Consider the following 57,671-nt stretch of genomic DNA (forward strand, 5'->3'; position numbering starts at 1 on the left):
TTTCTAATCTTACTCATGTCTGTTACTTTATTTGCCATAATCCGTTTTTTGTACGAATGTATGGGTCAACAACATGAAAAAAAGTAATGGTCTTTAATGGCTAATTTACCCTAAAATTTAGGTGGTCAATTTGGACTGGAAAGTGGTGGTCAATTTGACCGTTTTTTCCACTATAGAGCAGGAGTATTTTACACAAATTGCTAATCGTTTGCATCAGCCCCTGCATCAAGCGTTATTAGACCCTTTTTTTTACCATTATTTAAGGTTGAATACCATTCCAAGTTTGGATAAATTACCTTGTGAAAAATTGGGTGGTTTGTTGGGGTCTACCAATCATCAAGTTGAGGTTTGGATAGATGGTAAAAAAAGTCAAAAAATACACCTGCAAGAGTTAGACCCAACGCAATATTTATTCCCTCTGTATAAAACAGAAGTTAACCACTTAACGTTAAATGATACTCCCGGAATTTACATTGAACAAAAGGAGGTGGGTTTCATAGGTTCGTATGAATTTCAAACTAATGACTTTTCAATTGATAATTTGATGTTTAACCTTTTACAAACCAACCATCAACTTTTGTTGCAAAGTATCACATACCCAAATTGTAAGGTCGTCTTTAAAGAAAAAGAAACATTGATTAACTACCAGCATAGTTATGTGGTTGATAGCTTAAACAAATAATCCAGAATTAAATTTAATTGATGTAAATAGAATGTATATCATTAGTATTTATAAAATAAACCTCCATTTACCTAGAGGTGAATTTTTCAATAAACTCAATAATTTGTTTCGAAAACAAGTCTATAGAGTTCACGAATAAATGAAAAAACCCGAAAAAAATATCCAAGTTTACTTGAGTATTTTTTTCGGGTTGTTTCATTTTCAAAGCGGAGCTTTGAAGGATGTTGCGCAGCAAAATCCTTCTGAGATCACCATGTACATTACATTTTACTACATAACCCCGTAAAACATTGGTTTTTCGGGGTTTTTTCTTTACTACCTAATTCAAATCACATCATTTTTTTGCAATGCCTAGGGGTACAATTCGGGGTACCTGATTTTTTTTAATTAAAGTACCCCCGAATTGTTTGTAAACCCCAGTAAAATATACATGTTCAGTTAATAAACATCTTGTTTTGCTTTGATACTTAATGTAAATTATTAATGTTAAAAAGGTTGCCAACTATGAATGCGAAAATCGCTAATCTTTTTTGCGTTAAGAGCGCACTACGATTGACTTAATCGAAGTGATGTGATGAGGGAGTGTTGCTTTATTGAGCGGTGCTTTACTTGATTAAGGGTATTATTTTATCGAGGTCGAAATCCATGTATTCGCAGAATTCGTGGATGGTGATGGGTTGGTGTTTTTTCTTGGCGTAGGCGTCTTTGATGGACATTAGGATGTTACGGGCTTGTCTTTCGGATTTTCCGGTGATGAGTTGTACATCTTTAGTGTAAATACAAATTCTTTTCATTGCTGGCTTATACATTATTATTACTCTTAACTTTTATGGCGCAGGATGTTGCTACTATGTACCTAGTATCTTCCTATTATCTTGCTATTATAGTTCTCGTTTTTAGTTAAGGTTGGCTAATGTTTTTACAGGCGATTGATTTTAAAAATTTGTTGGTTTTGTCCTATAAAAATACAAAAAAATATTGGAAAAATAACGGCAATTTTATGCACATTCGGCAATAGTTATTAACAACGGAAATCCTGACCTAGTGGCTTTTAGCTCCTGAGTAATTTTGAGGTATTATTAATATTAAATGCTTTTATCATGGCAAAATTGAATGGGATCTTAAAGATCGAAGGAACGTTAGAAAACCTAACGTTTTACAAGAGTGCGGACGGTCATATGGTGCGTACTAAGGGAGGTGTTTCTAAAAACAGGATTATGAATGACCCTGCTTTTGCAAGGACTCGGGAGAACGGAGTGGAGTTTGGTGCGAGTGCCAGAGCGGGTAAGTTGTTGCGTAGTGCTGTGGGGACGATGGTGTTTAAAGCGAAAGATGCTAAGTTGTCGAGTAGGCTTATGAAGGTAATGTCGGATATTAAGAACGAAGACACGGTTTCGGAAAGAGGGTTGCGCAATGTGGCGGAAGGGATTACAACGGATGCGGGTAAGCAGTATTTGAGAGGGTTTGATTTTAATATTAACGCTGCTTTGAAAAGTGTGTTGTACTCGCCGTTTACGGTGGCTACTGCTACGGGAGAAGTGACTATTGCGCAGTTGATTCCGGCTCAGCAGTTGCGTTATCCGAGTGGTGCTACCCATTTTAGTGTGCAAAGTGCTTTTGTGAACCTTGACTTTGGTACGGGTGAGCATGCCATTAGTTTTAGTGATGTGGTGAATTTACCGATAGACTTGACCGACTCGGAAGTGGTATTGACCCCGAGTGCGGTGCCTGCCGGCACGGGTACTCGGGTGTATTTGTTGCTGGTTGAGTTTTTCCAGGAGGTTAACGGGATACAATATCCGTTGAAGAATGGGGCTTTTAATGTGCTGAATGTATTGGAAGTGGTTTAATAAAGTACCCTAGGTTTTAAAAAAGTTGGTTTGTTTGGCTCCCTGCTATAATGGCGGGGAGTTTTTTTTGTGGCTTATTTTGCCATTTTGTATGACTGACTGACACCACAAAAAGTAATGCCAATTGCTAAAAATGAAAGAAATTATTAACAAAAATAGTTAGGTTTTGGCTCTTCGGAATCCTTTGTTTTATGAGAATTTACGGCGCTTTTAGACAAAATACGATGAGTGAAAAGTGTGAAAAGCGAAAATGTTGTTAATAACTACACGTTTGAATTTGAGTGCTTTGTATATTATTTGTAAGTATAAGATTATTTAATATTATGCTTATGAAATTTTATTTACCAGCCGATTTAGATTTGGAACAACATTATGCCGAAAATCCTCCTTTTGAACGGTTTTCGAAAGACAAGATGGTTGTTATATTGAGTAACATAATTACCATACCAATACACAACAAAAACCTTGTTATAGAACAGGGTTTTGTGCCTTTGTCGGCGACGGTATTAAAAGGCATGTTTACTGATTATAAACGGTATTTGACTTATGGATTGGAAAGTGGTTTGCTGAAGAGTGACAAAAGCTATTTGAAAGGTTTTAAATGTACCGGGTATAAAATTGCTTTACCTTATGGCAAAGATTTGCAAACGGTGAGCTTGAAGAGTTTGCCTTTGAAGAGACACTATAACAAGCGATACAGAGTATTGGAGAACTCCACAAAGCCTTATGCCTTTTTGAATGCTTGGTTTGCTAAAGGGTTGGAAATAGACACTTATAAAGCTTATGCGTTTTTGAATGCCGAGTTTGCCTTGAAAATGGAGTACCCGGCGTTGCGGGATTATGAAATGAGATATGATACTACTTATTACACACCGAGCGGTAATAAAGGCGATTACAGAAAAGTAATGAAAGACCCCGTATTACAGTATCAGCAAGGCGTGTTGAGTTTGCAAAAGCTAAAAGAGGGCGAATACAGTTGTCATGTTGATGCCACTGTGAAGCGTTACCATAGTGTATTGACTAATATGAGGAGCCCATTGCGAAATTATTTGACTTTTAAAGGTGAAAAGATGGTTTCGATAGATATAAAAAACAGCCAACCCTATTTGTTGTGTTTGCTGTTGCAAGATGGTTTTTGGAAGAGCGACAAAATAGTCCGTCCTAATGCTGTTAGGATAAAAAACACGTTTTTAGAAGGTAAAAAAATTGAAAAGCCCAAAATATTGCTATCTTCTTTATCTAATAAATTTAATAATATATTGACAATAGATATATTGAATATAGATAAAGAGAGTACTTATAAAGATATTGATTACTTTATGTTGGTAAAAATACGTAAAACTCTAGTAAAAACAGGCTTTGAAGCGTATGTAAAAGAGGCTGTAAACGGCACCCTTTATGATAGTTTGAAACCTGCTTTTGAGGCTGTAATGGGGTATACCATAAATGACCGAAAGGAGCTAAAAAAAGCAATGTTTCAGGTGTTGTTTACCAGCAACCAATTTATAGGTCAAGACCAAGCCGCTCCGAAAAGGATTTTTAAAAAACAATATCCTGAGGCATATGCTTTGTGTAATGCTATAAAGCAAAAAGATGCCAGCTTATTGCCTAAATTGCTGCAACGGATTGAAAGCCATGTTATGCTTACTGTGATAGCCAAGCGGTTGCATAAAAGCTACCCTAAAGTACCACTATTTACGGTGCATGACAGTATACTAACTACGGAACGTAATGCCCAATTGGTAGCCGCTGTAATGCAAGAAGAACTTAGCCGTTGTATTGGCTATAGCCCAACCCTAGCCATTGAACCCCTTGACCCGTGTGTAAGCGAACAAAAAATTGAGACCTTGAAAATGAAAGCCACCGGTTGACGGAAAACCGTAATTAAGCTTGGCGGTTTTGCTGTAACTTGCCAAAAACTGTAAAACCACCGAAACGTAAGAAATTTATTTTAGGAGTAAGGGATAAAATACCTATTGGTGGGGATTGGATTTGTGGGTATTTTTTGGTATGTTTGGGAAAACTAAATGTCATGGATAAGTACAAAATAGTTATCGACGAATTAATTAAGTTTAGAAACGAAAGAGATTGGGAACAATTTCACGATTCTAAAAACTTAGCTTTAGCCATATCCATTGAAGCCGCTGAATTGAATGAAATTTTTCTTTGGAAAAAAGACCATGAAGTGGAGCACGTAAAAGTGGATAAAATCAAGGAAGAATTGGCAGACATCCTTTCCTTTTCCTTTCTTTTAGCCGAAAAACACGGATTGAATATTTATGACATTGTTTTAGAAAAGATAAAAAGAAATTCTGAAAAATATCCGGTGGAAAAAGCCAAAGGAACTGCCAAAAAATATGACGAATTATGATTAACGACTCCGTTAAGATTGATATTATTCGCTTTGCCTTTAAGCCTGAGTTAGTTAAAGAACCTGAATTAGAGAATCTCCACTATGCCAAAGAATTATGGCCTATAGTATATATAATTACAGATGGTAAAATTAAACAGGCTTACATAGGTGAAACCACGGATACGTTTAGTCGTATGACTGCTCACCTCAAAAACGGAGACAAGAATAAATTGTCCGAGGTACATTTAATTACCAGTAATACCTTCAACAAATCGGCTACGCTGGACATTGAATCCAATCTCATTAAGTATTTTTCGGGAGACGGCAAGTACAAGTTGTTAAATGGTAACGTGGGCTTAGCCAACCATAATTATTATCAAAAGCCTCAGTATTGGGAAATATTCCGAACGATTTGGGATCAGTTAAGGTCTAAAGGTGTCGCTCAGCATTCCTTAGAACATATTGACAATTCCGATTTGTTTAAATATTCTCCCTACAAATCACTCTCTTTGGATCAGCGTCGGAGTTTGATGACCATTATGCAGCACTTACTCAACGACACTACTCATAATATCGTTATGGAAGGTGGTGCCGGTACCGGTAAAAGTATTATGGCAGTCTTTCTAATAAAATTGATTTGTACCGATAATGACGATTTTAACTTTAAAGAGTTTGGAGAGGAAGAGCAACAGTTTTTAGACTTAATTATCAAACTCAAAGTAAAATACCGAAACCCCAAAGTAGCCTTGGTAGTGCCTATGGGTTCCTTCCGCAAGACACTGCAAAAGGTTTTTAAAAACATAACTGGTTTAAACCCAAAAATGGTGATTGGTCCTTCGGATGTATTTAAAGAAGATTATGACATCATTTTAGTCGATGAGTCTCATCGCTTGCGTCGTAGGGTGAATCTCGGTCCTTATTTCAAAATTTTTGATGAAGTATGCGATTATCTTAAAGTGGACAAAGACAAAACCCATGAGTTGGATTGGATGCAACGCACCCGTGCCAAATGCATTTATTTTTATGATGAAAACCAGTCCATCAAACCTTCAGACGTTTTACAAGAAGAATTTACCCGAATGAAACAACTGCCTAATACGGTGGTAGAACAATTAAAATCGCAGTTTAGGGTTAATGGAGGTAATGGTTATGTAGATTACATAAAAAAATTATTGGATTGTTCAATTCCTTCAACCCAACCCAAATATACTTCCAAAGATTATGAGTTTGTCTTATTTCAAAATATTGAACATTTTCTCCATGAGTTGAAATTGCGAGAGCAAGAAAATGGCTTATCTCGAATGATCGCAGGATACTCTTGGGAATGGGCTTCCAAAAATGACAAAACTGCTTTCGATATTGAAATTGAAAATGTAAAACTACGTTGGAATGGTACTAATATCGATTGGATTAATACCGAAAATGCGATTGAAGAAGTGGGTTGTATACACACTACCCAAGGGTATGATTTAAATTATGCCGGGATTATTTTCGGGAATGAGATAACGTATAATCCGGAAACTAATTCTATAGAAATCATCCCTGAAAATTATAAAGACAAAGCAGGAAAGAATACCATTAAAGATGCCGAGGTTTTAAAAAACTTCATACTCAACATCTACAAAACCATCTTATTGCGTGGTATTAAAGGCACCTATGTTTATGCGTGCGACCCTAATTTGAGAACCTATTTGGCTCAACATATTGCTACTTATGAAAGCGCCGTACCAAATTATCACTTTACAGAAAGTGAGGAAATAAAACCTTATGAAAACGCTATACCGCTATACGATTTAGAAGCGGCTGCCGGTGGCTTTAGTGACGAACAACAACCCAAAGTGTTGGAGTGGATAAAACTCCCATCTCACTACTCGCCTAGTGAAGAACTGTTTGCTTGTACCGTTGTGGGCGAATCTATGAATAAAATTATCCCGAACGGTTCCATAGCTTTATTTCGCAAATACCAGTTTGGTTCACGCAATGGCAAAATAGTATTGGTACAATCGGCCGATATTCAAGACCCCGAATCCGGAGCGAGTTATACCGTAAAAGAATACGAGAGTAAAAAAATGATAGGTGAAGACACTTGGCAACACGAATACATTCTCCTAAAACCAAAATCCTTTGATAACTCGTTTGAACCTATTGTACTCCAAAAGGATACAATTACTGATTTTAAGGTGATTGGGGTGTTTGAGGGGGTTATAGATTAGTTACTATGAAATTCAATAGCGATACAGAAAAATATATTCATTTATTAGGAAAGTTAAATAGAGCTTTTAATAAAGGTATGGGGTTTGCTCCCCATAAACCCATATTGTTATTGTCAATATTTGAACTTGTCCAAAAAGGTGAAATAAATAGCAATAAAATTTTTATAACTCCAGAACTAGTGATTGCCTTCAAAGACAATTGGAAAAAATTGGTTATCACTGGGCATAAAGAAAATTTCTCATTACCTTTTTTTCATTTACGTTCAGAACCCTTTTGGCATTTAAAAAGTAATACGCAATTTCAAGAGTTCATCACAAGTTCTAAAAGCATCAAGAGTTTTAAAAGTCTCACTGAAAACATATCTTATGCAGAAATAGATGTTAGTTTATTTAATCTTTTGCAACAACCCAATGAAAATGCCTTTTTTACTAATTATATACTAGAACATTATTTCCCTGACACAAAACTTCAATACAATAATGCAAACCCTTCTTTGCTTGTTACGATTGAAAACCAAATTCTAAATGAATCACCAGAGGAATATGTTTTACAAATAACAGAATTAGAATCTAAATTGGAGGAAACTGATTTTCAAGAGGAAATGTTTGTACGTGGTGGTGTGTTTAAAAAGAAAGTTCCTGAAATTTATGATTATTCTTGTTGTATATCCGGATTTAAAATTGAGTCTATTGCTGAACGCTCAATTCAAATGATTGATGCATGTCATATTGTACCATTTAGTATTTCAAGGGATGACACTATACAAAACGGTATTTCATTATGTCCAAATTTACATCGAGCATTTGATCGTGGATTAATTACCATCAATAAAGATTTTATTGTACGTGTATCTCCTATCTTAAAAGAAAATGATTCTAACTACTCCATAAGACAATTTGATGGAAAATCAATTCAATTACCTAAATATGAAAAATGGTTCCCATCAATTGAGGCTTTGAAGTGGCATAATGGTGAAATTTTTTTATTGTAATTACGATATTTCAAAATGGCAAAACCAAAATTCTATGTAGTATGGCACGGTCGTGAGACCGGAGTTTTTGACTCATGGGAAGCCTGTAAACAACAAACCGGTGGATTTCCCGGTGCAGTATTCAAGTCCTTTCCCTCCAGAAAAGCGGCTGAAGATGCTTTTGCTAAAGAAAGTTCAGACTATATAAGAAATCATCCTACCAATGTAAATAAGCTATCTAAAGAAGCATTAGAATTAATAGGCAATCCCATAGAGGAAAGTATAGCAGTAGATGGTGCTTGGAATACTACTACCGGTATGGTGGAATACCAGGGTGTTTATAATAAAACGTATGAAGTACTATTTCATGTAGGACCGTTGGAAGATGGTACAAACAACATTGTAGAATTTTTAGCCATAGTTCATGCTTTAGCTTTGTGCAAACAATGGCATTGGAAAGTGCCCATATATTCCGATAGTAAAATTGCTATAGGTTGGATTAAAGATAAGAGAGCCCGAACAGACCATCCGACTAGTGAAAAGAATAAAAAGCTTTTTGATATGTTAGCCAGAGCAGAAAGATGGTTGTTAAACAACGAATATGAAAACCCAATATTAAAATGGGAAACCAAAGCCTGGGGCGAAAACCCTGCCGATTTTGGAAGAAAATAAAAAGATATGTCTGAAAGTGATAACATTTTAGAGGGATTAAACGACCGTCAGCAGGAAGCTGTGGTTAGTGATGCCAAGCGCTTGCTGGTTTTGGCCGGTGCCGGTTCGGGTAAAACGAAAACCCTATTGCAAAAAATCATCTACCTGATAAAAGAAAAAAAGGTACCTCCTTCCAGTATTTTGGCCATTACATTTACCAAAAACGCCACCAACGAAATGATAGACCGCTTGATCGTTTCGGCTGACAGTAGTGGTATTTATGAACGAATCATTTTCAGTAAAGAATTAACCCGAACAGAAAAAGATGCAGAGCGCCGAAATTGGCAACGCAAGTATAAGTGGATTGAAGGATTAACGATTCGCACCTTTCACAGCTTTTGTTATAGTGTATTGCGAACCGATGGTGTAAAAGAGTTTGACAATAAGTTTAAAATTATAGGTGATGAAAAATCAACCGATATGGATGACATCTCTAACCGCATTGCCAGTGAAACCGTTTTTGAAGTATTCCACCGCTTGTTTATAGAGAAATGTGAGCGCAATGATTTTCTATTGAAAGCCAAACGCTATATCCTGGACTATTTGGTGGATAAAATCCATATCCCCAAAGAATACGAGTCGCCTAAAGTTACCGATGGTAAATTTTATACCACTTTAAATGGCACTAAGGTAAAATCAAAGTCGGAACAGTATATCGCCGATTGGCTCTATCGCCACAGTATACCATTTGTGTATGAACCCCTATTGAATGTGAGAGATTTTGATTTTCATCCTGACTTTTTTATTCCGGATGCCAATTTGTACTTAGAACATGTTAGTGATTTGAGTTACCCCATGGAGGATAAAGAAAAGCAGTTTGCCAAAGGGAATATCTTATATGCCAAAACATTCGAACGCAATACGCAAGATTCGGCTATTTTTAATCATACACTCGATCAAATTGTGAAGAGCCGATTACCATTGGATTTTCATCAAGACAAAAAATTAAACTACTTAGAGGAGTTTAACGGGTATTATGAAGAGGTAAAAGATTTGGTTCGACAAATCATTCGGATTTGCGATATGATAAAGGTGGAAAATATTGCTTTAGACGAAATAACCGTAAGAGCGGGGAAAGACCAGCATGAGCGCGTTAGGATATTTTACGAGTTAGCCATCCCCATTATTAAAGATTATATCAACTATACTGTAAATAAATCCTATTTGGATTTTAACGATTTGATTCTTAAAACAGCTAACCTGTTTACCAATCATGAAGATGTAAGACAACGTTATCAAGACAGATACCAATATATCCTTGTGGATGAGTTTCAGGATGTAAATAATCTTCAGGTAGAATTAATAAAGCTAATTATAAAACCTTCCACGCAATTGTTTTGTGTTGGTGATGATTGGCAAAGTATTTATGGCTTCAGGGGCTCGAATGTGGAATATATCATCAATTTTGAAAAGTACTTTTCTGATGCACAACTCATCAAACTAAACCAAAATTACAGAAGTGAGCGAAATATTGTTGAGGCCAGTAACGAAGTAATAAAATACAATAAATACAAGATTGAAAAAGATATTTCAGCCACAAAGGATACCCAAGAGAAAATTGTAATTCAGCATGGTAATAATGATGAGGACAATGTTAGATATTGTATTGAAAAAGTAAAAGAGTTATTGGAAGAAGGCTATGCTAAAGACGATATTTTGTTTCTCTACCGCAGGAATAATATGTTTTTCAAATACCGTGAGGAATTTAAACAACATAAGTTTTTTGTGAATGGAAAAACCATTCACGCTTCAAAAGGATTGGAGGCCAAAGTTGTTTTTATTGTTGGGTTAACAAATGGAAAAGGTGGCTTCCCTGATGTATGGTTAGAAGACCGATTATTCCAAATTATTAAAACAGCCGATTACAATTTAATGTTAGAAGAAGAAAGAAGACTATTTTATGTAGCCCTCACAAGAGCCAAAGAAAAACTTTATTTAATTACCGAAAGAGGCAATGAATCGAGTTTTTTGAACGAAATCCCGGCAGAGTACACCTCAAAAAGTAAGCAACTGACAAAGATAAACCACAGACAGAATGAGTGTAAAAGTTGTCATGCTCCCATGAAAGAAGAATGGGTTGCTTGTCCAAAATGTGGGGAGAAGTATTAATTTATACAAATTATTCAAAAACCCACTTAATATGACCAATCAAAACTCTCATCATATTAATAAACATCAAGTATAGTCTTAATGGCAACCTCGTGGCAAGAATAACTGTAGGATTTTTATACAACCCAAAACCGACTTATGACCAACCAACAAATACACCAAGCATTTTTAGGCACTACTTATAAAGTACTAAACCCGGTGATTGACATTAAAATCAATTCAAAAATTACAGCGTTACATTCCCTTACATCGTGGGCATTCATCACCGCATGGAACCCGCTACCGGAGGTATTGCCATTGGAAGCAAATAAAGACAGGAACCATCAGTTGGCGCAAGACATCAAAAACCTCGGGTTACAATACAGTCATGGTATCGGTGTTTCTGAAGATGAACAATGGTCAGAGGAAAGTTTTTTTATAGAAAATATAACTTTAGAAAAAGCGAATGAACTCGCCGTGAAATATGGCCAATTGGCATTTGTTTGGGGTGAAAAAAATGGGATAGCGACATTAGTTTATACAATTTTGCCTTAAAAAACTTGCAGATTAGAAATAATTTGTACAACTTTGCTAAAGCATCCAGAATTCCGATACCTATCGGGATGCCAACCGATCAGCTCACGACACGGTGGCCCAGTATGCGGAACAGTCGTTCAAATGTGTGGAGAAGCCGCAATTCTTTTACCGTATTGAGTCGACATAACAAAAATGTTTAATTTTTAATTGTTATGTTATGAAACATGCCAACTCAAGTGCTGTGTTGCAACTAATTTGCCGGCACCAACATTTGGTTACCCAAAACCATTATGATGAGTACAAACTACTCACCGTACAAAAATGGGAAATTACCCAAAATGTAGTTTTAGTAAGGGAACTCATTTATGATGAAGCAACACCTTTAATCATCGAATGGCAGCACGACGGATTAACTTCGTTGCTGGATGTTACCGGTTGTGTACCTTATGAACTTTGGTATTTTGACCAAGACAAAAAATTTACCGGAAAAGCGTTTAGTTTGGGTAATGCAAGCGGTAATTACATGATTCAAACCCAGGCCCGGTATGTATTACTTTGGAACAGGACTAAGTCGCCAAAAACTACCCAATACTTAGCTGATTTTAACTGCATGGCTATGGATTGGGAAGGTGAGGGGAAATTTAATTTTACCCATCAAAACTTTGGTCTTCATTACGGCCGATTTCCGTATTTAATTATACCGGTTCAATCGGTATGTTTTACTCAGATTCCAATTAGTAGTAACACTACCGAAAAGCACTTTCCGGGCTTAATCATTCGAAATTGTTGGAACGATAAGGAACTTGTTGAGAAGCACTTGCTAGAGGTATCCCAACAATACTATGATAGTTTGAAACGGAAGAATCATAATCAAATTAGAATGGTTTTAGTGTTAAGCCCTACTAAAGCCCATTATTTTGAACCTGATGGCAGTATAGTGGCTAGTACCGAAATTCCATCGGGTGGCATTCTTTTAGACACTAACAAGAATACGATAGCTAAAAATACGCTGCACTATGTACAACCCATTATCAATACCTTTTAAATTACAGCAAGATGAGTTCCACCACCTTTAAAATACGTCACAATCATTTTACACCGGAAACTACAACAGCCTTTTTAAAGGAGCATGAAGAGGCTTGTAAAACCATGGAGGCAGAAGCATTTGCCGCTCTTTTCAAAAAATATGATTTATCCTTTATAGAAGACGCGGAAGCGGTGCTTATGGACATACTGGATATCATGAGTAGTTGGAAAAATACGAAGTTAGGCACTGTGCTGCTTGAGCTGTCTGAATATGATTCGCAATGCATTTTTTGTGATTTTGGCAAGAAAGTAAAAGTATATAAATGGACCTACAATAATCCGTTAGATGAAGGGGTAAAGCGAATCCTTATTTATCAAAATACGATTGGATTTCGCTTTGAATTTAAAGACGATAGATTGGTTGAGTATGGCCTGTGCAATAGTTTTCGTTAATCTTTACACTAGTAATGATGAATAGAATAAGTTCAAAAACATTTACGGCTGTTGCAACCCTTGGCTTGTTGAAAGGCTATACGAGCCAGCCGATTTCATTGTCCAACTTTAAAAAGGAATTGCAAATAGGGCAGAAGGCAGTTTTAGATACAACAGGAGTAGCATTAATTACCAAAGTGACGCCTTGCGAAATTGTTTTTTTAGGGCAAGAAGAACCATCAGTTACTTTGGAATGGATTCAATATCCGAAATTCTCAACGGATGAGGTGTTACTTAAGAAAGCCATTATTCACTTAGTTGAATTGTTGATGGCAGCATTAGAACAAAACAGAACTGTTATTGTTTTTGCCGATGAAACTATTTGTTTGGAAAAATCGGGTGCTATTGACCCGAGGATAAAGCTTAATGCAGAAAGTGCAATTACTTCACTAACAACTTCAAATAAAACCCCGAATACATTTTTGTATCCCGATCATACATTGGAGATGATGAAAACGGGGGTTGTTTATGATTCGAAGGAATTTTTAAGAGATGTTTCAGAGGATAGTTTGGCATTTAAAATACGTAGTAAGAACCAAAAATCATAATCCATTATTTTATAATAAAGTAAACCTAATTTTCTACGATAAACCATTCCGGTTTATCATCTAATAGTAACTTTATCAAACGAAGGTAAATTTTACCTTCTAAAACAAAACGAGGGTAATTTTAGTCAAAATTCACCCTCGTTCGTATTTTCATCACCTAGTGTTCACATAAAAACACTTGTTCACGAAACGTGAACAAACAAAAAAAGTGAACACATATCGCATATCGCGATTTGTGATGTAAAGAATAAGTTGAGGTATAACTTCTCTGGAAAATGACATTTTTTTAGAGAGTCTCTAGTTTAAAATTTTCCAAACCAACGGTAGTTATCGCCGCCAAAAAGAATAATTAGTAGATTGTTAGCAAAAAGTGTACTGATTATCTCTAACTTTAAACCTACTCAAAGCCCAATCAAAGGCATGGATAAAGTATGAAATCCCCCAAAGAGGTTGTGTGTCTACCCAAAGGATATACAGCGTATTACAGGCAAAAGTTACCGGCAAAGTCTTAGACTATGCATAAGATAAGAAATGACCTCAATAAGCTCGAAAATGAGTTTGAGAGCATTGAAGAGTTCAGTGATTACACCAGCTTAAAATACGAGTAAGTGTTGGACTTAATTGTTGACTGATTATCAAAGTCAGCAGTTCAATTATTGTACATCGATAGTTGTTGTTTTTAGATGAACTTCCTAAATTCACTCTATCAAAATGGCACAAAGCGAATCATATTGATAGGGGTAGAATTCGGGGTACTTGAAGAATGTATTACTCTATAGCCTTGATTTTAGGGCGTAATTTCAGAAAGTTCATATCTCCTGAGATCACGAATAAACAAAACACCACTCTCTTATTTCGCCTCTGAAAAAAAAATCACAATTTCTGCATCTTTTTCCAAACTTTCCGGTCTTATTGATATAAACCATAAAATTAATCATCATGAGAACAAAAGATTCAAATAATTGCGGATGCGCTAACGGTGGTACTTGTACCTGTGTAAACTGTCAATGTACAAATTGTGCTTGTCACAGCTGTAATTAAACAACAACCCAACCTGTAATGGTTGGGTTTTATTTTGTATCTTTATTTACCAAAACCAGTATGAAAACAACAAAAGACATACCAACATCATTGACTTCAGCAGAAGTTTGGAATAGTTATTCAACCGAAGTAAAGCGTTATATCAGAAGTAAAGTCAAAGATTCGGAATTGACTAATGATTTACTGCAAGAAGTATTTATTAAGGTTCATCTTAATTTAGAGAAAGTACAAAAAACGGAAAGTTTACGCTCTTGGATTTTTAGTATTGCTTACAATACAGTTATGAATCATTTTGGAAAACCAAACAATATATCTTTGAATAGCAATCTGCCTGAAGAAGCTACTACAGAAGAGCAACGCAGTCCGATTAGTTGTTTATTGCCAATGATTAAAAATTTGCCGGAATTGTATAGAGAACCTTTGATCCAAAGTGAAATTAACGGAAAAAAGCAGGCTGAAGTGGCTGAAATTCTAAAAATGACACTACCTGCAGTAAAATCCAGAATACAACGAGGAAGAAGATTGCTGCAGGAAGGTTTCATGGAATGTTGCCATTACCGGTTAAATGATAAAGGCTTCTTAGTAGGGGAACATCAGGAAAAAGAGGATTGCCGTATTTGCGGAAAGCACTAGTTATTGAATTTCCTTTCCTTTGTAATAATTCACCAATAAATCCACAAACTTACTGTAACTGTCAATGCCTTCTTCTTGTTGGTTTGACTTTAAATATTGGTCGTAAAAAGCATGAAAAGCTTTGTCTATAAAAGTATCGTATTGTTGCCAAAAGGTTTCGCTTTCACGATAATTTTTAATGATACCCGGATTGATTTTGACCTTTAAACGGTCAAATTCCTTTTCGTTTTTCATGCCTATGTTCGACATACAATAGCGTAAGGCATTGGACAAGGCCGAGTATTGAAAATACAAATCTTCGTTTTTAACACCGGCTAAAAAACCAATGAAGTTGCATTCGCTTTCGCTACCAAAACCAATTTGATGCGCCATTTCGTGGCAAACCACATTCGGAAAACCGTACATTGGCAATTTGTCATTCACTTGCGCTTCGTTGGTAAACGGATTCAAGTAGCCGCCAAATCCCATGTAAGTTAAGGGTAAACTCAACAGCGATTTTTTCTGACTTGGAATTTTATATTCAAAATAGGCGTGTTCTTTCGCCAGTTGATCGTAACCGTTTTGTGTGAGTTTAAAAATGCTGTCTTGACTGTAAGGATTCGTTACTTTCTTCAGACTGTCTTTGGTGATGGCTTTGTGAACTGCATTCGTTTTGACAATCAATTTTTCTGTAAACGCTATTAAGTCAATCTCGGAGTATTCTCGCTTGATAGTCATTTTTTCGAACAACGGCACTCGGTAGTAATTGAACGCCCAAAGCAAATGAAACAGAAAATAAGCTACCGATACAAAACTCAATAGCGGCCAAATTTTAACTTTCCACCGTACTTTCCGATTTTTATGCAGCCAATAGATGCCGTAAAGAATCACAAAACTGTAAACAATATCGCCCACAGAAAAGGGAATTTTTCCTAATAAGAAACGCGAACATTTTGAAAGCCAAATATATAAGCCATTGCTGTAGAAGCGTTCCACCGTTTCCGGGAAAAAGGTTAAAATTTTCAGCAAGAGTAACTGAATCAGCAAAAACAAAGGAAGAATATATTTTCGTTTCAAAGTATCTTTTTAAAATGTAAATATAATCACAATTCAATTTCTAAAGTAGTTAAACTTTGTAACTTTGCGACGCTGAGAAACTGAGTAGCTGGGTAACTAAGTTACTGAGCAACGGAACTCATTAAACTCATCATATCAGCCACTTAGTAACTTAGAAACTTAAAAAATGAGCCAAGACATTAGAAACTTAGAGCCTAAAGCCCTTTGGAACAAGTTTGCCGACTTAAATGCGGTACCACGTCCGTCTAAAAAAGAAGAGCGTGTAATAGAATTCATGAAGAATTTCGGAAACAGTTTAGGATTAGAAACTTTTGAAGACGATATCCGAAACGTTATCATTCGTAAACCGGCCACTCCGGGTATGGAAAACCGTAAAACTGTTGTGCTGCAAGGTCACTTGGATATGGTGCATCAAAAAAATAATGATACCGAATTCGACTTTTTAACCCAAGGCATCGATATGTATGTAGATGGCGATTGGGTTCGTGCCAAAGGAACTACTTTAGGAGCCGACAACGGTTTGGGTGTTGCTGCGATTATGGCTGTTTTGGAAAGCAAAGATATTCCGCATCCTGCTATTGACGCCTTGTTTACCATAGATGAAGAAACCGGAATGACCGGTGCTTTGAACTTAAAAGGCGGTATTTTACAAGGAGAAATTCTTCTGAATTTAGATACTGAAGAAGACGATGAAATCGACATTGGTTGTGCAGGCGGAATTGATGTAACGGCCACTAGAGCTTATCATGAGGAAGAAACTCCGGAAGGTTCTGTGGGCTACACCATTACCGTAAAAGGCTTAAACGGCGGACACTCCGGAATGGACATTCACAAAGGATTGGGAAATGCCAACAAAATCATGAACCGTTTGTTGTTTGACGGATTTGAAAACTTTGGGTTGCAAATTGCTGAAATAAACGGTGGCAGTTTGCGCAATGCGATTCCGCGTGAAAGTGTGGCTAAAGTAATTGTAGCCGGTATGTATGATGAGGCTTTTGTGTTTGATATGCAGGAAATCATCAACGATATCAAAACCGAATACAAAACGACGGAACCCAACTTAACCATCGAAATTGTAAAAAGCGATTTACCGGCGAAAGTGATGGATTTGGGTGTGCAAGAAGGTTTGTTGCGTTCGATTTATGCGGCGCATAACGGTGTTTACCGTATGAGTGCCGACATGGCTGATTTGGTGGAAACTTCTAATAATATTGCCAGAGTAGTGGTGAAAGACGGACAAATTTCGATTCAGAATTTGACGCGTTCCTCAGTAGAAAGTTCTAAAATGGATTTGGCCAATGGCTTGCGTTCAGCATACGAATTGTTTGGTTGCGAAGTAGAATTCGGCGGCAGCTATCCGGGTTGGACACCGAATGTAAATTCGGAAATCTTAAAAGTTTTGGTCGACATTTACGAAAAACAAAACGGAACCAAACCCAATGTAGTGGCTTGTCATGCCGGATTGGAATGTGGAATTTTAGGAACTAACTACCCTGGAATGGACATGATTTCTTTCGGGCCGACGATTCACGGTGCGCACAGTCCGGATGAAAGAGCTTCGATTAAATCGTCTCAAAAATTCTGGAAATTCTTCTTGGAAATTTTAGCTAACATTCCTGCCAAAAATTAGATTGTTAGACATCTTAGAATATTAGATTATTAAAAACCCGTTCTATACTGAGCGGGTTTTTTAATTTATCATTTTTCGAAATTCATTGGGCGTCATACCGGTTTGTTTTTTAAACAACCTAATGAAGTAAGCATAATTCTCAAACCCCAAATTACCAGCAACTTGACTGATGGTTTTTGAAGCGTCAATTAAAAGCCTTTTGGCTTCTAAAATTATTCTTTTGGCAATCAGCTCAGTTACGGTTTGGTTCAGTATGTCTTTGCAAATTCGATTGAGGTGTTTGAGTGTAATATTCATTTTTTCGGCATAAAAAGATGGCGCTTTTTCGGCAGTAAAGTATTGCTCCAATAGTTGCTCAAAATGTTGAATTTTATAATTGTACGAATGCGAGGTATGATTGGATTCTGCTAAGTATTTTCCGGAAATCTCAATGTGAATGCAATCCAGTAAATTGAGTAGTTTGTCTTGTTTATTAGAATTTGTACTTTGACTCTCCTGAATCATCAGGTCGAAATACGGTAGTAGCGTTTGCAATTCTTCTCTTTCAAAAACAATAGCCGGTTGGTTTCTTACCGATTGGTAAAAGGGATAATCCTCTATTCTTTTTTGGGCAAAATAGATATTATATACTTCTTGTGAGTAAAAGAAGATGTAGCCTTCAATATCCTCGGAAAGTTCCCAATGGTGTATTTGTCCCGGTTGTAGTACAAATAAGCTGCCCGGTTTTATGACGTAATTGGTAAAGTCAATTGCATGATTCCCGCTGCCATTGGTGAATAAAACCAACAGATAAAAGTTATGTCGATGCGGTTTTTCAATAAAACTGTGCGCTTTTAAATGATTTTTAAAAGTGTTGATGTACAGCTCTTTCTTCCCAAAATCGGCTTTAAAATTGTCAATATTGTAAACCGGATTTTTTTTCAAAATGTCTCAATTGTGCTATTATTAGTGAAGATACTAAACTATTGATGATGGCAAACTATTTATCTTTGTCAAAAATTGCATCATGCTTCAAAGTCTTTACCATATTTTTCGCAACGAATGTCCCAATTGCCACAAAGGCAAAGTGTTTGCCGATAAGAGTTTTTTCTTCAGTTTGGGTTTCCCGAAGATGAACGAATACTGCAGTCATTGTAACACTAAATTTGAAAAAGAACCGGGTTATTTTTTCGGCGCTATGTTTGTGAATTACGGGTTAACCGTTGGACAAGGAATCATTACTTACGCTATTGCGAGTCCGTTTTTTGACAAAACCTTCGATTTGAGAATCATTCCGATTATTGACACTGTAATTGTTTTGCTCAGTTGTTTTAATATCCGATTGTCGCGGATGATTTGGATTTATCTGTTCAAAAACTATTCGCGTTAATCTCGGTTTTTATTCCGTTTCCCATACCAAATCAAGAAACCTGTAATTGGCAAACTCGCAATCAACAAGCTAATCAAAAAGGCAAAAACTTTTCCGGGTAAACCCAATATAGCTCCGGTATGAATGTCGTAATTCATTCGGATGAGTTTGTCGGATGCAGTTGCGTTAGCTAATTTTCCGTAAATGTGATTCACTTCCTTTTCTTGTAACGTGTATTGATCAAAATAACGGTAATCGGTTTTCCAATAAGTGCCTTTGTCCAAGTTTGCGTTGGCAGCTATCGAGCTGGAATCGGTTTCGGGCGGATGGACTTCTATCGATTGGGCATTGGGATAGTCTTTTTGCATCAGGAGCCAGACTTTGTCCAACGGTTTTTCAACTGCAGTAATCGAAATTTCTTTTTTAGCAATAGGATCTTCATAGACCAATGATTTTTCGCCGCCGGTTAAGGTGTAATAGCCGTAAGCAAACCACGGAAATCCCCAAACCAATCCTGTAATGGCGAATATCAAAGCGATAGCCATCACGTAAAATCCGGTAATATTGTGCAAGTCGTAGTTTTTGCGCTTCCATTTTATCCCGTCTTTCCAACGAAACCAAAAGCGTTGTTTGGCGGCTTTTTTGTTTTTAGGATACCAAAGAATCAAGCCTGTAATTAACATTAACAGAAAGATTAAGGTCGTCGAAGCAATAACCGTTTGCCCGATTTCATGCGGCAACCAGAGGTAAAAATGACCGTCCAAAACCCATCGGAAAAAGCCCGAGTACATATCGGCTACTTCCAAAATTTCCCCGGTGTACGGATTTAAGTAAATGATATCATAATAGTCCTTTTGATCGTTTTCGTCGTCATGGCTGAAAAAGATGGCTTCTGCTGACTGACTTTTACCATTGTATTTGATGGCGTGGAGCGATTTCTGCGGCAATTCGGCACGAGCAATTTTTTCTAATTCAGACGGTAGGAGGAAAGCCTTATCTTGCTTTTCTACAAAGCGATATGTCTCGGTGATGTTCTGAATTTCTTCCTGAAAGGCATACAAACAACCGGTTATGGCGACAATAAAAACGATACTGCCTGATGCCAATCCCAGCCAAAGATGGATATTTCGAATAATTTTTTTAAAGCCTACTTTTTTCATTGATTAAGATTAAAAACTCCTCACCGCAATGAGGAGTTTCATTAAACAAACAAAAACCAAATTTTAATCAGGATTAAAATTTATACGTTAATCCGGCGGTTAAACTTCGCAAACGTTGCGGGGTAACGGTTGACCAACCGGTATAATATTTTTCGTTGAACAAATTGTTTACTTTTAAAGTAATGTTGAACTTGTCGTTGTTGTAGGATATAGCCGAGTTCAAGACCGTGTAATCCGGTAAGGCAAAAGTCCCAATATTGGCTCTGTTCAAGGTTTTGTGTTCGCTGGCATGGTTTCCGCCGATGCCTAAACCAAAACCTTTTAATTTTCCTTCGGTAAAGAAGTAATTCGCCCACAAGTTCACTAAGGTTTTCGGACCGGCTTCTTCCGGACGCAAGCCTAAATAGCCGCTATCGGTATTGTCTTTAGTCACTTCGCTGTCGTTGTAACTGTAACCACCAATGATGTTGAAACCTTTAATCGGGTTTACCGTTACGCTCAATTCTACACCCTTACTTTCTACTTCGCCGCCTTGAACCGAAGCGTTCGGATTGGTGGCATCGGCCATTAATCGATTTTTAACATTAATGTCGTAATAGCTAAGGGAAGCGGAAATAATGTCTTTGTATAAGTTGGTTTTCAATCCGAATTCGTATTGGTTGGCTTGTTCCGGATCAAAAGTCGTGGCTACAGTATTGGTTGGACCGTCTGCTCTTTGTCCGGGTTCGATATTTTTAAAACCATTCATGTAATTCCCGAAAACCGACACTTTGTTTTCAATAATTTGGTACACGGCTCCGAATTTTGGTGAAATTGCAATCTGACTTTTCACTTCCTCAGCGGCATAAGCTGAAGTTTTACCTCTGAATTCATCCACACGCAAACTCGCCATCACCGATAGTTTATTGGTAATATTGATGACATCTGATACATAAGCACTCACCACTTGCGATTCGGTATCTGAATTGGGTTCGAAAGTGCCGGCTAATAAATTGTCGATACCGGCTTGGGTTAAATTGGCTGCACCCGAATCGGTTTGGTTTACCAAAGAGATCGTTCCGGCGCCCACCCAGTTATTACTGGCGTTTAGGATGTTTTGGGTGTAATAATCAATACCGATAACCATGCGGTTTCTGAGGTTGCCGATTTTGAAATCGCCGATAAAGTTTTGTTGGATATCGGTTGCCAACGTTTGGCCGTTTCGTTTAGAAATGAATCGCGTAAACTCTTCGCCATTAGCAGAATCCCATAAATAGGAGTAATAGCCATTGGTTTTGCTATTGCTTCTGGATAAAACGGTTTGTGACGTCCAGTTGTCCGACAATTTGTAAAGCATTTGCGCTTGTAAGTTGAAGGTCGGATTGCTGATAGTCAATTCGTTTGAAGTGTATGATTTTTTATAATTCTGTTCGAATAAGTCGATCGAATTGAACGACAAAGGCGAATAACGGCTCAAGAAAATCATAGGCGCATTGGCCGAAGTTCTGTTGGTGAATTCTGTATTAATCAAAAAAGATAATTTGTCATTCACTTTATAACTCAAGGATGGTGCTACGAAAAGCGATTTAGAAAATCCGGCATCTTGGAATGAGTTTTCGTTTTGGTATGCCGAAGTGATTCGCACAGCAACTTCTTTATTTAGTGGAATGTTAACATCAGCAGTGATTCGGTCCATGCCGTAAGTTCCGGCATTGTATCCGATTTCACCACTGAAGTTTTGATGGGGTTTTTTGGTCACTATATTGATTAAACCACCATAAGAAATCAAGCTGCTGCCAAATAAGGTTCCGGATGGCCCTTTGATGACTTCAATATTATCGACATTAATCGGGTCGATGCTTCCGTTATTGATGCCCGGCAATCCGTTCACCATAGTGGGCTGTACCGAAAAACCTCTCATAGTATAAAACTCGGCGCCATCTCCGCCACGACCGGTAGATTCCCATAGACGCGTTACTCCGGTGGCGTTTTTTAAAGCGTCGTTAAAGTTGGTCACTACTTGCTCTTTCAGTAATTCGCTCGTAACTGTATTGTACACTTGCGGATTCTCGATATTGTTGAGCGGCATTTTGGACACTGTAGTGCTTTTTTCTCGTTTGTACTTGTATTTGTTGGTGTTGATTTCAACTTCTTTTAAAGCATTGATGGTATCTTTTTTGGTTTCTTTTTTGGTTTCTTGTCCAAAAGCTGCCATCGACACTAAAAAAGCAGTAGCTAGGGTTGCTATAGTTTTCATTCTTATTTAGATTAATTAAAAATAATAATGCAAATCTATAAAGTTGCCATTGAATTACAAAACTTATTTAGACTAAATATAAATAATATTTTTTACCGAATTGATTTACTAGCATTTAGGCATAAAAAAATCCCGCGGGTTAGGCGAGATTTGATTCGATTTATTAAGAATTATAGGGTTACTTCTTTTGCATCGGATAGCTTTCAGTACTTGGTTTGCCTTGCTGTTTACCGGAAATGGTAGCTACTAATGACTTTTCGTTGATTTTTTTGTAAACGATTTTTTGAGGATAATCATGTTCTGGGTTTTCAAAGCTAAAACTATTCTCAGCCTCTGATGTAAGTTTGAAATCTACCGCTTCATCATTGTTTTGCCCTTTTACGGTTGGACGGTAAATCAAGTCATCACCAACTTGCGTTAGTACAATACTTTCGTTGTGTACTGTATCTTTTTTATTGATGATAAAATAGGTTTGCCCCGAAAAAGTACTGTCATTGGTTTTGGTCCAGGTTTCGGTTAAATAACCTTCCGGAGTAGTATTTTCCCATTGGCCAATGAGCCAACTCATCTTTTCGAGTTTTTCAAATTGTTTGTCGGATTTGTTTTGACAGGAACCGAATACAATAATAGCTATAATAAGGATTGATTTTTTCATAATAGTGCATTTGTATTGCAATAGTACAAAAAAAACGCAACAGTCACTAGCCCTGATGGTAGCGAAAATCCTTTTTGCCATTGGTAATGTTGCAACGCTTATGGTTTAACGTTGTGGCAAAAAGATTGCAGCGTACAGCAGGGCACGAGCGCAGCGACTGGCACAGCAAACAGCTCCAAAAAAAATAAAATTTATTGCTTTATTTTGCCTAAATTTGCACACTTTTAAAAGAAAACTGCAACAATGTTAGAGAGATTACAATATGTAAAACAGCGCTTCGACGAGATTTCGGATTTGATTATTCAGCCCGATGTAATTGCCGATCAAAAGCGTTACGTACAATTAAATCAGGAATACAAAACCTTGAAAGCCCTTATGGATAAACGTGAGGAGCTAATCAACGTGACCGGAAATATCGAAGAAGCCAACGAAATTATTGCCGATGGCTCGGATGCCGAAATGGTGGAAATGGCCAAAATGCAGTTGGATGAAGCCAAAGAGCGTTTGCCGCAATTGGAAGAAGAAATCAAGTTCATGCTAATTCCGAAAGATCCGGAAGATGCCAAGAACGTGATGGTGGAAATTCGTGCCGGAACCGGTGGTGATGAAGCTTCCATTTTTGCCGGCGACTTGTACCGTATGTACACCAAATACTGCGAAAGTAAAGGTTGGAGAACTTCGGTAGTCGACATGAACGAAGGAACATCAGGTGGTTTCAAAGAGGTTATTTTTGAAGTGACCGGAGAAGATGTTTACGGTACTTTAAAATTCGAAGCTGGTGTACACCGCGTGCAACGCGTACCGCAAACGGAAACCCAAGGAAGAGTGCATACCTCGGCAGCCACCGTTATGGTGTTGCCGGAAGCCGAAGAGTTCGACGTGCAAATCGATATGAACGATGTGCGAATCGACTTTTTCTGTTCTTCAGGACCGGGCGGACAATCGGTAAATACGACCAAATCGGCCGTTCGTATGACGCACATTCCTACCGGATTGGTAGCCCAATGTCAGGACGAAAAATCACAACATAAAAACAAAGACAAAGCTTTAACCGTATTGCGTTCGCGTTTGTACGAAATGGAATTGGCCAAAAAGCAAGAGGAAGATGCCAAAAAGCGTAACTCTCAGGTAAGTAGCGGCGACCGTTCGGCTAAAATTCGCACCTACAATTATGCGCAAGGCAGAATTACGGACCACCGAATTGGATTGAGCATTTTCGACCTCGATGGCTTTATGAACGGTAACCTCCAAAAAATGATAGACGAGTTACAGTTGGTAGCCAACACCGAAAAATTAAAAGAAAGCGAAGTTTTCTAAGATACTAGGCCTCATTTATTGAGGCTTTTTTTATGTTAGAAGCGAATGGCTCGGGCTTTATCCGGAATGGCATTTCCCGCTGTCCGCGCTACAAGGTAGCTGCTCCCATCGGGGCTAAAGAGGAAACTATCGGAGGGCTTGGGTGATTTTTTACAACCAACATTGCAAAAACTTTGCGAACTTTACGCACAAACTAACTATAATGACAACAACACAACTCATCCAACAAATTCAAAACAAAAAGTCCTTTCTCTGTATAGGTTTGGACGTCGATTTACACAAAATTCCGAGTCATCTGTTAACGACAGAAGATCCGATTTTCGAATTCAACAAAGCCATCATCGACGCTACGCACGACTTATGCGTTTCCTATAAACCCAATATGGCTTTCTATGAAGCCCACGGATTAAAAGGCTGGACATCGCTCCAAAAAACCATTAACTATATCAACGAAAACTATCCTGAAATCTTCACTATAGCCGATGCCAAACGCGGCGATATCGGGAATACATCTACCATGTACGCCAAAGCCTTTTTAGAAGATTTGAACTTCGACAGCGTTACGGTTGCACCTTACATGGGCAAAGACAGTGTAGAACCATTTTTGGCTTTCGAAAACAAACATACCATATTATTAGCGCTGACTTCCAACGAAGGAGCTTTCGATTTTCAAACGCAAAATGTAGGTCATGACGCTTTATACCAAAAGGTAATCAAAACCTCAAAAACTTGGAAAAACAGTCAGAATTTGATGTATGTAGTGGGTGCCACCAAAGCCGAATATTTTGCTGAAATTCGTAAACTTGTACCCAACAGCTTTTTACTGGTTCCGGGAGTAGGAGCGCAAGGCGGTAGCCTTTCAGAGGTTTGCCAATACGGTATGAACGAAGAGATAGGTTTATTAATCAACTCCTCCAGAGCTATCATTTACGCTTCTAACAGTACTGATTTTGCTGAAAAGGCTAGGGAAGAAGCGCTGAAATTGCAACAGGAAATGGAAGGGATCTTAAAGACTTTGTGAATCTCTGTGACACCACCATGAAGACCTTCATTGACCAACTCGGCACTTCTCATACTTTCGAAACTACACCTAAGCGAATAGTTTCGTTGGTGCCTTCTTTAACGGAGTTGTTGTTCGATTTAGGATTAGAAGAACAAATTGTTGGGATTACCAAATTCTGCGTGCATCCGTTTCATTTTAAATCGACCAAAAAGATTATTGGCGGAACGAAAAATGTGCATGTCGAAAAAATCCGTTTGTTACAACCGGATATTATCATCGCTAACAAAGAAGAGAACACACAAGAAATTGTGGCCGAATTAGCTAAAATTTGTCCCGTTTGGGTCACCAACATCATTACTTTAGAAGACAATAATAAAATGATAGCTGAATTTGGGCAGTTGTTCAACAAAAGAACCGAAGCACAAAAATGGATTGATAAAATTCAGTTTGCGCAGCGTGATTTTGAGTACTTCATTCAAGGCCAACCGTCATACAAAGCGGCTTACTTTATTTGGGCGAATCCTTATATGGTAGCCGGTGGCGATACCTTTATCAATGAGATGTTACGTTTGAATAACTTCGTAAACATCTACGAAAACAATCCTAATCTTACCGGCAGATATCCTGAGGTTGAAATCAAAAAAATCCGTTTACAAGGCGATCCCGATTTGGTCTTGTTGTCTTCGGAACCGTTTCCTTTTAAAGATGAACACGCTTTTGAATTAGGCCGATTTACGCATCACGCCAAAACCTTTTTTGTGGATGGTGAAATGTTCTCTTGGTATGGCAGTCGTTTGGTAAAAGCCTTTGCCTATTTTAAAAAACTACATCAAAAATTAGCATAAAAAAAAGCCGATGCTTTCCCAAGCACCGGCATTTTTTAACTAACCTAACCAAATAATAAAAAAACCAATTTTATTACATTACAAAGATAAGCCTCGATTTCAAGTCCTTGTGTTAAGGTTTTGTTATTCTTATGTTATTGATTTCTAAAAAATTATGGTTTTCTGTCTTGTAACGCAAATACTTTCTTCAATAATGGAGAAGTTCTGGCACTCAATTGCGTTCTGATATCTTTTTCTTCCAACGCAATCATCGTAAATACGCCTTGTAAGGCTTTGTTGGTAGTGTAATCTGTCAAATCGGGATTAATCTTGGTAACCAATGGAATGCTGTTGTATTTTTTGATGATGTTGGCCCAGACTTTATCGGCACCCACTTTGGCTAACGAACTTTGGATCACCGGACTGAATTTGGTATACAGCGGATTAGTTGTAGTGGACTGTAAATAAGTTGTAGCCGCATTTTCATTACCCATTAAAATATTTTTAGCATCGGTAAAACTCATGTTTTTAACAGCGTCTACAAATATCGGCGTTGATTCTTTTACAGCTTCTTCAGCGGCGCGATTCAAGAGTAAAATGCCTTCATCGGCCAAATCGCTCATCCCCATTTTGCGGAGTGTTTTGTCTACTTTTTGTAATTCTTCCGGGAGTAAAATTTTAACCAATTCGTTTTTGTAAAAGCCGTCGGTTGCAGTTAATTTGCTGACTTGCTTTTCAATGCCTTTATTTAGCGCTTCTTTCAGCCCTTTCGAAATGTCAGTGGAAGTAAGCGAGCCTAAACTTTGTGAATTCTTAGTTGGCACCTTTTTTTTGAGATCGTCTAAAATTTTAATTTGGGAAATTCCTAAAAACGGAACGAGTAGTAGTAGCGCGATTTTTGTTTTCATAAACAGTTTCTTTTTTTCAAAAGTAAGCAATCTTCGTGCCGAAAAATGGCAAATAAATGTTAATTCGACGTTTAGGTATTTGTTGCATTTGCCCTTTTTATTTTTCAGATTTTAAATGGGAAATTTTTAATAATTCTGTAAATTGCACCCTCAAAACAGACACTTATTTAACAATGGTTCAAGAACAGCCCTATATTCCTAAAAATAAAGTAAGAATTGTTACTGCAGCTTCCCTTTTCGACGGTCACGATGCAGCCATCAACATTATGCGACGTATTATCCAAGCTACCGGCGTAGAAGTGATTCATTTGGGTCACGACCGCAGTGTGGAAGAAGTGGTAAATACTGCTATTCAGGAAGATGCCAATGCGATTGCAATGACTTCCTATCAAGGTGGTCACAATGAGTACTTTAAATACATGTATGATTTGTTGAAAGAAAAAGGCGCCGGACATATCAAAATTTTTGGTGGTGGCGGAGGCGTAATTTTGCCATCGGAAATTTCAGAATTGCACGAATACGGGATTACCCGAATTTATTCACCGGATGACGGTCGCGCTATGGGATTGCAAGGCATGATTAACGATTTGGTAAAACAAGCTGATTTTCCTGTAGGTAACGAACTCAACGGTGAAATCAATCATTTAGAGGAAAAGAATCCAACGGCGATTGCCCGTGTAATTTCTTCGGCAGAAAATTTTCCTGAAGTAGCTAAAGAAACACTCGATGCCATCCATAAGAAAAATGAAACGTCTCACATTCCTGTTTTGGGAATTACCGGAACCGGTGGTGCCGGAAAATCGTCTTTGGTAGACGAATTGGTACGCCGATTTTTAATCGACTTCCCGGAGAAAACCATCGGATTGATTTCAGTTGATCCTTCTAAAAGAAAAACCGGTGGCGCTTTGTTGGGCGACAGAATTCGTATGAATGCCATCAACAATCCGCGAGTTTATATGCGTTCGTTGGCCACACGCCAGTCGAATTTGGCCTTGTCGAAATACGTAAACGAAGCCATTCAGGTATTGAAAGCCGCGAAATACGATATCATCATTTTAGAAACTTCGGGTATCGGACAAAGTGATACCGAAATTTTAGAGCATTCGGATGTGTCTTTATATGTAATGACACCGGAATTTGGCGCCGCAACGCAATTAGAGAAAATTGATATGTTGGATTTTGCCGATTTGGTGGCGATTAACAAATTTGACAAACGCGGGGCTTTGGATGCGATTCGCGATGTAAAAAAACAATACCAACGCAATCATAATTTGTGGGATATTAATCCGGATGATATGCCGGTAATCGGAACCATTGCTTCCCAGTTTAATGATCCGGGCATGAATACACTCTACAAAAAAATTATGGACAAGATTGTAGAGAAAACGGGAGCCGATTTACAATCGACTTTCGAAATCACTCGCGAAATGAGTGAGAAGATATTTGTCATTCCGCCACACAGAACAAGATATTTATCGGAGATAGCCGAGAACAATCGCAAATACGACGAGACAGTTTTAACGCAAGTGGAAGTGGCTCAAAAGCTATACGGTATCTACAAAACCATTGAAAGTGTGGCCAAAAAACAACCGCAAATTGACAAGTCGGGAATTGAAGTTAACAGTTTGAATTTCAATGATGATAATAAAGAGTTTCTAAACTTATTATTGAAAGAATTCGACCGCGTTAAAATGAACTTAGATCCGTTTAATTGGGAAATTATCCACACTTGGAACGACAAAGTCAATAAATACAAAAATCCGGTTTACAGCTTTAAAGTACGCGACAAAGAAATCAAAATTCAAACGCATACCGAAAGCTTATCGCATTCTCAAATCCCGAAAGTGGCTTTGCCGAAATACCAAGCTTGGGGTGATATTTTAAAATGGAATTTACAGGAAAATGTGCCGGGAGAATTCCCGTTCGCATCAGGGTTGTATCCGTTTAAAAGAGAAGGCGAAGATCCAACGCGTATGTTTGCCGGAGAAGGCGGACCGGAAAGAACCAACCGTCGTTTTCACTATGTGTCGTTAGGCATGCCGGCGAAGCGTTTGTCCACGGCTTTTGACTCGGTTACTTTATACGGAAACGATCCTGATTTGCGTCCTGATATTTACGGTAAAATAGGGAATGCCGGCGTTTCGATTTGTTGTTTGGACGACGCTAAGAAATTGTATTCCGGTTTCGATTTGAGTCACCCAATGACTTCGGTGTCTATGACGATTAACGGTCCGGCGCCAATGCTGTTAGGCTTCTTTATGAACGCGGCTATCGATCAAAACTGTGAAAAATACATCATTGAAAACAACCTTCAGGTAGAAGTTGAAGAAAAAATCAATGAAATCTACAAGAAGAAAGGTTTACCAAGACCAAGATATAACGGCGAATTGCCACAAGGAAATAATGGTTTAGGCTTGATGTTGTTAGGCGTAACCGGTGACCAAGTGTTGCCGAAAGAAGTGTATGACGATATCAAAATCAAAACTTTGACGCAAGTCCGCGGTACTGTTCAAGCCGATATTTTAAAAGAAGACCAAGCGCAAAACACTTGTATTTTTTCTACTGAATTTGCCTTGCGTTTGATGGGCGACGTTCAGGAATATTTTATCCAAAAGAATGTCCGCAATTTTTACTCGGTTTCGATTTCGGGCTACCACATCGCTGAAGCTGGGGCGAACCCAATTACGCAATTGGCGTTTACGTTGGCGAATGGTTTCACTTATGTGGAATACTATTTAAGTCGCGGTATGAACATTAACGATTTCGGTCCGAACTTATCATTCTTCTTCTCCAACGGAATTGATCCTGAATACGCCGTGATTGGTCGCGTAGCTCGTAAAATTTGGGCGAAAGCCATGAAAAACAAATACGGCGCTAACGAAAGAGCGCAGATGTTGAAATACCATATTCAAACTTCGGGTCGTTCGTTACACGCTCAGGAAATTGACTTTAATGACATTCGTACGACCTTACAAGCTTTGTATGCAATTTATGACAACTGTAACTCCTTGCACACCAATGCTTACGACGAAGCGATTACTACACCAACCGAAGAATCAGTACGTAGAGCAATGGCGATTCAGTTGATTATCAATAAGGAATTAGGATTGGCTAAAAACGAAAATCCAATACAAGGTTCGTTTATTATAGAAGAATTAACTGATTTGGTGGAAGAAGCCGTGTTGCAGGAATTCGACCGTATCACAGAGCGTGGCGGCGTTTTAGGCGCTATGGAAACCATGTACCAAAGAAGTAAAATTCAGGAGGAAAGTTTGTACTACGAAACCTTGAAACATACAGGAGAATTCCCAATTATAGGGGTGAATACTTTTCTGAGTTCCAAAGGATCGCCAACGGTAATTCCGGCTGAAGTGATTCGCGCTACAGAGGAAGAAAAGCAATTCCAAATTAGTACATTGCATAACCTTCACCAAGCTCATGCGGGCAAGGAAGCAGAACAATTGCAAAGCTTACAAGAAGCTGCCATCAATAACAAAAACTTGTTCGAAAAACTAATGGAAGCCACAAAGTATTGTTCGTTAGGCCAAATTACAGCTGCTTTGTTTGAAGTGGGCGGTCAGTACCGACGCAATATGTAAGCAGACACTTGTTCTCGCAGTAGGCGAGGACTTAGTGGTCGCTTATCCCGATGACAATCGGGATCTATATGATAAATAAAAAACCTCACTAATAGTGAGGTTTTTTATTTATCATCCGGATTTTGATTAAATTTTCGCACCATCGATTTCAACAAAGCCGCGCGTTCGGCTTTCTTGGTTTTTTCCCTATCTTGCGCTTTGTGAAGCTTGTCGTTGTAGGCTTTGATGTTTTTGGCGTTTTTTCGACTCATGGGTCAAAAATATAAAATTATCTTAAAATAAAAGTTTGGCATCAATATTGAACGGCTCAAAATATCATCAACCATTTAAATTATTATGTTATGAAAAAAATTACCCTTGTTTTAGCTTTTATCGGGATGATAGCGCTACAAAGTTGTACAGTGAATGAAGACAATGGAAACGGTATAGATAACGACACCATAGGTGAAGTTTTTGAATATACTAATGTGAACTTTTTACCGAATAGTTATACGGTGGTACTAAATTATCCTCACACAATTTTCAGTTCAGATATGGTTTTGGTTTACCGACTATCAGGAAGCTTTCAAGGAGAAGATGTTTGGAAGTTATTACCGGAAACCTATTATTTCAACGATGGTACTTTAGATTTCAGATATGATTATAATTTTACTCGTTTTGACGCAGAAGTTTATATGGAAGGATATGATTTAGCCGGACTTTCTTCAGCAGTTCGTTTAAATCAAGTATTGCGTGTAGTCGTTATTCCTGCTGCTTTTGGCAAGAATGGCACCATTGATTACAACGATTATAAGTCGGTTATTAACGCATATAACATAGATGAAAGTAAGATTATCAAGATTCAACAATAAGGTAACTTAATTAAATAAAAAAACCATCCGAATCAGGATGGCTTTTTTTATGTTTATAGGTACTCTTAAGAAATATCAATCGGAGTAACTTTGGCATTATGCCATATTCTCAACATTAGCTTCAGCCAATTTAGCGTAAGTACCGTTGACTAATTTTTCGCGTATAGCTTCAAAAGCTGATAGCGTTTCGTTGATATCTGCTAAAGTGTGCGAAGCTGTTGGAATCATACGCAACAAGATAATGCCTTTCGGGATTACCGGATATACTACAATCGACAAGAAAATACCATAGTTTTCTCTTAAGTCGTTTACCATCACCATGGCTTCCGGAATGGAACCTTCTAAGTAAACCGGAGTTACACAAGTGTTGGTATCGCCTATGTTGAAACCTCTTTCTTTTAACCCGTTTTGCAACGCATTTACGTTTTCCCAAAGTTTGTCTTTCAAGCCCGGATTGTCTCTCAACAATTGCAATCTTTTCAAAGCACCAACAGTTTGTATCATTGGCAAAGCTTTGGCGAACATTTGAGAACGTAAGTTGTATTTCAAATAATCAATAACGTCTTTATCACCTGCTAAGAAAGCGCCGATACTGGCCATAGACTTTGCAAAAGTGGAGAAATAAACATCAATACCGTCTTGACAACCTTGTTCTTCTCCGGCGCCGGCGCCTGTTTTACCCAGTGTTCCGAAACCATGAGCGTCGTCGACTAACAAACGGAAATTGTATTTCTTTTTCATTTCCACAATTTCTTTCAACTTGCCTTGTTGGCCACGCATTCCGAATACGCCTTCGGTGATGAATAAAATACCACCACCGGTTTCCAGAGCCATTTTGGTCGCACGTTGCAAGTTTTTCTCCATGCTTTCCAAATCGTTGTGTTTGTAGGTAAAACGTTTTCCCATGTGTAAGCGCACACCATCGATAATACAAGCGTGAGCATCTACATCGTAAACGATAATATCATTTTTGGTGACCAAAGCGTCGATAGCCGACATGATACCTTGGTACCCAAAATTCAATAAGTAAGCCGCTTCTTTTTGTACAAAAGCAGCCAATTCTCTTTCTAATTGTTCGTGAGCATCAGTGTGTCCGCTCATCATACGCGCGCCCATTGGATAAGCCGCACCGTATTGTGCAGCAGCATCGGCATCGGCTTTACGTACTTCAGGGTGATTGGCTAATCCTAAATAGTCGTTCAAACTCCAGTTCAAAATGTCTTTGCCGTGGAATTTCATTCTCGGACCTAACTCACCTTCCAATTTTGGAAATACGTAGTAACCTTCTGCTTGTGAAGCCCATTTTCCTAACGGACCTTTATTGTTTTGTATTCTTTCGAATAAATCTTTTACCATCGTAAATGTATTTAAAAACGAGGCAAAAGTAGGCATAAATTTAGTTTACTCCTAATCATAACAGGAGTAAATTTTGAACCGTTTATTGTTGAAAAGCCAAAGACTTTCTAGCTTACCAATAACTTGACGATTTCGAATAAAGTGTCTTTGTCGACAGGTTTCGATAAATATTTGTTCATGCCTATTTCGATGACGCGTGTTTTGGTACTTTCCATTACATCGGCGGTTAGGGCTATGATTGGAATTTCTTTTTTGTGCTCACCGGCTTCTCCTTTTCGAATAGCAATAGTGGCTTCGTAACCATCCATGATAGGCATTTGCAAATCCATTAAAATGATGTCGTAATCATTTTCGGTGAGTTTTTTCAAGCCTTCTTCGCCGTTGTTGGCAAATTCTACGGTAGTATTGAGCCATTTCTTGGTAATCATTTTGATCACCATTTGGTTCATGGCATTGTCTTCTACCACTAAAATAGTTTTTCCTTGAAGGTCGTATTCCAATTCCTTCCCCGGAAGCGAAGCTTTTTTAGGCACTTCGACGGTTTCGTAAGTAAGTTCTATTTCGCACACCGTTCCTAAGTCGACCGTACTGTCAATTTTAATTCGTCCGTTGTGTAAGTTTACCAAGTGCTTTACAATGTATAGACCAAGACCTAAACCACCAAATTTTCTTTTGTTGTTAATCCCTTCTTGTGAAAAAGAATCGTAAATGCTGTGGATTTTTTCTTTGGAAATGCCAACACCGGTATCGCTTATCGTAAATAGGAAACTCACTCGATTGTCTTTCTCTTTTTTGGCTTCCAATTTGAATTTGACAAAACCGTCATGGGTAAATTTTAAGGCGTTACTCAATACATTATGCAAAATTTGATTCAATCGCGCCACATCGCCATTCACCATTTCCGGTAAATCATCTCCTTTTTGGAAAGAAAAATCCAGTCCTTTATCAGTCGCTTCTCTGGCAAAGCTATTGGCAATATGCTCGGTCGTTTTTACCAAATCAAAGTGAGCCAATTCCAGTTTGATTTCGTTTTTCTCAATCTTCGAGAAGTCTAAAATGTCGTTGATGGAACTCAACAAACTATGTGTTGAATATTTGATGATTTGACTGCTGTTCTGAATTTGCTCGTCTTTACTGTCTTTAGCCATAGATTTTGCGGTATTCAAGATGGCATTTAAAGGTGTTCGCAACTCGTGACTGATGTTGGATAAGAAAAACGACTTGAGTTCGTTCATTTCTTCAGAACGTTGTAAAGCTAAGGTTTGTAATTGCTCGCGTTCGTTTTTGAGATTTCGAATTAAGTTAGCCATTGAAAGCGAAAGGAAGATGACTTCCATACCGGTACCTAATTTCGAACCGTTTTCTGTCCAAAAATTAAGTGGCAATAAACTAAAGTTTTTCAGAATAAAAACAACGAAACCGGAGACCAAAAAGAAAATACCCGTTGCAAAAAAGCGATCTAGCTTTTTGGTCTTTCTGTAAATGGCAATTTGCGAGGCGATGATTAAACTGAGTACAATCAAACCCAATCCATTGGCAATAGGATAGGAGTGTTCAAAGGAATTCGGAAAGATGAAAAGCGATAAAAACAAAGTTGCATTCAAAAAATACAGCGCATAAAACGCATACGTAATGGTTTTGTTGTATTCTTTAATCTTCAAGAAAACTTGAGCATACCTACCTAAAAAGAAGTTGGCTATGCAAGCAAATAGGATTACGGCATGTAGTGAAAGCCAACCTGATTGCGGTGTAATCAATTGGTAAAAATAGCCATCTATGGAAAATTGCAACAAACCGATAAAAACTACATACATGCTGTAATAAAAAAAGGTTTTATCTCGCATGGCAAAGAAGAAGAACAAGTACAAAATTGCGGCTATGATTAGAATACCATAGAAAAAGCCAAAAACAAACTGCTCAAAAGAAGTGGTTTGAATTAGGGTTTCTAGAGAATAGAGAATCATGGGCATCGACAACATTTCGCCATCGCTTTTAACATGCAAATAGAACTGTTGGCTTGTTTTGGGTTCTAGGACAATTTTGAAAATGGTTTTGCGATGGTCGAAACTTCTTTCGTGGTAAGGAATGGCGTCACCGCTGCGAAATTTTTTAACCGTTTTCGATGAGTCAATCACGTAAAGCTCGGCTACGTCGGTTATTGGACGAGCCGTTTCGAAGAAGTAAACCTTTTTTTCCTCAGTCGTATTTTTGAGTTGGAATCTAACCCAAATGTGATGTGTAGTAAAACCAAAATCAGTATTCTCGTTGGGCATTGGAGTAAACTGTAATGATTTTGAGTTTAGCACTTCCTCAATATGGAGTGCTTGGTTCCCTAAATCAACATATTGGGCTAATTGATGAATGGATTGTTTACCGGAATCGGTTGCTTTTTGTAACAAATACTGGCTGTAGGCTGAGTTTGTGTTTAAGCACAAAAAAGCCAATAGCCATAAGTATTTGAAACAATGAAAGATTGGGCTTTTTCTCGTCATTGTTAGGTTTTGTTTTTGTTTGCGAAACTATGTACGCAAATGGTTGTTTTTTGGTTTTTGAATCACAAGTTTATTTTTAATAAAATCATACTTTAATGCTTTTTCTATTTTTAAAATTGATGGCGCTATAAATTAAATACCTTTGTCACTTACAAAAAGAAATCATCATGCAACTCGTTTTCGCCTCTAACAATGTTAACAAAATCAAGGAAATTCAATTGCTATTGCCCGAAACCATTCAGGTTTTGAGTTTAGCAGATATTGGTTGTTTTGATGATATACCGGAAACGGCAAATACCATTGAAGGGAATGCCATTTTAAAAGCGAATTATGTGACAGAGAAATTTGGTTATCCTTGTTTTGCCGATGATACCGGTTTGGAAGTGGCGGCTTTGAATGGCGAACCGGGTGTTTATTCAGCACGATATGCAGGTGAACAGAAAGACTCGAATGACAACATGGACAAGTTATTAGCTAATTTAAAAGACCAGACCAATCGCAAAGCCCATTTTAAAACAGTGATTTGTTTGAATCTCAATGGAGAGCAACACTTGTTTACCGGCATCATTACCGGACAAATTACTACCGAGAAAAAAGGTACTAATGGTTTTGGTTATGATCCGATTTTTACAGCCGATGGTTATACCCAAACTTTTGCCGAATTGTCTATGGTTGAAAAGTCAGCTATCAGTCACCGTGGTTTGGCTGTTAAGCAATTGGTGGATTTTTTAAGTCGCTGAGTTGATAAGTTATTGAGTGGCTGAGAAAAGAAATGGTTCCACTCCTAAACCTCAAAAATCTGCGCAAAATAATAGCCCAACTCAACCAATTTGCGACTCAGAAACTCAGTTGCTTTGTTAAGCAAAAGTTAACTTATTAATTTTCAGTCATTAACAAATTAGCGTATATGGTTTTTAAAGACTACCTTTGCACCAAATTTTAAAACTTTATATGAATAAATTTGAACAATTAGGTCTGAATGAATCGTTACTGCTGGCGATCAAAGATCTAGGATTTGAGAATCCGTCAGAAGTCCAGGAAAAAGCGATTCCGGCACTATTGGAACAAAACACAGACTTGGTTGCCTTAGCGCAAACAGGAACAGGGAAAACCGCCGCTTTTGGTTTTCCGCTTATTCAAAAAATTGATGCCGAAGACAGAAGTACGCAAGCGTTAATTTTATCACCAACGCGTGAGCTATGCTTACAAATCACCAACGAGATTAAACAATACTCAAAATATGTAAAGGGTTTACATACAGTGGCAGTTTATGGTGGTGCAAGCATTACGGAACAAGCCAGAGAAGTAAAGCGTGGTGCACAAATTATTGTGGCCACACCCGGTAGAATGCAAGACATGATTAATCGTGGGCTTGTGAACATTAAAAACATCAATTACTGTATTCTTGACGAGGCAGATGAGATGTTGAATATGGGATTTTATGACGATATCGTTTCGATATTATCAGACACTCCAGATGAGAAAAACACTTGGTTGTTTTCGGCTACCATGCCGGCAGAAGTGGCGCGTATTGCCAAGAAATTTATGGCCAATCCGGTAGAAATTACCGTAGGACATAAAAACTCAGGTTCTAAAACCGTGTCGCACGAATTTTATGTTGTAAATGCTCGTGATCGTTACGAAGCTTTGAAACGCTTGGCCGATGCAAATCCGGATATTTTTTCGGTAGTATTTTGTCGTACCAAACGCGATACGCAAGCAGTAGCGGAAAAATTAATTGAAGACGGTTACAACGCAGCGGCTTTGCACGGCGATTTGTCGCAAGCACAACGTGACGGCGTAATGAAATCGTTCCGTGGCAGACAAATTCAAATGTTGGTGGCGACAGACGTTGCGGCTCGTGGTATTGACGTAGACAATGTAACGCACGTGGTAAACTACCAATTACCGGATGAAATTGAAACCTACAATCACCGTTCAGGCCGTACCGGTCGTGCCGGAAAATTGGGAACGTCTATTGTAATCATCACTAAAAGTGAGATTCGCAAGATTCATTCGATTGAAAAAATCATCCAACAAAAATTTGAAGAGAAGACCATTCCAAGCGGTATAGAAATTTGTGAAATCCAATTGTTGCACTTGGCTAACAAAATTAAAGACACTGAAGTAGACCACGAAATAGACAACTATTTACCGGCTATTAACGAGGTTTTAGATGGTTTGACCAAAGAAGAATTGATTAAGAAAATGGTTTCGGTTGAGTTCAATCGATTCATTAATTACTACAAAAAGAAACGCGATTTATCGGGTGAGAAATCAGACAGAGGTTCTTCGGAGCCAAGAGAAATCAGAGCCGGCGATCCGGTGCGTTATTTCGTAAATATCGGAGCTCGTGACGATTTCGATTGGATGCAGTTGAAAGACTTTTTGAAAGAAACTTTAGATTTAGGTCGTGATGACGTATTTAAAGTAGATGTCAAAGAAGGTTTCTCTTTCTTTAATACCGATGGCGAACATACCGATAAAGTAATGTCGATTCTAAACGGATACGAATTAAACGGTCGTCGCATCAATGTTGAAATTTCTAAAAACGAAGGCGGAAGTCGCGACAGACGTGACCATAACGGCAGAAGTTCCGGAGGTTTCAGAGGCGACAGAAATTCGGGCGGTGAACGCAGAAGTGGTGGCGGTTTCGGACCAAAACGCGATGGTGGTTTCCGCAGTGAAAGAAGTTCAGACCGAACAAGAAGAGAAGGAGGCCGCAGAGAGCCGGGTTCTTTTCAAAGAGAAGGCAGTGCGCCAAGACGTTCTGAAAGCTCTGACAGACCCGCAGGACGTTCTTTTGAAGCGGCTAAAAATCGTAGACCGAGAAGAAGCTAGTATTATACGAATTTCTTATTAAAATAGTCAACTCCGTTTTGCTTTGGTAAAACGGAGTTTTTTTATCCATTGGCTTTTGAAAAAAATGCGGTTAGAATCGTTTTTTTAGAGGAGTTCTTTTCATTTTGTTAATTTTCTTCTAATTCTCGACAGCAACAGTCCGTTTTCTTAAAAGAGTTTCATACTTTTAAACCATCAAAAACAACTATGAAATATTTTTTACTTTCTGTCCTTTTTTTAGTAGCCATTACCACTACGGCTCAGGTGAATCCTGTTGGTCAAAAAGTTTCCGGTACCATTATAAACGATAATAGTTTGTTGCCGATTCCCAATGCGAACATCATTAATGTCAATAAAGTTAAAGGAGTAACAACCAATGCCAGCGGTTATTTTGAAATGGAAGTCAGCGTTAGTGACACCCTGCATATTTCTATTTTAGGCTACCGTTCGTTGCGCGTTCGTGTAACCAACGACTGGATTAAAAATGGAACTGCTAAAATTTTAATGACCGAAAAAGCCATTGCTTTGGAAGAAGTAATTGTGCGCAGATACGATTTAACCGGCTATTTGGAAATCGATTCTAAACTTATCCCTGAAAAAGAAAATTACCGTTACAGTATTTCCGGCTTGCCTCAAGCTTACGAAGCCGGCGACAGATCTCCGAATGCTTTTACGCGAGTTTTGGGTTCTATCTTCAATCCGGCCGACATGTTGTATAACTTTTTTGGCAACAAACCCAAAGAGCTCAAAAAGTTAAAATCGATGAAGAAAGACGATACCGTTCGTAATTTGTTGGAATCGAAATTCGATCGCGAGACCATTGCGGTACTTTTAGGTGTGGATAAGAAAGACATCGCTGAGATCTTACAGCGTTGTAATTATTCGGAATCTTTTATCCAAACAGCCAACGATTTGCAAATCATGGATGCCATTAGTTCTTGTTACGAAGAATATAAAGTATTGTCGAAGAAACACGAAAAATACATCAAGGAATAATTAGTGTTCCGCATAATAGCGTTCTTCAATACGCTTGATGTCTTTAATCGAATTTTTAGCCCAAAGCAAACGTTTTTCCAGAATTTCTTCCGGACTTAATTCCCAGTTCAAATCCGATTGGCGAAGGCGAGTGGTGATGTCTTGAATGATAATGGCCGCTGAAACCGAAATATTCAAACTCTCTGTAAAACCTACCATCGGAATTTTTAAGCAACCGTTGGCTTGTTCTATAACTTCAGGTGATAAGCCTTGTTTTTCTGTTCCGAAAAAAATAGCACTTTTTTTAGTGATATCGAATTCGTGTAAATAACAAGAATCGTTGTGCGGCGTGGTGGCGATGATTTGATAGCCTTTGTCTCGTAGGGAATCGATACAATTTTGCATCGAATTGTATCGGTTGATATCGACCCATTTTTGAGCACCCATAGCAATCTCAGTGTCGATTCGTTTGCCGAATTTTTGCTCGACTACATTGAGTTCCTGAATCCCGAAAACTTCGCAGCTTCGCATTACCGCACTAGTGTTGTGTAGCTGATAAACATCTTCCATAGCGATGGTGAAATGATTGGTTCGGTTTTTTAATACTTCTAAAAAGCGTTGTTTTCTGCTATCGGTTAAAAAGCCTTCAAGGTATTTCAAATAATCAAGGTCAATCATAAAATTTGTTTTGCCAAAAATAGCAAAAATGCGTAGCTTTAAAATCAAATAACCCTTCAAAATAATTTTAAAACAAGATGGTGAAAAAAAAGAAAGTAGTGGTTTTAACCGGTGCCGGTATTTCTGCCGAAAGCGGTATCAAAACCTTTCGCGATGCCGATGGTTTATGGGAAGGGCATGATGTGATGGAAGTCGCTTCGTATGACGGTTGGATCAACAATAAAGTATTAGTACTCGATTTTTACAACCAACGCCGTCGGCAATTACATGAGGTAAAACCCAATTTGGGTCATTTTACTTTGGCTGAAATGGAAGCTGATTTTGACGTTCATATTATTACCCAAAACGTAGATAATTTGCACGAACAAGCCGGCAGTAAAAAAGTTTTGCATTTGCACGGAGAATTGTTAAAGGCGCGAAGTGATCATCCGCATACTTTTGAAATCATGGATTGGAATAATGATTTAACAATTGGCGATGTCGATTCGAAAGGCATACAATTGCGTCCGCACATTGTTTGGTTTGGTGAAGCTGTTCCGGCCTTAGACGAAGCTGTCAAAATAGTAACGCAAGCAGATATCTTGTTAGTTGTCGGCACTTCGTTGCAGGTATATCCCGCAGCCGGATTGTTACATTATGCTCAAAGTAACATTCCTGTTTTTTACATTGATCCGAAACCGGCCACGATTTATGATTTGCAAAATCCGTTAGAAGTGATGCCAATGAATGCTACCGAAGGTGTTCCTTTGATAAGAGAAAAATTACTCGGTTTTAGATAAAAAACTCATCACTCATCACTCATAACTTATAACTAATACCTATTTTTGCACCTTGAAACAACAACATACAACTACATGTCATTAACTACTTTAAACGCCATTTCTCCTGTAGACGGCAGATACCGCAAAACCACAAAACCGTTAGCTTCTTTTTTCTCGGAAGAAGCCTTGATTAAATATCGTGTTTTGGTTGAAATTGAATACTTCATTGCTTTGTGCGAAAGTGATTTACCACAATTAAAAAGTGTAAACAAAAGCAGTTTTGAAGCACTGAGAGCCATCTACCAAAACTTTACGACTGAAGATGCTTTAGTTATCAAAGAGACCGAAAAAACGACCAATCACGATGTGAAAGCCGTGGAATATTTTATCAAGGATAAGTTTGAAACACTTGGTTTGAGTGCTTATAAAGAATTTATTCATTTTGGTTTGACGTCTCAGGATATTAACAATACCGCCATTCCGTTATCGACTAAAGAAGCTTTTGAAAAAGTGTATATGCCGAGCTTGATTGCTTTGATTGCCAAATTGAAAGAATTGAGCATGGAGTGGAAAGATGTTCCTATGTTAGCCAGAACGCACGGTCAGCCGGCTTCTCCAACTCGTTTAGGGAAAGAAATCTTGGTTTTTGTAGAACGATTGGAAGAGCAATTACGTTTGTTATTCAATATCCCATTTGCTGCTAAATTTGGTGGTGCGACCGGAAATTTCAATGCGCACCACGTGGCTTATCCTAATGTAGATTGGAAGCAATTTGGTACTTCATTCGTGGAGGAGGTTTTGGGATTACAACATTCTTTCCCAACAACACAAATTGAACATTACGACCATTTTGCTGCTTTTTTTGATGCTTTGAAACGAATCAATACCATCATAATCGACTTAGATCGCGATATTTGGACGTACGTTTCGATGGATTATTTCAAGCAAAAAATCAAAGCCGGTGAAATTGGTTCTTCAGCAATGCCGCATAAAGTAAACCCGATTGACTTTGAAAATTCAGAGGGAAATTTAGGGATTGCCAATGCCATCTTCGAACATTTATCAGCTAAATTGCCGATTTCCAGATTGCAACGCGATTTAACCGATAGTACCGTTTTAAGAAATGTAGGCGTTCCTTTCGGACACACTATTATCGCTTTTGAAGCTACTTTGAAAGGCTTGAATAAACTGTTGTTGAACGAAGCCAAGTTTGCGGAAGATTTAGAGAAAAATTGGGCTGTTGTAGCCGAAGCCATTCAAACCATTTTACGCCGCGAAGGCTATCCGAATCCTTATGAAGCTTTGAAAGGTTTAACCCGAACTAACGAAGCCATGACAAAGGAATCCATTCATGATTTCATCGGAACTTTGAATGTTTCTGAAGGTATTAAAGCCGAATTGTTAGCGATAACACCTAGTAATTATTTGGGGATTTAGATTTTAGTATTTTGATAAAAAAAAAAGAAGGCATAAGATTCAACTTATGCCTTTTTACTTTTCCCTTATCCCCAGATTTATCTCGAATAATTCGGTGCTTCCTTGGTAATGGTCACATTGTGCGGATGACTTTCGCCAATACCGCTGGCAGTGATGCGAACAAAGCGTCCGTTTTCTTGTAAGGTTGGAATATCTTTGGCACCACAATAACCCATGCCGGCTCTAAGTCCGCCTATGAATTGCTGCATACTTTCGTTTAATTCACCTTTGTACGGAACACGTCCTACAATGCCTTCCGGTACTAATTTTTTAATATCATCTTCCACATCTTGGAAATAACGGTCTTTCGAACCTTCTTGCATGGCTTCTACCGAACCCATACCGCGGTAAGATTTGAATTTTCTGCCTTCAAAAATAATGGTTTCACCTGGAGATTCTTTAGTTCCGGCGAGTAATGAACCCAACATCACGCTATCGGCACCAGCTGCAATGGCTTTGGGAATATCGCCTGTGTAACGAATACCGCCATCAGCAATTACCGGAATTCCGGTTCCTCTTAAAGCGGCAGCGACTTCCAATACAGCGGAGAATTGCGGAAACCCGACACCGGCGACTACACGTGTGGTACATATTGAACCCGGTCCAATACCAACTTTCACCGCATCGGCTCCATTTTCAACCAAGTATAATGCGGCTTCAGGAGTGGCTATGTTGCCTACTACTACGTCTAATTCGGGGAATTTGGCTTTGACTTCTTTTAAAACACTCACCACGCCTTTGGTGTGTCCATGAGCGGTGTCGATAATTACAGCATCAACTCCGGCATTGACTAGGGCTGTGGCTCTTTCAATGGCATCGGCAGTAACCCCTAAAGCGGCGGCCACTCTTAAGCGACCGAATTTGTCTTTATTGGCTATTGGTTTTTGAGTGAGTTTCGTGATGTCGCGGAAAGTGATTAAACCAACCAATTTGTAGTTGGTGTCTACTACCGGTAATTTTTCAATTTTATTTTGTTGCAAAATGCCTTCCGCCTCTTGTAAAGTGGTGCCAACGGCCGCAGTAACTAAGTTTTGTGACGTCATCACTTCGGTAATCGAACGCGAGTTGACTTTTTCAAAACGCAAGTCACGGTTGGTGGCAATGCCTTTCAATATTCCGTTTTCATCTACCACGGGAATACCACCGATACCAAATTCTTTCATGGCCATTTTAGCATCGCCTACAGTTGCGGTTAGGGGTAAGGTTACCGGGTCGAGTATCATTCCGGCTTCGGCACGTTTTACTTTACGCACTTTAGCGGCTTGTTGCTCGATGGTCATGTTTTTGTGTAACACGCCAATGCCGCCTTCTTGCGCCATCGCAATCGCCATGGCACTTTCGGTTACAGTGTCCATAGCTGCAGAAACAATAGGAACATTCAAAGTAATATTCTTCGAAAATTTCGATTGTATGTTAACTTCGCGCGGTAAAATTTCTGAGTAATTCGGAATAAGCAATACATCGTCGTAGGTTAAACCTTCCCCAACGATTTTGGAGTTGTGTGCTTTCATGTTGCAATTTGTAGTTGTAGTTAAATTGCGAGCAAATATAGTAAAAAATCTCTACACTTTAACGGCTTACTCTTTCAAAAATGAAATGATGAATTCAGTCATTTGGCCTTCCTCACTTTCAATGTTGAGTTCCCCTTTATTATTGATTAAAAACTGTTTTACTAATAGTAGTCCCAGTCCTGTTCCTTCCTCCATAGAAGTGCCTTTTTCAGAAGATAGTCTGCTGTTGAAATTCAGTATTTCAGTTATTTTATCCCTATTAAGACCGTTACCAAAATCTTTAATGTGAACTTTTTGGTATTTTTCATCATAGGAATAGAAAATATCAATTTGACTGTTGAGAGGTGCAAATTTTACGGCATTGGCAATGATATTCTGAATGATAATTCTGGTTTGTCCTATATCAGCATTGATGAAAACAGTTTTGTCGTTATTATGGTTAAAGGTGACTTTCTTTTTAACTACTTCGGCATAAAAAGAGCTTATGGATTCTTCGATAATTTGGTTCAAAACTATCTTTTCGAAATGAACATTAGTTCCGTCAATTTGAGAGTTAGCCCATTTTAAAAGATTGTTCAAAACTAATGATGTTCCTTCTACCTGTTTTTGAAGTTGCTCAAAAACAAATTCTTGTTCTTCTTTGCTTAGAACATTTTGCTTGTTGAGTTCAATAACTTGTACTAAAGAATTGATGGGCGTTTTTAAGTCGTGTGAAAGTATTGAGAAAAGTTTGTTTTTAGTTTGATTTAATTCTTCCAATACTATATTTTGAGAGGTAATCAATGTTTGTTGGCTTTGGATTTCTCTATTTTTGATATCAATTTCCTTGTAGAATTTCCCCTTTTGCTTGTTGTATTTATAATAGTAATAAGTGAAGATGGAGAGTGATACTAGCAATAAAATTATAAAGCCAACAAAAATTCGTGTGCTCTTAAGTTTTTGTTGAGCGGCTTCTGCTTTGGCCTCTAATTTTTCATTTTCAGCTTCCTTGGCCTCTAGTTGTAAAATATTGACTTCCCTGATCTTGGATTCGGCAAATAAAGAATCGTTGTATATTTTGTTAATCATCAAGTATTGGTGCGCCGATTTAAAATCCTTAAGCTGGTAGTATATTTTAGATAAAATTTCAGAAGAGCGCGCAATGTCCCATTTGGCCCCAACAATTTTGGCTGCTTTAAAACCTTTCAAACCATATTGTTCCGCTTTTGAATAATATCCGGTCTTTAGGTAAGTTTCCGAAAGTCCGGACAAAGCATAGGCTTCTTCCCATAAGTTAGGTTTTTGAGAATCGTTTAAGACTTTTTGATAATAGTATATCGTGGAATCGATGTTGTTTTTGACAAAATGTATAGTAGCCAACTTGTTTGCTGCCAATTGAGCATCATTAGTGTATTTGAAACGTTCACTCAATTTTAGCGATTTCGAAAAACTTCGGTAAGCTTCTTCGTATTGTTTCAGATTGGTTTGGGAAACGCCAATGTTTAAGAGGTTTTTAATAGTGTATTGTTCGTTTTTTAGCGCTCTGCAAATGGCAATTGATTTCTCGAAGTTCTTTAACGCTTCTTTGTCTCTGCCATACACTTGCTGAATTAAGCCTTGGCCCATTAATCCTTTTGCTAGTCCGAGTTTGTTGTTTTCAACTTGGCAGATAACAGCTGCTTTGATATAGTTTTTCAACGCAATATCATAGTCCCCGTTAATGTAATAATTAGCAGCAAACTGTAGCATTACTTCGGCTATACTGTTGCGGTCTTTATTTTTTCGGGCTATTTTGTCAGCCTTGTACAGGTAAAATTTGGCCTTTTGGAAATCAGAGTATGAATATTTTTTCGACTCTTGAAGATAATAGGATACAGAGTCCATTGGAGATATTGCGGCAAATACTTGATTTGTATGGGTCAACAAACATATTAATACCGTTATCGAAAGCTTTATGATTCGAGACAAAGTGATTTTTTTAAGGATTCGGGAAAATAAAAATACGAAAAAGATTGACATTACAGCAATCTATTAGTGAAATTTTCCGAATAGTTTTGAAGCTTCATTGTAGGCACTTTCAAAACTCATAGGGCTGGTGTTCGTGTTTTCCTTCTGAATAGTAAAGTAGGAGAGTAATTTTTCGGTTGGCATGTTTCCTGTTAAGTCGTCTTTGGCCATCGGACAACCGCCAAATCCTTGAATAGCACCATCAAATCGGCGACAACCTGCTTTGTAAGCGGCATCTATTTTTTCATGCCATTTGTCGGGTGTAGTATGCAAGTGTGCACCAAATTCAATTTCAGGGTATTTCGGAATCAAATTTGAAAACAAATAATCAATAACTTCCGGAGTAGAACTACCGATGGTATCGGATAAAGATAAGATTTTTACGCCCATTTTAGCCAGTGTTTCAGTCCATTCGCCTACAATTTCAACATTCCAAGGATCGCCGTAAGGATTCCCGAATCCCATAGAAAGATAAGCTACAACTTCTTTATCAGCGGCATTGGCAATGTCCAGGATTTCTTGTAGGGTAACCAAACTTTCCGCTATCGTTTTGTGTGTGTTGCGCATTTGGAAGTTCTCCGAAATTGAAAAAGGAAACCCTAAATACTGTATTTCTTTGTGAACCGAAGCCAACTGTGCTCCTTGAGTATTGGCAATTATAGCCAAGAGTTTGCTTTGGGTTTGTGATAAATCCAATCGTGCTAAAACCTCGGCTGTATCTTGCATTTGCGGAATGGCTTTGGGCGATACAAAACTCCCGAAATCTATAGTGTCAAAACCCACACGCAGTAACGCCTGAATGTAGTTGACTTTCAATTCGGTGGGAATGAAAGTCTTAATGCCTTGCATGGCATCGCGTGGACATTCTATGATTTTGATGGGTTTCATATTCGTTTCCAAAGATACTAAAACCGCTCTCTTTTCAAAATAAAAAAGGCTAAGATTACTTTATAAACGGAAGGCGATAGAATCAGCTTTTACGGTTTGATTTTTTCCAGCAGTTTCAGATTGATTTCCTTAATCAAAGCCGGACCTTCATATATAAATCCGGTGTACAATTGCACCAAACTCGCACCGGCTTCCAGTTTTTCCAACGCATCTTCTGCCGAATGAATGCCTCCAACCCCAATAATAGGGAAGGCCTTGTTGCTTTTTTCAGATAAAAAACGAATCACTTCCGTCGAGCGTGCGGTTAAAGGTTTACCTGATAATCCGCCTGTTTCTGTCTTGTTTTCCGATTGTAAACCTTCCCGGGAAATGGTAGTATTGGTAGCGATAACGCCTGCAATTTTGGAATTGTTTACAATATCGATGATGTCTAACAATTGCTCGTTGGTTAAATCGGGTGCGATTTTCAATAAAATCGGTTTTGGATTTTGATGCAATAAATTGTGCGACTGCAAGGTGTTGAGCAATTCGGTTAACGGTTCTTTTTCCTGCAAGGCTCTTAAATTGGGAGTGTTCGGCGAACTTACATTCACCACAAAATAATCCACGTAGGCAAACAGAGCGTCAAAACAAAGTAAATAGTCGGCAGTAGCATTTTCATTTGGTGTCACTTTGTTTTTACCGATATTCCCGCCAATCAAAACACCTTTGTTTTGTTGTAAACGAAGTACTGCAGCTTCCACACCGCCATTATTAAATCCCATTCGATTAATGATAGCACTGTCTTCTTTTAAGCGAAACAATCGTTTTTTCGGATTACCGTCTTGTGGTTTGGGTGTCAAAGTTCCGATTTCAATAAATCCGAAACCAAAGTTTGATAACTCATTGTAAAGCTTAGCATCTTTGTCGAAACCTGCGGCCAAACCTACCGGATTTTTGAATTTTAAACCAAAGACTTCTCGCTCTAAGCGTTGGTCTTCAACTCTGTAAATTGACTTAAACAGCTTGGGTACAAAGGGAATTTTGCAAAGAAATCTAATAAGAGAAAAAGTGAAATAATGCACTTCTTCCGGATCAAACCTAAAAAGGATTGGGCGAATAAGTAGTTTGTACATGGGTTGTGTTGTTGCTTGTCTGCCGACAGGTAGTTGCTACAAAGGTAATAGATTTGGAGATTTGAAGATATGCTAAATTGAAAATGTTTTAGTAAAGGCAATTTTCCATCCTCAAATCTTCAAATTTTCAAATTTTCAAATTACTTTAGCCAAACAATACCAATCCCATGATTTCAGAAGCACAATTCCAAAACGAACTCAATTTAATCATTCAAAACGGCATCCGCGAAGACATCGGTCCGGGCGATTACAGTTCACTCGCTTGCATACCGGATACGGCTCAAGGTCGCGCTAAATTATTAGTGAAAGACACCGGAATCATCGCCGGAGTTGCCTTTGCCCAAATGATTTTTGAAAATGTTGACCCAACGTTAGAAGTCGAAGTTTTCATTCAAGACGGAATGCCGGTCAAACATGGAGATGTTGTATTTAACGTTTCAGGCAGTTCGCAATCCATTTTAAAAGCCGAACGTTTGGTACTGAATTCCATGCAACGCATGTCGGCGATAGCTACAAAAACCAACAATTACGTACAACTTTTGGAAGGTACTAAAACCATGATTTTAGACACGCGTAAAACCACGCCGGGCTTCCGAGCCTGTGAAAAATGGGCAGTGAAAATCGGTGGTGGCGAAAACCATCGCTTTGCGTTGTACGATATGGTAATGCTGAAAGACAACCATAACGATTTTGCCGGTGGCATAACACAAGCTATAAACAAAACCAAAGCTTTTTTGAAGCACAATAACCTAGATTTAAAAATTATCGTCGAAGCCAGAAACTTAAACGAAATTGAAGAAATTCTTCAAAGTGAAGGCGTGCATCGCATCTTAATTGATAATTTCAATTTTGAAGACACTAAAAAAGCGGTAGCCATTATTGGTAATCGTTGTCAAACGGAATCTTCGGGCAATATCAACGAAAAAACCATTCGCCAATATGCCGAATGCGGTGTGGACTATATCTCTTCAGGTGCTTTAACGCATTCGGTGTACAACATGGATTTAAGTCTGAAAGCCTTCTAACATGAGCATCGAGATAGAGGACAAACTCAAAAAAATTCCCATTGTCAGGACTCTGGTGTTGCTGTTGCAAAAAATTAAGTTGCCTTGGCTACACGGTTTGTCGTTCTATGATTTAATAGAACATTATTTTATTGGGATAATCGAAGGAGCCATTTCCTACCGTGCGGCAGCCATTGCGTGGAGTTTCTTCATGTCGTTGTTTCCCTTTGCCCTTTTTATCCTTAATTTGATTCCGTATATTCCTATCGAAGGATTTCAGGACGATTTTCTTGGATTTGTACAACAAAGTGTTCCGCCAACCACTTACGATGCTATCTATAAAATCATTAACGATATTTTGCATAACAGTAACTCGGGCTTGATTTCTACCGGATTCTTTATGGCGATTATTTTAATGACCAATGGTGTTAACTCAATTTTGGGTGGTTTCGAGAGTTCGCACCACATCGATTTTTCCCACAAGCGAAAGTTCCTGCGCCAGTATTTGGTCTCGTTGGCGCTTTCCATACTATTGGCATTTTTGTTAATTGTAACCGTAGCCGCCATTGTAATTTTTGAGGTAATTATCCAAAAAACCAAAATCCAAGACGTGCTTTCCGACAATATTCCGCTCATCGAAATGGGACGTTATGCCTTTGTGATTTTAATGATTCTGTTTTCCACTTCACTATTATTTAAGTTCGGTATCAAACGCGATTCACGGCGTTCATTCATTTCCATCGGTTCCGTTTTTACCACTGTTTTGATTATTCTTTCGTCTTACACTTTTGGGATTTGGGTAATCAAATTCTCCAAGTATAACGAATTGTACGGTTCCATCGGAACGCTGTTGGTGATTATGTTTTACATTTGGATCAACTGTATGATATTGCTGTTAGGCTTCGATTTAAATGCCTCGATTAATAAAATTAAACGCCAAAAAGAAAAAGAATTAGAAACCAATCCATAGGCTTTTTTTTAAACGCAATTCCTGCCATACGCTCTACTTCGTGCCGCTGCTGTCAGGGTTAAAACTCAAACTATTCGCCTTTTTTTAAACGTTGTATATGTCTTTTTTTGTTGAAGTTATCATTCCGCTTTCCTTACCCAAAACCTTTACGTACAAGGTTTCGGAAGCCGAATTTCAATACATTCAAAAAGGCATGCGCATAGCCGTGCCGTTTGGTAAAAACAAAATCTATACGGCTTTGGCGGTCGACTTACATCAAAACGCTCCGACACTTTATGAAGCGAGAGAAATTCACCAAATTTTAGACGAGCAACCAATCGTCAACGAATTCCAAGTCAACCATTGGTTTTGGATTGCGTCTTATTATATGTGCAACATCGGCGATGTGTACCGCGGTGCTTTGCCATCGGCTTTGTTGCTGGAAAGTGAAACCATCATTTCCCAACAAAAAGATACGGTAATCAACGAAAGTGAACTTTCCGACGACGAGTTTTTAATCTACGAAGCCTTGCAACACCAAAGTTCGTTGAAAGTGCAAAACATCATGGATATACTCAATAAGAAGTCGGTTTTGCCCGTCATTCAAAAGCTTATACATAAAAATATCATCACCTTAGAAGAAGAAATTCAGGAAGTTTACAAGCCCAAACTCACGCGTTACATTCGGTTGCATCCGCATTACCAATCCGAAGAAAATTTGATTGCCTTGTTGGATACTTTCAACAAAAACGCCGGTAAACAAAAAGAATTGGTGCTGCAGTATTTTCAACTGCAAGCCCAAGAGCGCAAACCTATTTCGGTGAAACAACTCACCGAAACCGCTAACACGTCTGCCGCAGTCATTAAGGCTTTGGTTGATAAAGGTATTTTTGAAACCTATTACATACAGGAAGACCGCGTCAATTTTACCCAAAACCAAAAGGAAAACCAACTCGCCTTGAGCGAAGCCCAACAAAAAGCTCACGATGAAATTGTAAATACGTTTACCGGTAAAGAGGTTTGTTTGTTGCACGGCGTGACTTCCAGCGGGAAAACCGAAATTTACACCAAACTCATCGAACAATACATAGGGCAAGGCAAACAAGTGTTGTATTTATTGCCGGAAATTGCTTTAACCACACAATTGGTTTCGCGATTGACCAAACATTTCGGGAATAAAGTCGCCGTTTTCCATTCCAAATACAGCAACAACGAAAGGGTAGAAGTATGGCAAAACGTACTGCAACAATCGGAGAAAGCGCAAATTATTATTGGTGCGCGCTCGGCTTTGTTTTTGCCTTTTGCCAATCTCGGTTTTATTATAGTAGACGAAGAACATGAGCTGACTTTCAAGCAACAAGATCCGGCGCCGCGTTATCATGCCCGTGATGCCGCTATTGTTTTGGCCAATGCGCATCAATCCAAGGTATTATTGGGTTCAGCAACACCAAGTATAGAGACGTATTATAATGCCACTTCGGGTAAATTCGGTTTGGTTGTGTTGAAAGAGCGCTTCGGCAAAGTACAAATGCCCGAAATTGAATTGGTGGATTTGAAGGATAGTTATTTCCGCAAAAGAATGAAAGGACATTTCAGTCTGACACTCATTGAACAAATCACCGAAGCTTTTGCCAATAACGAACAAGTCATTTTATTTCAAAACCGTCGCGGCTTTTCACCGGTATTGGAATGTTTAACTTGTGGCCATGTGCCGCAATGTCCGCAATGCGATGTGAGTTTGACGTACCACAAATACAAAAACCAGTTGCGTTGTCATTACTGTGGTTATAATATGGCTAAGCCTACGAATTGCCATGCCTGTTCAAGTGTCGATTTGGAGACCAAAGGTTTTGGTACCGAACAAATCGAGTTGGAATTGGCGGAATTGTTTCCCAACAAAAACATCAAGCGGATGGACCAAGATACTACGCGCGGCAAATACAGTTTCGAAAAAATTATCGACGGATTTAAAAACAGGGAAATTGATGTTTTGGTTGGTACCCAAATGTTGGCTAAAGGATTGGATTTCGACAATGTTTCTTTGGTTGGCATCATGAACGCCGATAATATGTTGTACCATCCCGATTTTCGGGCTTTTGAAAGAAGTTATCAAATGATGACGCAAGTCGCCGGTCGCTCGGGCAGAAGTGAAAAACGCGGTAAAGTTATTATTCAAACCTACAATCCGTTGCACAATATCATACAGCAAGTAACACACAACGACTACGAAGGCATGTACAAAGAGCAGTTGTACGAGCGAAAGATTTATTATTATCCGCCGTTTTACCGTTTGATTCGGCTGACTTTAAAACACCGAGATTTTGAAAAACTAAAAGAAGGTTCCATGTGGTTGTATCAGGTGTTAAAACAAAACTTATCCATTCCGGTTTTAGGTCCTGAAGAACCTGTAGTGAGTCGTATACGCAATGAATACATCCGAACCATTATGGTTAAAATTCCGGGTAACGCGTCTTTACAAGGTACAAAAAAAACTATCCAGAAAGTACTGAATAGTTTTGAAGTGGTGGCGCAATACAGAACCATTAAGGTTACTGTAAACGTCGATTTTTATTGAGTAATTTTAAGCAATAGCTAAAGCTTTAATTAAATCTTCTTTTTTATTACGACTCAAAGGAATCTTGGTCATACCGATTTCGGCAAATTTACTATTGAAACGCTCTACCTTATCAATATTAATAATGTAAGATTTGTGAACGCGAATAAATTTATCTTTCGGTAAATCTTGTTCAAATGACTTCATAGTTGAAAGCACTAAGTTGCTGTCATCCTCTGTAACTACTTTTACATAGTCGCCATAAGCTTCAATCCACTTGATCTTATTTGTATAAACCTTCAATTTTTTGAGGTTACTTTTAATAAAGATGTGTTCGCCTTCTTCTTCTTGATTTTCTCTTTTAAGCATATGGAATTCCATAGCTCGTCTGACAGAAGCGTTAAAACGGTCTAAAGCGATAGGTTTTTGTAGGTAATCGGTAGCGTCATAATCAAACGCTTTCATAGCATATTCCGCCTTAGACGTGATAAAAATAATTTGGGGTTTTACTTTTAATCCGTCTAAAAAATCAAATCCACTGATGACCGGCATTTCTATATCCAGAAAAATCAAGTCAACGGTGTGTACCGACATGCAATTTTTTGCTTCAATTGCATTAGAAAAATCACCTACTAAATGTAAATTAGGGTGATTATTTACTAGCTTTGCAATGATCATTCTTTGGATCGAACTATCATCAACAACAACACAATTTAATTTCATACTCTTATTTATTATAGATTTGGTTTGGTAAAAATAGATAGTTTTTTTTTATCTACCTAACATTTCGTCGATTTTTTTTGCTTTTAAACGATATTTTTTACTTTTAGACGATTTGTGGTATTTTGTGATTGGTTATTGAAAAGTATTTTATATCTTCGCGCCCAATTTAAAATTTAACAAATTTATTATGAATCATTACGAAACTGTTTTCATCTTAAATCCCGTTTTATCTGAAGTTCAGGTAAAGGAAACAGTAAGCAAATTTGAAGATTTTCTTACGTCTAGAGGAGCAAAGATGGTATCTAAAGAGGATTGGGGCTTAAAAAAATTAGCTTACGAAATCCAAAACAAAAAAAGTGGTTTTTACCATTTGTTTGAATTCCAAGTTGCTCCGGAAGTCTTAATTGCTTTCGAAACTGAATTCAGACGCGACGAAAGAGTGATGCGTTTCTTAACTGTAAGTTTAGATAAACACGCAGTAGCTTGGGCTGAAAGAAGAAGAGAAAAATTAAAAGTAAAAGCGTAAGTAGTATGTCAACAATCGAACAATCTGCAAAAGGAAAAAAAGACGGAGATATCAGATATTTAACGCCTTTAAACATTGAAACCAACAAAACTAAAAAGTATTGTCGTTTCAAAAAATCAGGAATCAAATACGTAGACTATAAAGACCCTGATTTCTTATTGAAATTCGTTAACGAGCAAGGTAAAATTTTACCAAGACGTTTAACTGGAACTTCATTAAAATACCAAAGAAAAGTGTCTGTAGCCGTAAAAAGAGCACGTCACTTAGCTTTAATGCCATACGTGGCCGACTTATTAAAATAATAATTAAACAATAGTTGTTGGTTTTCTGTCAAGAAACCTAACTTCTCTAATAAAGGACAACAACATGGAATTGATCTTAAAACAAGACGTTCAAAACTTAGGTTTTAAAGACGATGTAGTAACTGTAAAAAACGGTTACGGTCGTAATTACCTAATCCCGCAAGGTTTTGCTGTATTAGCAACACCGTCTGCTAAAAAAGTTTTAGCTGAAAACTTAAAACAAAGAGCTTTCAAAGAAGCTAAAATTGTAGACGACGCTAAAAAATTAGCGGAAGCTTTAAAAGCATTAGAAATCAAAATTTCTGCTAAAGCCGGTGGTGAAAAACTTTTTGGATCTATCACTAATATCGATATTGCTGCTGCTTTAGAAGCTGCCGGTCAACCAATCGATAGAAAATTCATCACTTCAGGTTTGGTAAAACGTACCGGTAAATACGCTGCTACTGTGAGATTACACAGAGAAGTGGTTATCGAATTGCCATACGAAATTGTAGCTGAGAAATAATATTTCAACATACAGTAAAGAAAGTCCCGATGTAAGTCGGGATTTTTTTTTACTTCGTCAGTTCGCTTCGCTCGTGTGAAGCTATTTCCCGCTATACGTTGCAATCTTTTTATTTTTAAAGAAAAATAAAAAGGATTTCCACTGCAAACAGGAAGTGTTCATCGAACTCAGATAAAAAATAAGAATATTGTGAGATAATCGGGGCTAGGCTTTAGTGTTAAAAACAAAACCTCAGACTCCTAGAACCTTTAAAGAAAATGAAATACAAAAGACTCACCAAAGAACAATTCGAAGCCTTATACCAAGAGTTCAGTAACTTCTTGGCTACGCAATCTATAGACAAAGCCGAATGGGATTCGATTAAAACCAACAAACCCGAAGTAGCCGAACAAGAATTAGACGTGTTTTCCGATTTGATTTGGGAAGGTGTACTTACTAATGCACAGTATTTAGAGCATTTTTCCAAAAGCCATATTTTCCTTTTTCATTGCCAGGAAACACTAATCCAATCGATAGTCCTAAAATCCTTAGATACTGAAGTTGACTTTATGCAAAAAGAAGGATTACAATGGCTAAGCGACAATTTGTTTACCGATACAGTAGAAATCCACCTTGGTAAAAAAACTTACGAGCAAGAGCGCAACATGGCTATATTCGATTTAATCACCCAAGGCGCTATCCTGAGTGACGGACAATTGTATTTGCAAATCAACGGCATAATTCAGTCGTAAAGTAGATATTATTATAATTCGTGGCGAATATTTTTATGTGTTTAAAATCAAAATTGGTAACCCGAGCAATACGAAAAGGAGAATCAATCCGTGGTTTTTAAAGTTTATTTCTGTTGGAATTCAAATCCAAAAGATGTGTTATTTTCCAAAAATATTGGCTATTTTAGTGCACACATTTTGCCATTAGTATAGCCAATTTTTATGGATGTTCACAAGATAATTCAAGACTTACGCGACGAACTTAACCAACACAATTACAACTATTATGTGTTGGACAATCCTACCATATCCGATTTCGAATTCGACCAAAAGCTTAAGCAGCTGCAGGAATTAGAAAGCCAACACCCGGAATTATTTGATGAAAATTCTCCAACGCAACGTGTTGGCGGAACGATTACCAAAAATTTCCAAACGGTAGTACATGATTATCGTATGTATTCGTTGGACAATTCCTATTCCAAAGAAGATCTAATTGATTGGGAAAACCGCATCCAAAAAGTTTTAGGTAATGTACCGTTGCAATACACTTGCGAATTAAAATACGACGGTGCTTCCATTTCCATCACTTATGAAAACGGCAAACTCAAACGCGCTGTAACTCGTGGTGACGGATTTCAAGGCGATGATGTGACCAACAATATCAAAACCATCAAGTCAATTCCGCTTCAGCTCAAAGGATATTTTCCACAACGATTTGACATTCGTGGTGAAATTATCCTGCCGTTCGAAGGTTTTGAAAAGATGAATCAAGAGCTTATCGAAATAGGTGAAACACCATATTCCAATCCGAGAAACACCGCTTCGGGTAGTTTGAAATTGCAAGACAGTAGTGAAGTAGCCAAGCGACCTTTGGAATGTTTATTATACTTTATAGTTGGCAATAATTTAAACATCAAAACCCAATTCGAAGGATTAGAAGCCGCCAGAAAATGGGGCTTTAAAGTCCCGAAAGAGGCCAAATTAGCCAATAGTTTAACCGAAGTTTTCGACTACATTAATTATTGGGACGAACACCGTCACAACTTACCGTATGAAACGGATGGTGTAGTTATCAAGGTGAACAGTTTTCAGCACCAAGATGAATTGGGCTATACAGCCAAGTCACCGCGTTGGGCTATCGCTTACAAATTCAAAGCCGAACAAGTGTCCACCAAACTTAACTCGATTTCCTATCAAGTTGGCCGAACAGGCTCGATTACCCCGGTAGCCAATTTAGAGCCGGTGCAGTTGGCCGGAACTATAGTAAAAAGAGCTTCCTTACACAATGCCGATCAAATTGAAAAGTTAGATATTAGAATCGGCGATACCGTTTTTGTAGAAAAAGGCGGTGAAATTATTCCTAAAATCATCGGAGTAGATTTTTCTAAAAGAAATGCAGCTTCGGAACCTACAGTTTATATTAATCATTGTCCGGAATGCCAAGCCGAATTGGTGCGCAACGAAGGTGAAGCCAATCACTATTGCCCTAATTTTTATGGTTGTCCACCACAAATTATTGGACGTATTCAGCATTTCATTACCCGAAAAGCCATGGATATTGAAGGTTTGGGAGGTGAAACGGTGGCTTTGCTATATAACAATGGTTTGGTGAAAGATTATGCTGACTTATATGAGTTAACAGTCGACCAAATTTTACCATTAGAGCGAATGGCCCAAAAATCGGCTGAAAACTTGGTTAACGGCGTCCAAAAATCCAAGGAAGTGCCTTTTGAAAGAGTGTTGTATGCTGTTGGAATTCGCTATGTAGGCGAAACGGTGGCGAAGAAATTGGCTAAACATTATAAATCGATTGACGCCATCCGAAAAGCTTCTTTAATGGATTTGATTTTAGTGGATGAAATAGGAGAGAAGATTGCCCAAAGTGTTATCGAATTTTTTGACAATCCGGAAAACGTTCGAATCATTGAGCGTTTAAAACAATATGGTGTTCAAATGGAATTGGTAGAAGTACACAATCCGAATGCCACCGATAAGTTAATCGGCAAAACTTTTGTAGTTTCGGGAGTTTTTGAAAAGTTCTCCCGTGATGATTTGAAAAAAGCAATTGAAGATAATGGTGGTAAAGTGGGCAGTTCTATTTCAACCAAAACAGATTATGTACTGGCCGGTGAAAATATGGGTCCGGCAAAATTGGAAAAAGCCAACCAATTAAAGATTCCAATCATTTCGGAAGAAGATTTTTTAACTATGATAAGTACCTAAAAATTCTTACTAAATTTAAGGTTTTGTTAAAAAAATTAACAATAAATAATTGAAATGTGAAATATTAGTTTAATTTTATTATCCTAACCAACAATTACTTAAATAAAATTATGGGTAATAATGATTATTTGAGGCGATGGAATAAAAATAAAATTGCCAATTTATTATTAACTGCTTTCTTCATTGTTTCATTTATTGAAGTAACTGCGGAGTACAACGAAGATATGTATCTCATCTGGTTAACAAAACCGCTTATTTTACCTTTGTTGATGGCGTATTATATTAGACGTTCAGCTAAAGCTAATGTGTTTTTTTCAGTAGCATTGCTTTTTTGTTGGTTGGCTAATTTGTTTTTTATTGAGAG

The 57,671-nt window shown here is 38.0% G+C and carries 50 protein-coding genes (1 of these 50 running past the window's edge); 34 read left to right on the forward strand and 16 right to left on the reverse strand.

Annotation, left to right across the window (positions count from 1 at the left end; translation table 11 throughout):
* Nucleotides 1–130: 130 nt before the first annotated feature.
* Nucleotides 131–682: a hypothetical protein gene (locus Q0M21_RS00055; RefSeq protein ID WP_295332993.1), complete on the forward strand. Its 552-nt coding sequence runs from the start codon at nt 131–133 to the stop codon at nt 680–682.
* A gap of 605 nt (nt 683–1,287) precedes the next feature.
* Here Q0M21_RS00055 and Q0M21_RS00060 read toward each other — a convergent pair.
* Complete coding sequence (locus Q0M21_RS00060; RefSeq protein WP_295332995.1) at nt 1,288–1,491, reverse strand: hypothetical protein; 204 nt, start codon at nt 1,489–1,491, stop codon at nt 1,288–1,290.
* A gap of 291 nt (nt 1,492–1,782) precedes the next feature.
* On the opposite strand from Q0M21_RS00060, the gene Q0M21_RS00065 reads away from it, so the two are divergent.
* From Q0M21_RS00065 to Q0M21_RS00120, 12 genes are all read left to right on the forward strand, one after another.
* Nucleotides 1,783–2,532, forward strand: coding sequence for a hypothetical protein (locus Q0M21_RS00065; RefSeq protein ID WP_295332997.1), 750 nt, complete (start codon nt 1,783–1,785; stop codon nt 2,530–2,532).
* A 329-nt stretch (nt 2,533–2,861) separates the two neighbouring features.
* Nucleotides 2,862–4,403: a hypothetical protein gene (locus Q0M21_RS00070; protein WP_295332999.1), complete on the forward strand. Its 1,542-nt coding sequence runs from the start codon at nt 2,862–2,864 to the stop codon at nt 4,401–4,403.
* Nucleotides 4,404–4,564: 161 nt separating this feature from the next.
* On the forward strand, nt 4,565–4,903 hold the full coding sequence (locus tag Q0M21_RS00075; protein ID WP_295333001.1) for a nucleotide pyrophosphohydrolase: 339 nt from the start codon (nt 4,565–4,567) through the stop codon (nt 4,901–4,903).
* Nucleotides 4,900–7,098: a DNA/RNA helicase domain-containing protein gene (locus Q0M21_RS00080; RefSeq protein WP_295333003.1), complete on the forward strand. Its 2,199-nt coding sequence runs from the start codon at nt 4,900–4,902 to the stop codon at nt 7,096–7,098. Before Q0M21_RS00075 ends, Q0M21_RS00080 begins: the two co-directional genes overlap by 4 nt.
* A gap of 5 nt (nt 7,099–7,103) precedes the next feature.
* Nucleotides 7,104–8,090, forward strand: coding sequence for an HNH endonuclease (locus Q0M21_RS00085; RefSeq protein ID WP_295333005.1), 987 nt, complete (start codon nt 7,104–7,106; stop codon nt 8,088–8,090).
* Nucleotides 8,091–8,105: 15 nt separating this feature from the next.
* On the forward strand, nt 8,106–8,741 hold the full coding sequence (locus tag Q0M21_RS00090) for a ribonuclease H family protein (protein WP_295333007.1): 636 nt from the start codon (nt 8,106–8,108) through the stop codon (nt 8,739–8,741).
* Nucleotides 8,742–8,747: 6 nt separating this feature from the next.
* Nucleotides 8,748–10,889: an ATP-dependent helicase gene (locus Q0M21_RS00095; RefSeq protein WP_295333009.1), complete on the forward strand. Its 2,142-nt coding sequence runs from the start codon at nt 8,748–8,750 to the stop codon at nt 10,887–10,889.
* Between the two features lie 138 nt (nt 10,890–11,027).
* Nucleotides 11,028–11,423, forward strand: coding sequence for a DUF3293 domain-containing protein (locus tag Q0M21_RS00100; RefSeq protein WP_295333011.1), 396 nt, complete (start codon nt 11,028–11,030; stop codon nt 11,421–11,423).
* A 199-nt stretch (nt 11,424–11,622) separates the two neighbouring features.
* Nucleotides 11,623–12,450, forward strand: coding sequence for a hypothetical protein (locus tag Q0M21_RS00105; protein ID WP_295333013.1), 828 nt, complete (start codon nt 11,623–11,625; stop codon nt 12,448–12,450).
* A gap of 11 nt (nt 12,451–12,461) precedes the next feature.
* Nucleotides 12,462–12,884, forward strand: coding sequence for a hypothetical protein (locus Q0M21_RS00110; RefSeq protein WP_295333015.1), 423 nt, complete (start codon nt 12,462–12,464; stop codon nt 12,882–12,884).
* 17 nt (nt 12,885–12,901) lie between these two features.
* Complete coding sequence (locus tag Q0M21_RS00115) at nt 12,902–13,471, forward strand: hypothetical protein (protein WP_295333017.1); 570 nt, start codon at nt 12,902–12,904, stop codon at nt 13,469–13,471.
* A 1,101-nt stretch (nt 13,472–14,572) separates the two neighbouring features.
* Nucleotides 14,573–15,145, forward strand: coding sequence for a sigma-70 family RNA polymerase sigma factor (locus Q0M21_RS00120; RefSeq protein ID WP_295333019.1), 573 nt, complete (start codon nt 14,573–14,575; stop codon nt 15,143–15,145).
* Here Q0M21_RS00120 and Q0M21_RS00125 read toward each other — a convergent pair whose 3' ends face one another.
* Nucleotides 15,146–16,201, reverse strand: coding sequence for a DUF3810 domain-containing protein (locus Q0M21_RS00125; RefSeq protein WP_295333021.1), 1,056 nt, complete (start codon nt 16,199–16,201; stop codon nt 15,146–15,148).
* Nucleotides 16,202–16,367: 166 nt separating this feature from the next.
* On the opposite strand from Q0M21_RS00125, the gene Q0M21_RS00130 reads away from it, so the two are divergent.
* On the forward strand, nt 16,368–17,831 hold the full coding sequence (locus tag Q0M21_RS00130) for an aminoacyl-histidine dipeptidase (protein WP_295333023.1): 1,464 nt from the start codon (nt 16,368–16,370) through the stop codon (nt 17,829–17,831).
* A 60-nt stretch (nt 17,832–17,891) separates the two neighbouring features.
* On the opposite strand, the gene Q0M21_RS00135 is transcribed toward Q0M21_RS00130, so the two are convergent.
* Nucleotides 17,892–18,755: a helix-turn-helix transcriptional regulator gene (locus tag Q0M21_RS00135; RefSeq protein ID WP_295333025.1), complete on the reverse strand. Its 864-nt coding sequence runs from the start codon at nt 18,753–18,755 to the stop codon at nt 17,892–17,894.
* A gap of 82 nt (nt 18,756–18,837) precedes the next feature.
* Here Q0M21_RS00135 and Q0M21_RS00140 point away from each other — a divergent pair, with 82 nt between their 5' ends.
* Complete coding sequence (locus Q0M21_RS00140; RefSeq protein ID WP_295333027.1) at nt 18,838–19,200, forward strand: DUF983 domain-containing protein; 363 nt, start codon at nt 18,838–18,840, stop codon at nt 19,198–19,200.
* Here Q0M21_RS00140 and Q0M21_RS00145 read toward each other — a convergent pair.
* From Q0M21_RS00145 to Q0M21_RS00155, 3 genes are all read right to left on the reverse strand, one after another.
* On the reverse strand, nt 19,197–20,339 hold the full coding sequence (locus Q0M21_RS00145) for a PepSY domain-containing protein (protein ID WP_295333028.1): 1,143 nt from the start codon (nt 20,337–20,339) through the stop codon (nt 19,197–19,199). The two genes, Q0M21_RS00140 and Q0M21_RS00145, sit on opposite strands and share 4 nt — an antisense overlap.
* A 73-nt stretch (nt 20,340–20,412) precedes the next feature.
* Nucleotides 20,413–22,575, reverse strand: a complete 2,163-nt coding sequence (locus tag Q0M21_RS00150) for a TonB-dependent siderophore receptor (RefSeq protein WP_295333029.1) — start codon at nt 22,573–22,575, stop codon at nt 20,413–20,415.
* A 178-nt stretch (nt 22,576–22,753) separates the two neighbouring features.
* On the reverse strand, nt 22,754–23,230 hold the full coding sequence (locus Q0M21_RS00155; RefSeq protein ID WP_295333030.1) for a DUF6265 family protein: 477 nt from the start codon (nt 23,228–23,230) through the stop codon (nt 22,754–22,756).
* A 243-nt stretch (nt 23,231–23,473) separates the two neighbouring features.
* On the opposite strand from Q0M21_RS00155, the gene prfA reads away from it, so the two are divergent.
* From prfA to Q0M21_RS00170, 3 genes are all read left to right on the forward strand, one after another.
* A complete protein-coding gene (gene prfA / locus Q0M21_RS00160; protein WP_295333031.1) occupies nt 23,474–24,547 on the forward strand; it encodes a peptide chain release factor 1 in 1,074 nt (357 codons plus the stop codon).
* A 202-nt stretch (nt 24,548–24,749) separates the two neighbouring features.
* A complete protein-coding gene (gene pyrF, locus Q0M21_RS00165) occupies nt 24,750–25,568 on the forward strand; it encodes an orotidine-5'-phosphate decarboxylase (RefSeq protein WP_295333032.1) in 819 nt (272 codons plus the stop codon).
* Nucleotides 25,569–25,585: 17 nt separating this feature from the next.
* A complete protein-coding gene (locus Q0M21_RS00170) occupies nt 25,586–26,395 on the forward strand; it encodes an ABC transporter substrate-binding protein (RefSeq protein ID WP_295333033.1) in 810 nt (269 codons plus the stop codon).
* 152 nt (nt 26,396–26,547) lie between these two features.
* Here the strand turns inward: Q0M21_RS00170 and Q0M21_RS00175 are convergent, their stop codons facing one another.
* Nucleotides 26,548–27,282 carry a DUF4197 domain-containing protein gene (locus tag Q0M21_RS00175; RefSeq protein WP_295333034.1) on the reverse strand — a complete coding sequence of 245 codons (735 nt, stop codon included), beginning with the start codon at nt 27,280–27,282 and terminating at the stop codon, nt 26,548–26,550.
* A gap of 173 nt (nt 27,283–27,455) precedes the next feature.
* Between Q0M21_RS00175 and Q0M21_RS00180 the strand changes: the two genes are divergently transcribed.
* Nucleotides 27,456–30,881: a methylmalonyl-CoA mutase family protein gene (locus Q0M21_RS00180; RefSeq protein WP_295333035.1), complete on the forward strand. Its 3,426-nt coding sequence runs from the start codon at nt 27,456–27,458 to the stop codon at nt 30,879–30,881.
* A gap of 104 nt (nt 30,882–30,985) precedes the next feature.
* Here Q0M21_RS00180 and Q0M21_RS00185 read toward each other — a convergent pair whose 3' ends face one another.
* Nucleotides 30,986–31,132 carry a hypothetical protein gene (locus tag Q0M21_RS00185; RefSeq protein WP_295333036.1) on the reverse strand — a complete coding sequence of 49 codons (147 nt, stop codon included), beginning with the start codon at nt 31,130–31,132 and terminating at the stop codon, nt 30,986–30,988.
* 90 nt (nt 31,133–31,222) lie between these two features.
* Here Q0M21_RS00185 and Q0M21_RS00190 point away from each other — a divergent pair, with 90 nt between their 5' ends.
* Complete coding sequence (locus tag Q0M21_RS00190; protein WP_295333037.1) at nt 31,223–31,732, forward strand: hypothetical protein; 510 nt, start codon at nt 31,223–31,225, stop codon at nt 31,730–31,732.
* A 96-nt stretch (nt 31,733–31,828) separates the two neighbouring features.
* Here Q0M21_RS00190 and Q0M21_RS00195 read toward each other — a convergent pair whose 3' ends face one another.
* Together Q0M21_RS00195 and Q0M21_RS00200 are read right to left on the reverse strand one after the other, a co-directional pair.
* On the reverse strand, nt 31,829–33,088 hold the full coding sequence (locus Q0M21_RS00195) for a pyridoxal phosphate-dependent aminotransferase family protein (protein ID WP_295333091.1): 1,260 nt from the start codon (nt 33,086–33,088) through the stop codon (nt 31,829–31,831).
* A gap of 107 nt (nt 33,089–33,195) precedes the next feature.
* Nucleotides 33,196–35,580 (reverse strand): hybrid sensor histidine kinase/response regulator, encoded by a 2,385-nt coding sequence (locus tag Q0M21_RS00200; protein ID WP_295333038.1) that lies wholly within the window; start codon nt 35,578–35,580, stop codon nt 33,196–33,198.
* Nucleotides 35,581–35,747: 167 nt separating this feature from the next.
* Here Q0M21_RS00200 and Q0M21_RS00205 point away from each other — a divergent pair, with 167 nt between their 5' ends.
* The 3 genes from Q0M21_RS00205 to Q0M21_RS00215 all read left to right on the forward strand — a co-directional run bounded on the left by Q0M21_RS00205 (nt 35,748) and on the right by Q0M21_RS00215 (nt 39,417).
* A complete protein-coding gene (locus Q0M21_RS00205) occupies nt 35,748–36,320 on the forward strand; it encodes a non-canonical purine NTP diphosphatase (protein WP_295333040.1) in 573 nt (190 codons plus the stop codon).
* A 211-nt stretch (nt 36,321–36,531) separates the two neighbouring features.
* Nucleotides 36,532–38,421: a DEAD/DEAH box helicase gene (locus Q0M21_RS00210; protein ID WP_295333042.1), complete on the forward strand. Its 1,890-nt coding sequence runs from the start codon at nt 36,532–36,534 to the stop codon at nt 38,419–38,421.
* Nucleotides 38,422–38,628: 207 nt separating this feature from the next.
* Nucleotides 38,629–39,417 carry a carboxypeptidase-like regulatory domain-containing protein gene (locus tag Q0M21_RS00215; RefSeq protein ID WP_295333045.1) on the forward strand — a complete coding sequence of 263 codons (789 nt, stop codon included), beginning with the start codon at nt 38,629–38,631 and terminating at the stop codon, nt 39,415–39,417.
* Here Q0M21_RS00215 and Q0M21_RS00220 read toward each other — a convergent pair whose 3' ends face one another.
* The gene (locus Q0M21_RS00220; protein ID WP_295333047.1) at nt 39,418–40,074 is read right to left on the reverse strand and encodes an RNA methyltransferase; all 657 of its coding nucleotides are present in this window, start codon (nt 40,072–40,074) and stop codon (nt 39,418–39,420) included.
* 77 nt (nt 40,075–40,151) lie between these two features.
* Here Q0M21_RS00220 and Q0M21_RS00225 point away from each other — a divergent pair, with 77 nt between their 5' ends.
* Together Q0M21_RS00225 and purB are read left to right on the forward strand one after the other, a co-directional pair.
* Nucleotides 40,152–40,853, forward strand: a complete 702-nt coding sequence (locus Q0M21_RS00225; protein WP_295333049.1) for a Sir2 family NAD-dependent protein deacetylase — start codon at nt 40,152–40,154, stop codon at nt 40,851–40,853.
* A 75-nt stretch (nt 40,854–40,928) separates the two neighbouring features.
* Nucleotides 40,929–42,272: an adenylosuccinate lyase gene (gene purB, locus Q0M21_RS00230; protein ID WP_295333051.1), complete on the forward strand. Its 1,344-nt coding sequence runs from the start codon at nt 40,929–40,931 to the stop codon at nt 42,270–42,272.
* A gap of 77 nt (nt 42,273–42,349) precedes the next feature.
* Here the strand turns inward: purB and guaB are convergent, their stop codons facing one another.
* The 4 genes from guaB to Q0M21_RS00250 all read right to left on the reverse strand — a co-directional run bounded on the left by guaB (nt 42,350) and on the right by Q0M21_RS00250 (nt 47,811).
* Nucleotides 42,350–43,822, reverse strand: a complete 1,473-nt coding sequence (gene guaB, locus Q0M21_RS00235; protein WP_295333053.1) for an IMP dehydrogenase — start codon at nt 43,820–43,822, stop codon at nt 42,350–42,352.
* Between the two features lie 66 nt (nt 43,823–43,888).
* On the reverse strand, nt 43,889–45,685 hold the full coding sequence (locus Q0M21_RS00240; RefSeq protein ID WP_295333055.1) for a tetratricopeptide repeat-containing sensor histidine kinase: 1,797 nt from the start codon (nt 45,683–45,685) through the stop codon (nt 43,889–43,891).
* Between the two features lie 147 nt (nt 45,686–45,832).
* On the reverse strand, nt 45,833–46,696 hold the full coding sequence (locus Q0M21_RS00245; RefSeq protein WP_295333057.1) for a hydroxymethylglutaryl-CoA lyase: 864 nt from the start codon (nt 46,694–46,696) through the stop codon (nt 45,833–45,835).
* Nucleotides 46,697–46,785: 89 nt separating this feature from the next.
* On the reverse strand, nt 46,786–47,811 hold the full coding sequence (locus Q0M21_RS00250; protein WP_295333059.1) for a quinone-dependent dihydroorotate dehydrogenase: 1,026 nt from the start codon (nt 47,809–47,811) through the stop codon (nt 46,786–46,788).
* Between the two features lie 167 nt (nt 47,812–47,978).
* On the opposite strand from Q0M21_RS00250, the gene nadC reads away from it, so the two are divergent.
* The 3 genes from nadC to priA all read left to right on the forward strand — a co-directional run bounded on the left by nadC (nt 47,979) and on the right by priA (nt 52,339).
* Entirely contained in the window at nt 47,979–48,836 is an 858-nt protein-coding gene (nadC, locus tag Q0M21_RS00255; protein WP_295333061.1) for a carboxylating nicotinate-nucleotide diphosphorylase, read from the forward strand.
* Nucleotide 48,837: 1 nt separating this feature from the next.
* Complete coding sequence (locus Q0M21_RS00260; protein ID WP_295333063.1) at nt 48,838–49,785, forward strand: YihY/virulence factor BrkB family protein; 948 nt, start codon at nt 48,838–48,840, stop codon at nt 49,783–49,785.
* A gap of 97 nt (nt 49,786–49,882) precedes the next feature.
* Nucleotides 49,883–52,339: a primosomal protein N' gene (gene priA / locus Q0M21_RS00265; protein ID WP_295333066.1), complete on the forward strand. Its 2,457-nt coding sequence runs from the start codon at nt 49,883–49,885 to the stop codon at nt 52,337–52,339.
* A gap of 6 nt (nt 52,340–52,345) precedes the next feature.
* On the opposite strand, the gene Q0M21_RS00270 is transcribed toward priA, so the two are convergent.
* The gene (locus Q0M21_RS00270) at nt 52,346–53,041 is read right to left on the reverse strand and encodes a LytTR family DNA-binding domain-containing protein (RefSeq protein ID WP_295333068.1); all 696 of its coding nucleotides are present in this window, start codon (nt 53,039–53,041) and stop codon (nt 52,346–52,348) included.
* Between the two features lie 187 nt (nt 53,042–53,228).
* Between Q0M21_RS00270 and rpsF the strand changes: the two genes are divergently transcribed.
* The 6 genes from rpsF to Q0M21_RS00300 all read left to right on the forward strand — a co-directional run.
* Nucleotides 53,229–53,567, forward strand: a complete 339-nt coding sequence (gene rpsF, locus Q0M21_RS00275) for a 30S ribosomal protein S6 (protein WP_295333071.1) — start codon at nt 53,229–53,231, stop codon at nt 53,565–53,567.
* A 5-nt stretch (nt 53,568–53,572) separates the two neighbouring features.
* A complete protein-coding gene (gene rpsR / locus Q0M21_RS00280; protein WP_020211613.1) occupies nt 53,573–53,869 on the forward strand; it encodes a 30S ribosomal protein S18 in 297 nt (98 codons plus the stop codon).
* A 64-nt stretch (nt 53,870–53,933) separates the two neighbouring features.
* On the forward strand, nt 53,934–54,374 hold the full coding sequence (rplI, locus tag Q0M21_RS00285) for a 50S ribosomal protein L9 (RefSeq protein ID WP_295333074.1): 441 nt from the start codon (nt 53,934–53,936) through the stop codon (nt 54,372–54,374).
* A gap of 257 nt (nt 54,375–54,631) precedes the next feature.
* Nucleotides 54,632–55,105 carry a DUF6495 family protein gene (locus tag Q0M21_RS00290; RefSeq protein ID WP_295333076.1) on the forward strand — a complete coding sequence of 158 codons (474 nt, stop codon included), beginning with the start codon at nt 54,632–54,634 and terminating at the stop codon, nt 55,103–55,105.
* A 201-nt stretch (nt 55,106–55,306) separates the two neighbouring features.
* Nucleotides 55,307–57,307: an NAD-dependent DNA ligase LigA gene (gene ligA / locus Q0M21_RS00295; RefSeq protein ID WP_295333079.1), complete on the forward strand. Its 2,001-nt coding sequence runs from the start codon at nt 55,307–55,309 to the stop codon at nt 57,305–57,307.
* A gap of 110 nt (nt 57,308–57,417) precedes the next feature.
* Nucleotides 57,418–57,671 carry the start of a lysoplasmalogenase family protein gene (locus Q0M21_RS00300; protein ID WP_295333084.1) on the forward strand. Its footprint extends 478 nt past the window's final position, so only the first 254 of its 732 coding nucleotides appear in the window; it begins with the start codon at nt 57,418–57,420; its stop codon lies off the right edge, out of view.

The sequence above is a fragment of the Flavobacterium sp. genome, from assembly GCF_024710485.1.
Taxonomy (GTDB): Bacteria; Bacteroidota; Bacteroidia; order Flavobacteriales; family Flavobacteriaceae; genus Flavobacterium.

Coding starts and splice junctions, on each gene's coding strand:
- Q0M21_RS00060 (WP_295332995.1), bottom strand. CDS start 1,491: ATGTATAAGCCAGCAATGAAAAGAATTTGTATTTACACTAAAGATGTA.
- Q0M21_RS00065 (WP_295332997.1), top strand. CDS start 1,783: ATGGCAAAATTGAATGGGATCTTAAAGATCGAAGGAACGTTAGAAAAC.
- Q0M21_RS00070 (WP_295332999.1), top strand. CDS start 2,862: ATGAAATTTTATTTACCAGCCGATTTAGATTTGGAACAACATTATGCC.
- Q0M21_RS00075 (WP_295333001.1), top strand. CDS start 4,565: ATGGATAAGTACAAAATAGTTATCGACGAATTAATTAAGTTTAGAAAC.
- Q0M21_RS00080 (WP_295333003.1), top strand. CDS start 4,900: ATGATTAACGACTCCGTTAAGATTGATATTATTCGCTTTGCCTTTAAG.
- Q0M21_RS00085 (WP_295333005.1), top strand. CDS start 7,104: ATGAAATTCAATAGCGATACAGAAAAATATATTCATTTATTAGGAAAG.
- Q0M21_RS00090 (WP_295333007.1), top strand. CDS start 8,106: ATGGCAAAACCAAAATTCTATGTAGTATGGCACGGTCGTGAGACCGGA.
- Q0M21_RS00095 (WP_295333009.1), top strand. CDS start 8,748: ATGTCTGAAAGTGATAACATTTTAGAGGGATTAAACGACCGTCAGCAG.
- Q0M21_RS00100 (WP_295333011.1), top strand. CDS start 11,028: ATGACCAACCAACAAATACACCAAGCATTTTTAGGCACTACTTATAAA.
- Q0M21_RS00105 (WP_295333013.1), top strand. CDS start 11,623: ATGAAACATGCCAACTCAAGTGCTGTGTTGCAACTAATTTGCCGGCAC.
- Q0M21_RS00110 (WP_295333015.1), top strand. CDS start 12,462: ATGAGTTCCACCACCTTTAAAATACGTCACAATCATTTTACACCGGAA.
- Q0M21_RS00115 (WP_295333017.1), top strand. CDS start 12,902: ATGAATAGAATAAGTTCAAAAACATTTACGGCTGTTGCAACCCTTGGC.
- Q0M21_RS00120 (WP_295333019.1), top strand. CDS start 14,573: ATGAAAACAACAAAAGACATACCAACATCATTGACTTCAGCAGAAGTT.
- Q0M21_RS00130 (WP_295333023.1), top strand. CDS start 16,368: ATGAGCCAAGACATTAGAAACTTAGAGCCTAAAGCCCTTTGGAACAAG.
- Q0M21_RS00140 (WP_295333027.1), top strand. CDS start 18,838: ATGCTTCAAAGTCTTTACCATATTTTTCGCAACGAATGTCCCAATTGC.
- Q0M21_RS00145 (WP_295333028.1), bottom strand. CDS start 20,339: ATGAAAAAAGTAGGCTTTAAAAAAATTATTCGAAATATCCATCTTTGG.
- Q0M21_RS00150 (WP_295333029.1), bottom strand. CDS start 22,575: ATGAAAACTATAGCAACCCTAGCTACTGCTTTTTTAGTGTCGATGGCA.
- Q0M21_RS00155 (WP_295333030.1), bottom strand. CDS start 23,230: ATGAAAAAATCAATCCTTATTATAGCTATTATTGTATTCGGTTCCTGT.
- prfA (WP_295333031.1), top strand. CDS start 23,474: ATGTTAGAGAGATTACAATATGTAAAACAGCGCTTCGACGAGATTTCG.
- pyrF (WP_295333032.1), top strand. CDS start 24,750: ATGACAACAACACAACTCATCCAACAAATTCAAAACAAAAAGTCCTTT.
- Q0M21_RS00170 (WP_295333033.1), top strand. CDS start 25,586: ATGAAGACCTTCATTGACCAACTCGGCACTTCTCATACTTTCGAAACT.
- Q0M21_RS00175 (WP_295333034.1), bottom strand. CDS start 27,282: ATGAAAACAAAAATCGCGCTACTACTACTCGTTCCGTTTTTAGGAATT.
- Q0M21_RS00180 (WP_295333035.1), top strand. CDS start 27,456: ATGGTTCAAGAACAGCCCTATATTCCTAAAAATAAAGTAAGAATTGTT.
- Q0M21_RS00185 (WP_295333036.1), bottom strand. CDS start 31,132: ATGAGTCGAAAAAACGCCAAAAACATCAAAGCCTACAACGACAAGCTT.
- Q0M21_RS00190 (WP_295333037.1), top strand. CDS start 31,223: ATGAAAAAAATTACCCTTGTTTTAGCTTTTATCGGGATGATAGCGCTA.
- Q0M21_RS00195 (WP_295333091.1), bottom strand. CDS start 33,088: ATGGTAAAAGATTTATTCGAAAGAATACAAAACAATAAAGGTCCGTTA.
- Q0M21_RS00200 (WP_295333038.1), bottom strand. CDS start 35,580: ATGACGAGAAAAAGCCCAATCTTTCATTGTTTCAAATACTTATGGCTA.
- Q0M21_RS00205 (WP_295333040.1), top strand. CDS start 35,748: ATGCAACTCGTTTTCGCCTCTAACAATGTTAACAAAATCAAGGAAATT.
- Q0M21_RS00210 (WP_295333042.1), top strand. CDS start 36,532: ATGAATAAATTTGAACAATTAGGTCTGAATGAATCGTTACTGCTGGCG.
- Q0M21_RS00215 (WP_295333045.1), top strand. CDS start 38,629: ATGAAATATTTTTTACTTTCTGTCCTTTTTTTAGTAGCCATTACCACT.
- Q0M21_RS00220 (WP_295333047.1), bottom strand. CDS start 40,074: ATGATTGACCTTGATTATTTGAAATACCTTGAAGGCTTTTTAACCGAT.
- Q0M21_RS00225 (WP_295333049.1), top strand. CDS start 40,152: ATGGTGAAAAAAAAGAAAGTAGTGGTTTTAACCGGTGCCGGTATTTCT.
- purB (WP_295333051.1), top strand. CDS start 40,929: ATGTCATTAACTACTTTAAACGCCATTTCTCCTGTAGACGGCAGATAC.
- guaB (WP_295333053.1), bottom strand. CDS start 43,822: ATGAAAGCACACAACTCCAAAATCGTTGGGGAAGGTTTAACCTACGAC.
- Q0M21_RS00240 (WP_295333055.1), bottom strand. CDS start 45,685: ATGGACTCTGTATCCTATTATCTTCAAGAGTCGAAAAAATATTCATAC.
- Q0M21_RS00245 (WP_295333057.1), bottom strand. CDS start 46,696: ATGAAACCCATCAAAATCATAGAATGTCCACGCGATGCCATGCAAGGC.
- Q0M21_RS00250 (WP_295333059.1), bottom strand. CDS start 47,811: ATGTACAAACTACTTATTCGCCCAATCCTTTTTAGGTTTGATCCGGAA.
- nadC (WP_295333061.1), top strand. CDS start 47,979: ATGATTTCAGAAGCACAATTCCAAAACGAACTCAATTTAATCATTCAA.
- Q0M21_RS00260 (WP_295333063.1), top strand. CDS start 48,838: ATGAGCATCGAGATAGAGGACAAACTCAAAAAAATTCCCATTGTCAGG.
- priA (WP_295333066.1), top strand. CDS start 49,883: ATGTCTTTTTTTGTTGAAGTTATCATTCCGCTTTCCTTACCCAAAACC.
- Q0M21_RS00270 (WP_295333068.1), bottom strand. CDS start 53,041: ATGAAATTAAATTGTGTTGTTGTTGATGATAGTTCGATCCAAAGAATG.
- rpsF (WP_295333071.1), top strand. CDS start 53,229: ATGAATCATTACGAAACTGTTTTCATCTTAAATCCCGTTTTATCTGAA.
- rpsR (WP_020211613.1), top strand. CDS start 53,573: ATGTCAACAATCGAACAATCTGCAAAAGGAAAAAAAGACGGAGATATC.
- rplI (WP_295333074.1), top strand. CDS start 53,934: ATGGAATTGATCTTAAAACAAGACGTTCAAAACTTAGGTTTTAAAGAC.
- Q0M21_RS00290 (WP_295333076.1), top strand. CDS start 54,632: ATGAAATACAAAAGACTCACCAAAGAACAATTCGAAGCCTTATACCAA.
- ligA (WP_295333079.1), top strand. CDS start 55,307: ATGGATGTTCACAAGATAATTCAAGACTTACGCGACGAACTTAACCAA.